General features: G+C 44.1%; 55 protein-coding genes and 1 riboswitch (2 of these 56 cut by a window edge). Of the genes, 47 read left to right on the top strand and 8 right to left on the bottom strand.

All coding sequences use genetic code 11. From position 1 onward, the window contains the following. From KHM83_RS04050 to KHM83_RS04020, 7 genes are all read right to left on the bottom strand, one after another. On the bottom strand, positions 1 to 840 hold the 5' portion of the coding sequence (locus KHM83_RS04050; RefSeq protein WP_213235631.1) for a mechanosensitive ion channel family protein. 42 nt of this gene lie to the left of the window's left edge; only the first 840 of its 882 coding nucleotides appear in the window; its start codon is at positions 838 to 840; its stop codon lies beyond the left edge, outside the window. A gap of 104 nt (positions 841 to 944) precedes the next feature. Then, positions 945 to 3,119 carry a nuclear transport factor 2 family protein gene (locus KHM83_RS04045; protein ID WP_213235630.1) on the bottom strand — a complete coding sequence of 725 codons (2,175 nt, stop codon included), beginning with the start codon at positions 3,117 to 3,119 and terminating at the stop codon, positions 945 to 947. Continuing rightward, on the bottom strand, positions 3,058 to 4,128 hold the full coding sequence (locus tag KHM83_RS04040) for a sensor histidine kinase (RefSeq protein ID WP_213235629.1): 1,071 nt from the start codon (positions 4,126 to 4,128) through the stop codon (positions 3,058 to 3,060). The genes KHM83_RS04045 and KHM83_RS04040 overlap by 62 nt, the downstream gene beginning before the upstream one ends. 3 nt (positions 4,129 to 4,131) lie before the next feature. Continuing rightward, positions 4,132 to 4,821, bottom strand: a complete 690-nt coding sequence (locus KHM83_RS04035) for a response regulator transcription factor (protein ID WP_213235628.1) — start codon at positions 4,819 to 4,821, stop codon at positions 4,132 to 4,134. 133 nt (positions 4,822 to 4,954) lie between these two features. After that, positions 4,955 to 6,121, bottom strand: coding sequence for a D-alanine--D-alanine ligase family protein (locus KHM83_RS04030; RefSeq protein WP_213235627.1), 1,167 nt, complete (start codon positions 6,119 to 6,121; stop codon positions 4,955 to 4,957). An 18-nt stretch (positions 6,122 to 6,139) separates the two neighbouring features. Beyond that, positions 6,140 to 7,801, bottom strand: a complete 1,662-nt coding sequence (locus KHM83_RS04025) for a Mur ligase family protein (RefSeq protein WP_213235626.1) — start codon at positions 7,799 to 7,801, stop codon at positions 6,140 to 6,142. A gap of 3 nt (positions 7,802 to 7,804) precedes the next feature. Beyond that, positions 7,805 to 8,596 (bottom strand): alpha/beta fold hydrolase, encoded by a 792-nt coding sequence (locus KHM83_RS04020; protein WP_213235625.1) that lies wholly within the window; start codon positions 8,594 to 8,596, stop codon positions 7,805 to 7,807. A 172-nt stretch (positions 8,597 to 8,768) separates the two neighbouring features. Here KHM83_RS04020 and KHM83_RS04015 point away from each other — a divergent pair, with 172 nt between their 5' ends. From KHM83_RS04015 to KHM83_RS03980, 8 genes are all read left to right on the top strand, one after another. Next, complete coding sequence (locus KHM83_RS04015) at positions 8,769 to 10,709, top strand: S-layer homology domain-containing protein (RefSeq protein ID WP_213235624.1); 1,941 nt, start codon at positions 8,769 to 8,771, stop codon at positions 10,707 to 10,709. A gap of 243 nt (positions 10,710 to 10,952) precedes the next feature. Then, complete coding sequence (locus KHM83_RS04010; protein ID WP_213235623.1) at positions 10,953 to 12,560, top strand: CTP synthase; 1,608 nt, start codon at positions 10,953 to 10,955, stop codon at positions 12,558 to 12,560. A 248-nt stretch (positions 12,561 to 12,808) separates the two neighbouring features. Further along, positions 12,809 to 13,744 carry a glycosyltransferase family 2 protein gene (locus tag KHM83_RS04005; protein WP_213235622.1) on the top strand — a complete coding sequence of 312 codons (936 nt, stop codon included), beginning with the start codon at positions 12,809 to 12,811 and terminating at the stop codon, positions 13,742 to 13,744. Next, positions 13,737 to 14,138: a GtrA family protein gene (locus KHM83_RS04000; RefSeq protein ID WP_213235621.1), complete on the top strand. Its 402-nt coding sequence runs from the start codon at positions 13,737 to 13,739 to the stop codon at positions 14,136 to 14,138. The genes KHM83_RS04005 and KHM83_RS04000 overlap by 8 nt, the downstream gene beginning before the upstream one ends. After that, on the top strand, positions 14,119 to 15,477 hold the full coding sequence (locus KHM83_RS03995; RefSeq protein ID WP_213235620.1) for a glycosyltransferase family 39 protein: 1,359 nt from the start codon (positions 14,119 to 14,121) through the stop codon (positions 15,475 to 15,477). The genes KHM83_RS04000 and KHM83_RS03995 overlap by 20 nt, the downstream gene beginning before the upstream one ends. A gap of 81 nt (positions 15,478 to 15,558) precedes the next feature. Further along, positions 15,559 to 15,948 (top strand): 3-aminobutyryl-CoA ammonia lyase, encoded by a 390-nt coding sequence (gene kal / locus KHM83_RS03990; protein ID WP_213235619.1) that lies wholly within the window; start codon positions 15,559 to 15,561, stop codon positions 15,946 to 15,948. A 149-nt stretch (positions 15,949 to 16,097) separates the two neighbouring features. Beyond that, entirely contained in the window at positions 16,098 to 16,916 is an 819-nt protein-coding gene (gene kce / locus KHM83_RS03985; protein WP_213235618.1) for a 3-keto-5-aminohexanoate cleavage enzyme, read from the top strand. Between the two features lie 374 nt (positions 16,917 to 17,290). After that, entirely contained in the window at positions 17,291 to 18,193 is a 903-nt protein-coding gene (locus KHM83_RS03980; RefSeq protein ID WP_213235617.1) for a LysR family transcriptional regulator, read from the top strand. A gap of 86 nt (positions 18,194 to 18,279) precedes the next feature. Here the strand turns inward: KHM83_RS03980 and KHM83_RS03975 are convergent, their stop codons facing one another. Then, positions 18,280 to 20,112: a stalk domain-containing protein gene (locus KHM83_RS03975; RefSeq protein ID WP_213235616.1), complete on the bottom strand. Its 1,833-nt coding sequence runs from the start codon at positions 20,110 to 20,112 to the stop codon at positions 18,280 to 18,282. 556 nt (positions 20,113 to 20,668) lie between these two features. On the opposite strand from KHM83_RS03975, the gene rho reads away from it, so the two are divergent. From rho to flgK, 39 genes are all read left to right on the top strand, one after another. Continuing rightward, positions 20,669 to 22,204, top strand: a complete 1,536-nt coding sequence (gene rho, locus KHM83_RS03970; RefSeq protein WP_213235615.1) for a transcription termination factor Rho — start codon at positions 20,669 to 20,671, stop codon at positions 22,202 to 22,204. A gap of 105 nt (positions 22,205 to 22,309) precedes the next feature. Then, complete coding sequence (rpmE, locus tag KHM83_RS03965) at positions 22,310 to 22,510, top strand: 50S ribosomal protein L31 (RefSeq protein ID WP_213235614.1); 201 nt, start codon at positions 22,310 to 22,312, stop codon at positions 22,508 to 22,510. Between the two features lie 166 nt (positions 22,511 to 22,676). After that, positions 22,677 to 23,270 (top strand): thymidine kinase, encoded by a 594-nt coding sequence (locus KHM83_RS03960; RefSeq protein WP_213235613.1) that lies wholly within the window; start codon positions 22,677 to 22,679, stop codon positions 23,268 to 23,270. Between the two features lie 31 nt (positions 23,271 to 23,301). Then, a complete protein-coding gene (locus tag KHM83_RS03955) occupies positions 23,302 to 24,243 on the top strand; it encodes a DUF1385 domain-containing protein (RefSeq protein ID WP_213235612.1) in 942 nt (313 codons plus the stop codon). Then, positions 24,240 to 25,100 carry a peptide chain release factor N(5)-glutamine methyltransferase gene (gene prmC / locus KHM83_RS03950; protein ID WP_213235611.1) on the top strand — a complete coding sequence of 287 codons (861 nt, stop codon included), beginning with the start codon at positions 24,240 to 24,242 and terminating at the stop codon, positions 25,098 to 25,100. Before KHM83_RS03955 ends, prmC begins: the two co-directional genes overlap by 4 nt. Next, positions 25,093 to 26,172 (top strand): peptide chain release factor 1, encoded by a 1,080-nt coding sequence (gene prfA / locus KHM83_RS03945; RefSeq protein ID WP_213235610.1) that lies wholly within the window; start codon positions 25,093 to 25,095, stop codon positions 26,170 to 26,172. Before prmC ends, prfA begins: the two co-directional genes overlap by 8 nt. A 163-nt stretch (positions 26,173 to 26,335) precedes the next feature. Continuing rightward, on the top strand, positions 26,336 to 27,508 hold the full coding sequence (locus KHM83_RS03940; RefSeq protein WP_213235609.1) for a cation:proton antiporter: 1,173 nt from the start codon (positions 26,336 to 26,338) through the stop codon (positions 27,506 to 27,508). A 169-nt stretch (positions 27,509 to 27,677) separates the two neighbouring features. Then, positions 27,678 to 28,775 (top strand): L-threonylcarbamoyladenylate synthase, encoded by a 1,098-nt coding sequence (locus KHM83_RS03935; RefSeq protein WP_213235608.1) that lies wholly within the window; start codon positions 27,678 to 27,680, stop codon positions 28,773 to 28,775. A 57-nt stretch (positions 28,776 to 28,832) separates the two neighbouring features. Next, positions 28,833 to 29,279 carry a ribose 5-phosphate isomerase B gene (gene rpiB, locus KHM83_RS03930; RefSeq protein WP_213235607.1) on the top strand — a complete coding sequence of 149 codons (447 nt, stop codon included), beginning with the start codon at positions 28,833 to 28,835 and terminating at the stop codon, positions 29,277 to 29,279. Between the two features lie 10 nt (positions 29,280 to 29,289). Further along, complete coding sequence (upp, locus tag KHM83_RS03925; RefSeq protein ID WP_213235606.1) at positions 29,290 to 29,919, top strand: uracil phosphoribosyltransferase; 630 nt, start codon at positions 29,290 to 29,292, stop codon at positions 29,917 to 29,919. A gap of 31 nt (positions 29,920 to 29,950) precedes the next feature. Beyond that, positions 29,951 to 30,436: a deoxycytidylate deaminase gene (locus tag KHM83_RS03920; protein ID WP_213235605.1), complete on the top strand. Its 486-nt coding sequence runs from the start codon at positions 29,951 to 29,953 to the stop codon at positions 30,434 to 30,436. 17 nt (positions 30,437 to 30,453) lie between these two features. Continuing rightward, complete coding sequence (locus KHM83_RS03915) at positions 30,454 to 31,491, top strand: MraY family glycosyltransferase (RefSeq protein ID WP_213235604.1); 1,038 nt, start codon at positions 30,454 to 30,456, stop codon at positions 31,489 to 31,491. A gap of 154 nt (positions 31,492 to 31,645) precedes the next feature. Then, complete coding sequence (gene wecB, locus KHM83_RS03910; RefSeq protein WP_213235603.1) at positions 31,646 to 32,761, top strand: non-hydrolyzing UDP-N-acetylglucosamine 2-epimerase; 1,116 nt, start codon at positions 31,646 to 31,648, stop codon at positions 32,759 to 32,761. Positions 32,762 to 32,948: 187 nt separating this feature from the next. Continuing rightward, a complete protein-coding gene (locus KHM83_RS03905) occupies positions 32,949 to 33,296 on the top strand; it encodes an AtpZ/AtpI family protein (protein WP_246542856.1) in 348 nt (115 codons plus the stop codon). A 250-nt stretch (positions 33,297 to 33,546) separates the two neighbouring features. Continuing rightward, positions 33,547 to 33,966: an ATP synthase subunit I gene (locus tag KHM83_RS03900; RefSeq protein WP_213235602.1), complete on the top strand. Its 420-nt coding sequence runs from the start codon at positions 33,547 to 33,549 to the stop codon at positions 33,964 to 33,966. Then, positions 33,956 to 34,657: a F0F1 ATP synthase subunit A gene (gene atpB / locus KHM83_RS03895; RefSeq protein WP_343213113.1), complete on the top strand. Its 702-nt coding sequence runs from the start codon at positions 33,956 to 33,958 to the stop codon at positions 34,655 to 34,657. The genes KHM83_RS03900 and atpB overlap by 11 nt, the downstream gene beginning before the upstream one ends. A 49-nt stretch (positions 34,658 to 34,706) precedes the next feature. After that, the gene (atpE, locus tag KHM83_RS03890; protein WP_213235600.1) at positions 34,707 to 35,258 is read left to right on the top strand and encodes an ATP synthase F0 subunit C; all 552 of its coding nucleotides are present in this window, start codon (positions 34,707 to 34,709) and stop codon (positions 35,256 to 35,258) included. Between the two features lie 130 nt (positions 35,259 to 35,388). Continuing rightward, on the top strand, positions 35,389 to 35,652 hold the full coding sequence (atpE, locus tag KHM83_RS03885; RefSeq protein WP_425513863.1) for an ATP synthase F0 subunit C: 264 nt from the start codon (positions 35,389 to 35,391) through the stop codon (positions 35,650 to 35,652). Positions 35,653 to 35,690: 38 nt separating this feature from the next. Then, positions 35,691 to 36,224, top strand: a complete 534-nt coding sequence (atpF, locus tag KHM83_RS03880) for a F0F1 ATP synthase subunit B (RefSeq protein WP_213235598.1) — start codon at positions 35,691 to 35,693, stop codon at positions 36,222 to 36,224. Further along, positions 36,212 to 36,754 (top strand): ATP synthase F1 subunit delta, encoded by a 543-nt coding sequence (gene atpH / locus KHM83_RS03875; RefSeq protein ID WP_213235597.1) that lies wholly within the window; start codon positions 36,212 to 36,214, stop codon positions 36,752 to 36,754. The genes atpF and atpH overlap by 13 nt, the downstream gene beginning before the upstream one ends. Positions 36,755 to 36,770: 16 nt before the next feature. Beyond that, a complete protein-coding gene (gene atpA, locus KHM83_RS03870; protein ID WP_213235596.1) occupies positions 36,771 to 38,282 on the top strand; it encodes a F0F1 ATP synthase subunit alpha in 1,512 nt (503 codons plus the stop codon). 23 nt (positions 38,283 to 38,305) lie between these two features. Further along, positions 38,306 to 39,166, top strand: coding sequence for an ATP synthase F1 subunit gamma (gene atpG / locus KHM83_RS03865; RefSeq protein ID WP_213235595.1), 861 nt, complete (start codon positions 38,306 to 38,308; stop codon positions 39,164 to 39,166). Between the two features lie 55 nt (positions 39,167 to 39,221). Next, entirely contained in the window at positions 39,222 to 40,628 is a 1,407-nt protein-coding gene (gene atpD, locus KHM83_RS03860; RefSeq protein WP_213235594.1) for a F0F1 ATP synthase subunit beta, read from the top strand. 14 nt (positions 40,629 to 40,642) lie between these two features. Continuing rightward, the gene (locus tag KHM83_RS03855; RefSeq protein ID WP_213235593.1) at positions 40,643 to 41,053 is read left to right on the top strand and encodes a F0F1 ATP synthase subunit epsilon; all 411 of its coding nucleotides are present in this window, start codon (positions 40,643 to 40,645) and stop codon (positions 41,051 to 41,053) included. A 376-nt stretch (positions 41,054 to 41,429) separates the two neighbouring features. Next, positions 41,430 to 42,701, top strand: coding sequence for a UDP-N-acetylglucosamine 1-carboxyvinyltransferase (gene murA, locus KHM83_RS03850; RefSeq protein ID WP_213235592.1), 1,272 nt, complete (start codon positions 41,430 to 41,432; stop codon positions 42,699 to 42,701). 66 nt (positions 42,702 to 42,767) lie between these two features. Further along, positions 42,768 to 43,796, top strand: coding sequence for a rod shape-determining protein (mreB, locus tag KHM83_RS03845; RefSeq protein ID WP_213235591.1), 1,029 nt, complete (start codon positions 42,768 to 42,770; stop codon positions 43,794 to 43,796). Between the two features lie 640 nt (positions 43,797 to 44,436). Continuing rightward, positions 44,437 to 45,507 carry a flagellar hook-basal body protein gene (locus KHM83_RS03840; protein ID WP_213235590.1) on the top strand — a complete coding sequence of 357 codons (1,071 nt, stop codon included), beginning with the start codon at positions 44,437 to 44,439 and terminating at the stop codon, positions 45,505 to 45,507. Positions 45,508 to 45,523: 16 nt separating this feature from the next. Beyond that, positions 45,524 to 46,318, top strand: coding sequence for a flagellar basal-body rod protein FlgG (gene flgG, locus KHM83_RS03835; protein WP_213235589.1), 795 nt, complete (start codon positions 45,524 to 45,526; stop codon positions 46,316 to 46,318). Between the two features lie 84 nt (positions 46,319 to 46,402). Then, positions 46,403 to 46,834, top strand: a complete 432-nt coding sequence (locus tag KHM83_RS03830) for a rod-binding protein (protein WP_213235588.1) — start codon at positions 46,403 to 46,405, stop codon at positions 46,832 to 46,834. Positions 46,835 to 46,930: 96 nt separating this feature from the next. Continuing rightward, a complete protein-coding gene (locus KHM83_RS03825; RefSeq protein WP_213235587.1) occupies positions 46,931 to 48,220 on the top strand; it encodes a patatin-like phospholipase family protein in 1,290 nt (429 codons plus the stop codon). A gap of 12 nt (positions 48,221 to 48,232) precedes the next feature. Continuing rightward, positions 48,233 to 49,900, top strand: a complete 1,668-nt coding sequence (locus KHM83_RS03820; RefSeq protein WP_213235586.1) for a phospho-sugar mutase — start codon at positions 48,233 to 48,235, stop codon at positions 49,898 to 49,900. Then, positions 49,893 to 51,080: a hypothetical protein gene (locus KHM83_RS03815; protein WP_213235585.1), complete on the top strand. Its 1,188-nt coding sequence runs from the start codon at positions 49,893 to 49,895 to the stop codon at positions 51,078 to 51,080. Before KHM83_RS03820 ends, KHM83_RS03815 begins: the two co-directional genes overlap by 8 nt. Before the next feature lie 142 nt (positions 51,081 to 51,222). Continuing rightward, positions 51,223 to 51,325: riboswitch (SAM riboswitch) on the top strand. A gap of 117 nt (positions 51,326 to 51,442) precedes the next feature. Beyond that, entirely contained in the window at positions 51,443 to 52,633 is a 1,191-nt protein-coding gene (metK, locus tag KHM83_RS03810; protein ID WP_213235584.1) for a methionine adenosyltransferase, read from the top strand. 195 nt (positions 52,634 to 52,828) lie between these two features. Then, positions 52,829 to 55,135 carry an SF1B family DNA helicase RecD2 gene (recD2, locus tag KHM83_RS03805; RefSeq protein ID WP_213235583.1) on the top strand — a complete coding sequence of 769 codons (2,307 nt, stop codon included), beginning with the start codon at positions 52,829 to 52,831 and terminating at the stop codon, positions 55,133 to 55,135. Beyond that, positions 55,125 to 55,901: a ComF family protein gene (locus KHM83_RS03800; protein ID WP_213235582.1), complete on the top strand. Its 777-nt coding sequence runs from the start codon at positions 55,125 to 55,127 to the stop codon at positions 55,899 to 55,901. The genes recD2 and KHM83_RS03800 overlap by 11 nt, the downstream gene beginning before the upstream one ends. Positions 55,902 to 55,966: 65 nt before the next feature. Beyond that, on the top strand, positions 55,967 to 56,377 hold the full coding sequence (locus tag KHM83_RS03795; protein WP_213235581.1) for a MerR family transcriptional regulator: 411 nt from the start codon (positions 55,967 to 55,969) through the stop codon (positions 56,375 to 56,377). Positions 56,378 to 56,470: 93 nt separating this feature from the next. Continuing rightward, positions 56,471 to 56,740 (top strand): flagellar biosynthesis anti-sigma factor FlgM, encoded by a 270-nt coding sequence (gene flgM, locus KHM83_RS03790; protein ID WP_213235580.1) that lies wholly within the window; start codon positions 56,471 to 56,473, stop codon positions 56,738 to 56,740. An 89-nt stretch (positions 56,741 to 56,829) separates the two neighbouring features. Next, positions 56,830 to 57,324, top strand: coding sequence for a flagellar protein FlgN (locus KHM83_RS03785; RefSeq protein WP_213235579.1), 495 nt, complete (start codon positions 56,830 to 56,832; stop codon positions 57,322 to 57,324). A gap of 175 nt (positions 57,325 to 57,499) precedes the next feature. Continuing rightward, on the top strand, positions 57,500 to 57,671 hold the beginning of the coding sequence (gene flgK / locus KHM83_RS03780; protein ID WP_213235578.1) for a flagellar hook-associated protein FlgK. The gene runs 1,481 nt beyond the window's last position; only the first 172 of its 1,653 coding nucleotides appear in the window; its start codon is at positions 57,500 to 57,502; its stop codon lies off the right edge, out of view.

The following is a 57,671-nucleotide window of genomic DNA, read 5'->3' as shown; positions in this document are numbered from 1 at the left end:
CTGCGTTGCATAAGCAAAGTCAATGTCTTTTGAGGCTTCAACGAAAGTGAGAATGGCTTCGGTGATGCGTTCATTGATAATACGCTTTTGCTGAGGATCACATAAGAAGCGAATGGTGAGGACAACACCGTTTGGTGCCATACTGGTGTAGACAATTGGCGTTAGTTTGGAATAATAGATCATGAATTTTTTAGCTGATTCGCGAAGGCGTGTCTCGGCTTCTTCTGTTAACTTCTCAGCGTTTTGTTCAGCAATGTCTAAAAAGGCGTCTTTGGCACGCTGCCAGTTGCTTTCAAAGGTGAGCGTAATGTCGAGTTCACTCCACATGTACTGAAAACCCTGTCCATAGTTGGTAAGTGCACTGGTAAAGACCATGGCATTGGGAATATGGACAATGCGCCCCGTACTTTGATCGCCGCTATTCTGATTAATTTCGTTAATGGTGAATTGAAACAGGCGATGATCAATGACATCCCCGGCAACACCATTCACAGCAATGCGGTCACCAACCTCAAAAGGTTTTCGCCATAGGATAAAAAGCCACGCTGCAATATTGGAAAACAGGTCTCTAAGTGCAATGGCGATCCCGGCTGAAAAGAGACCCAAAATGGTTGGAATGGCACTGAGCTGACTGACCCAGATCATGAGGATGAGGATAATGTCAAGTATAACGGCAATGTAATTAAGTGTCTTTTTAACATGATAAAATCGTTTGACATCTGTCATGCGTTGATGAATCTTTGAAAGCATGATGCGATTGATGATCCAAGTGATCAAAACAATGATCAAAGAAAACAATGCCTTTTCTGAATTTGTGAGGTCTTTTATAAAATTCAGCATCGTGCAGTCACCCCTTCTGAATGCGCTTGTTCAAAGTTGTGAACAAGGCTTAAGTTATAAATGTACGATTGATTTCATTGAAATATGGTGCAACAGTACAAATGTTATTTCGGCATGACATCAATGACGATTTTGCCGGGACTCTTCAGTTGGAAGACCTTATATTCACTCGTTTGATTGAGTACGATTTCAAAACTGACTGTCGAGTCATCTTCTGGGAATGAAGCTTCAACACTTTTAAAGAACGTGCTTCTTGAAAGGTCCGGCGTGCCGGCGCTAACGCCGCGAGCACCGCTGAGTGTCAATATCACAGATTTACCGTCGTCAGAGATCTTTGCATCATATTGACAAGCTTCTTCGACGCGTTCTGTTGGTGTGCCGCCAGTCCATACGGAAAGGTCTAAGACGACGCGTTCAAAGAGTTCGTGTTTGCCGAAGCGTATGCCTGAAACATCCTGTCCATCTGTAACGATGCCGCCTGAGAATGAACCTGTTGCAATAAAGCCTTCAGGTTTTTCTGCTGTGGTGGTGGTTGTAGCCGTAGTAGTACTGCCGCTGTTGCTGTTACTAGGTGTATTTTCATTATTGTCTACAGTGGTACTGCCTTCTTGGGAAGTGATCACTAATGTGCTGATTCGCCAAGTACCTTCGACTTCTTCCCAGTTAAAAGTCCAAGCAGAATCGTTTTGGACAGTGCTTCCGTCAATGGTTCTGTTAAGGCTGACCGTGACGGTTACATCTGCTTTTGAATCGACGACATCAATGGTTTCCGGCATGGATAATGTAAAGTCGTCAAGTGTGCCAATGGCTTTAAATGCCGCTAATTGTTCAAGGGCATTCTGACTGTCTTCAAACATGCTTAACACGGCGATATTACCATCGTTTACATAAGATTGAAGCTGACCGAAGAAAATGCCGGTTTGTTCTGCGATCGTTTCAGCAGAAGAAGGCGCTTCAACAGGGGTATTGACAGACGGTGTTGCATTAATAGGCTCTGCGGGTTCTTCCGGTGTCGTTCGGATAAACATTTTTAAAAAGATGATAATGAGAATGACGGCAAGTACAGCAAATATGATCATTCGATTGCGATGTGCGTTGGGATTAATATGTGTTTCTTCATCATCTGCTTCGAGAGAACGCTGTACCTTGGAAGAGGACGCTGGCTGCGGTGACGTTTCAGGTGCCCCGGAGACAGTGAAGTTTAAGTGGATGACTTCTTCGCCATCCACAGTGTGATGGTGGTCTTGTGGATGAACGTTTGGTTTTTCAAAATTGTCCACAGGTTTTTTTTCTTTGAAATCAGTCTCAGAGGTATAAGTTGCCTCTGCCTTTTCAAAAGCTTCTTCTTCTATCGTGTGATCGGAAGTTTTATGATCCTCAAAAGCGTCTATGGTTGCGGAATCACTGGAATCATCCATTTTGTGATCGATAATCGTTTCGTTAACTGGCGTGACAGGTGTTTGGCTGTGAATCTGAGGTTTTACTTCGGTATTTTCTCGATCAGGTACTTCTGGGACTGATTCGTCGACTTCAATAATCGACGGCTTGAATTTGTGCGTATCAAAAGTGTGTTCGCCTTTAAAAACCTTGGTATCTTCTGCAAGGTTGGGTGATGCCTGTTCGCTGAGATAATCTGTATCGCCAGGACTTTTAATATGTTCTGATTCGTGTGGATTGCGCTCGGTATGACTGCTGGAATCAACCGTACTGTCAACGATGTGTTTTCCTATTCCAGCTTCTGAATCGCCAGTATTTTTTCGTCTCATGCGATCGAATTCATCATCCACTTGCTTGATATCGCGCTGGAGTCGTTCCAGCCATCGGAGTTCGTCTTCCGAAATGGGGTCATCCTCGGAATCCGGCATATCAGCATAGGCTTCAAAGCGCTTATCAATGCGTTTGACCACGCCTTTGTCTTTAGGCTTTTTTTGTGCTGGCATTTCACCAAAGAGTGCATCGACGGTTTTATCCAGATCTTCGTCGTCATCAAAGTTGCGCTTCATTTTTTTTGGCAGTTCAGATTCTGGATTGGATGTACTTGGTGTCAATTCATAGCCGCAAATTTTACATTCGACGGCATCGTCCGGGTTGAGAAAACTACAGTTTGGACATCTCATCATATCACTCCTTTTCATTTGTATGCCAATTTGTCTTAAATATTGATTGTATTTGCCAGTGGCTGTAAAAGCCGCACTTATATTTATAAACGTATCGTTATTATCGGTCGATTGGAATATTGATGGTAAAAGATGATCCCTGATCGATCGTACTTGTGACATCAATGCCGCCTTCATGTGCTTCAATAAGCTGTTTAACAATGGCCAACCCTAAACCGGAGCCGCCTTTTTCGCGCTGATCCTTTTTCTTGTTTACCATAAAGAAGGGATCAAAGAGGTTTTGCAGATAATCCTGTGGAATGCCGGTACCGTCATCGGAAATGGTGATAAAAAGGCGGTAATTTCTGACGGTTGTTTCGACGACGATCTGTGACCGCGTATATTTTTTCGCATTGCTGATAAGATTGTCAAGCATCTGTGTAAAGCGATAGGGATCGACATTGATATAGGTTGCAATAAATGGTTTTCTAAGGATTAGCTTGATATTTGAAAATTTAAATTCATAAGTTTTGTGCTCAAAGTAGTGGTTGAGCAGCCGCCCCGAATTGATGCGTTCGAGGTTTAAAGTGAATTCGCCGAGTTCCTGTTTCGTATAGACAGACAGATCGTCAATCAAGTGGTTGAGCAGTTCTGCTTTTTCGTGAATGGTTCCCAAGTACTGTTCATACGTATTCTGATCTTTAGCAATGCCGTCCTGAAGTGCTTCAACATAGCCGATAATAGATGTCAATGGTGTCCTGAGATCATGTGTAATGCTGGCGATGAGTCGTTTTCGGCCCTTCTCGAGTTCATGCTGCTCCATGATGGTATCGCGTAGACGAACGCGCATTTTGTCGAACTCCTCACAAAACTCGCCAATTTCATTATCCGGCTGATAAGTAAGCGGGTAGTTGAGGTTTCCCGCTTTAATATGACCGGCAGCGCGCTTCATTTCACCGATGGGAACAAAAATATACTTTGTTACCAGCGAGATCAACATCATGAAGTAGATGACCATAATGACGATAATAAGGGCCAGCAAAAGATAGGGACTCCGAATAATGGATTCTGCGGACAGCATCCCGATACCAAATCGATAAATGATGTAGAAAAAGAAAATTGTTGAAGCCAGTACCATTTCAAACATAAAGAAAATGATCTTGGACTTTAGTGAAAGCCTAGGCAGTTTCATGGATTACCCCTTAAATTTGTAACCAATTCCCCAGACGGTTTCGATATAGGATGGCTCAGAAGGGTTTTCTTCAATTTTCTCTCTGATTTTCCGAACGTGTACCGTCACGGTGTTAATGTCGCCGAATTCGTTGTATCCCCATATTTCATCGAAAATTTTTTCCCTTGATAACGCCTGATTTTTATTGAGCATCAGATAATGTAAAATTTCAAATTCCTTAACGGAGAATGGGATACTTTCACCTTTTAAGGTGACGGTACGCGCTTTCACGTCTACTTCGAGATCCTTAACGCGCAGTGTATCTGTCGCAGGTGTACCGGATAGTTCGTAAATTCGTCTGAACTGTGCTTGGATTTTAGCAATGAGCACACGTGGGCTAAAGGGTTTCTCAATGTAATCGTCAGCGCCGAGGCCGAGTGCCAATATTTTGTCTGTGTCTTCTTTTTTAGAACTTAGCATAATAATGGGCATATTTGATTCCTGACGGATTTTACGGCAGAGTTCAAAACCATCGACTTTTGGTAGTATGATATCTAAAAGTGCCAGTTGAGGTGCTTCTGTTTCAAATTTCTGAAGTGCTTCTTCACCATCCGAAGCGGTGACGGCTATGTAACCGGAAGCATTGATATAATCTTTTAGCAATGTTTGAATTTGCAGGTCGTCTTCGACGATCAGTATTTTTTCAGATGCCATTAAAAACCTCCGTTGAAATGGTTATTGCCTATAAATGACAGCGTATTGACAATGCATTTGATTTTTAGCTAGACAAAAAATAGTTTCTTTAATATGAATATCGGTATAAAAACGCTTTCTAAAGCATTATCAATTATTTTTTTAATCCCTTGAGATCTTTTTTAGACAGCAGATTTAAGCTGTTTGAACGCGTGATCCCGGTTTTACGCCGATGGGTTCGATAAGCGGCGTCAATGGCTTTTTGCAGCATTTCTAAAAAAGTAACGCCCGTTGCCTCCCATAGATAGAAAGCCAGTGAGCCGGGAACGGTATTAAATTCGTTGATATACGGCAGTCCGGTGCTCTTTTCGATCATAAAGTCAATGCGGACGACGCCGGCGCAGTCGAGTGCGATAAAGGCTTCAGCCGACATCTTCTGAATTTCCTTCAGTGTATTGGGATGAAGGGTTGCGGGAATTTGACGCTTAGAGGCAGACATGCCCTTGCTGCCGCCTTCGCTCATATATTTATCTTCATAAGTGAGGATTTCACTTGCGGTAAGCGGTTCTTCGCAAACGGATAGTACAAGCTGCTCGCAGTCGCCCAGTACAGAGATGTTGATTTCGCGCATGTCGCTGAGCATGCGTTCAACGAGAATTCGCGTCGTAAACTGTCTGGCAAAATTAATGGCATTGGTGAGTTCACGTCTGTTTTTCGCTGTCTTAATGCCGACACTGGATCCGATGTCTGCGGGTTTGACAATCATGGGATACGTTAATTTTTGTTCAATGTCATTGAGAACCTGATCGCTGTACGCTATCCAGTGATGTGCATAGAACCATTCACCTTCAACGACGCGAATGCCCGAAGTCTGCAAAAATAATTTGCTGGCAACCTTATCCATCGTCATGGATGCTGCTAAAACATTACAGCCGACATAGGGGATGGCCATGTGCTCAAGCAATCCCTGAAGGGTGCCGTCTTCGCCGCCCGTGCCATGAATCATGGGAAAGGCAATGTCAACTTCTGCAATGATATTTTGACCGAAGTGCCTGATCGGATCATTAATCAGCAGCGCACATTTTTCTGACTTGACCATATTGACGCGCGTTGCATTGGCGACGACGGCCTTTAAATCCCGAAAGTGTTCGACATTCAGGAGATAATCGCCGGTATACCAATGGCTATCCTTGGCGATGTAGATGGGAACGATATGATAATCATCCAGTTTTTGAAGCTGGGCGATAGCCTGTTGTGCGGTGATGACGGATACTTCGTGTTCGACACTTGGTCCGCCGAAAAAGATCCCGAGATTGATCATATTGCCTCCTGCAAGTGATTAAAGTGCTTCATTAAAAGAATCCGGCAAGTCGTTTTCAATGAGAACGACATCATCCACAGCGACAATGGCGTTAAGACGTGCATAAGCCTCGTGAATGCTCTTGACGCGGTAGATGCTGTGTTCAGGGAAACCTTGCTTCTTAAGTCCATCCCAAATAGGCTTGGTTTGCTTCATGCCAACGAGAATGACGGCGTCGCAGACAGCGGCGATTTGTTCACCAAAAGTTTGATTCAGTGTCTCTGCCATTTCGCCCAATTCAATCATGCCGGGTGTAATAATGATTTTCTTCTTGCCTTCAAAAGCTTTTAACACTTCAAGTGCCATAGCAGCCCCTATGGGATTACTGTTAAAGGCATCGTCCAGCAGCGTATATTGGTCGGCGACATTTCGGTGAGAGAGTCGATGTTCAACGGGTTCGACCTCGCTGACGAGCAGCGGCAGTCTCTCTGGGGAAATGCCTAGTATTAGTGCAGCGGCACAACCTGCCACAATATTTGAAAGATTATGGCGTCCGAGCAGCTTTGTTTTCAGGTTGATGCGAATAATTTTTGTGTTGACGTTTGCTGCCGTTTTTATATTGTCGTTTTGTTCATTTGTACTTTCAGTACTTTCAATGCCATAGCCGTCCGGAGACCAAACCAGTGTAAAAGAAGAACCGATGTTGTTGAGTACAAGGTTTTCAATGGCAAAATGTGTACGATGCTGTAAGGCGTTTTCGCGGTCGACGGCATAACGGTATGCCGTAACATCGGATCGAACTCGCAGCTTTAAGATGTTGGCATCATCACAATTGACAAAGACAGTGCCGTTCTGGGCAATATTGTCAAAGAGTTCCCCCTTCGTTCGGATGACGTTGTCAAGCGATTTGAATGTTTCGAGATGCTGAGGGCCAATGGAGGTGATGATGCCCATATTCGGTTGGACAAAATCGCACAGTTCTTTGATATCACCAACTTCTTTCGCGCCCATTTCAGCGAGAAAAACGTTGTGTATCGGTTTTAAGCCTTCCCGAATGGTACGCGTAAGTCCCATTTTAGTGTTGAAGCTCTCCGGTGTCATTAAAACGTTAAAATCACGGCTGAGCATTTTGAAAATTACATTTTTAGTACTGGTTTTGCCATAACTGCCGGTAATGCCAATGACATTAAGTTTCGGTGCCTTGGCGAGTGTTTTGCGAGCGTCATCGAAATAGTGTTTGTTGATGGCACTTTCAATGGGCATATTAATGGCGGCAGCGATAAAGACGTAGATAAATGAAGCAAAATAGCCGATGAATCCTACATAGAGCAGTACAGACCAATAAAAGCCGCCAGCGGCAACAAGTGCCAGCAGAATAGTTAAAGTCGTCTTAAGGCGTTTGACCCTCGGCGTGTAGACGAGTTTCTTTTTAACGGGATATGCGGTTTTAATCAGCCAGTAAAAATAGGCATCAAGGCACATGAGCAGGCATCCAATCGTCGTTAAGACAGCGCTGTCCCAAATCGTGAATGCAAACCCTAGGGCAAACAGGAGTTCGTGTGGCCGAACAATGCGTGACGGCGTTTCAAAACGCCACTTTAAATAGCGCTTGAAGCGGTAACTGTTTTGTTGAAATTTATGCAGATCGTCTTCACATCGGCTATAGGTGAGCAAGACGATAATAAGCAAAATAATTGGCATGTGCTAGCCTCCGATAAAAGTCTTGAGGATGGTACTGAATCTAAGCGGCTGTTCTAAATAGGAAAAATGCCCTGCACCTTCAAAGACGACAAGTCCTGAATCCGGAATGTGCGCCGCCATGGTACGTGCGTCGGCAATGGGTGTCGCCGTATCCTGATCGCCCCAAATGAGAAGTGTCGGCATCTCAACCTTTGGAAGGAGATGCGTTAAGTCTTCATTGACGACGCTGGAGAGAACGCGCTTCATCATTGGCGATGCCGCTTTGTAATCGGCAGAACTGTATTTTTCACTGTAAGCTTTGACGGGTTCATCCAGTATAAAATGCAAGCCGGGAGCACGATTGAGTGTACGGACTAGTTTGAAGCCGTAAACTTTAAGGTAATATGAAGGACTGCGCTTCGGCTTGATCCCCGCACTGTTTGTTAGGATGAGCTTATCAATAGGTGTGATTTGTGTGAGTTTTATGGCGACGCGGCCGCCAAATGAGTGCCCAACTAAAATGGGTTTTTCCAGATGGCATGTTTCAATAAATTGTTTGACCATTGCCGCATAATCGTCTAATTGCCAAGGTGCGTCTGGCTCGTCGGAGGCACCAAATCCAGGAAAGTCTAATGCATAGATGGGCAATACGTGCTGGAGTTCTTCAATGAGTGCTGAAAAAGTCTCCTTATTCGTTCCCCAGCCATGCAGCAACAAAAGCGGCGATTTCGACACCGGTGAATCGGCGTCATACATACGCGTTGGATGATGGTACGTGTAGGCAATGCGTACGGTTTTATACGTATAAATAGGCATATAGACCTCTTTTAACTTATTGGAATAACAGGTCGATGCCTGTTTCAATCATCATTTTACCACAAATGACCAAAGGACATAAGTCCATACTAAAAACCTGTTATTGAAATGTAATAAACATTTTGAAAGGGCATGGTATAATAAGGTTAGAAAAATTGACAAGGAGGGCCAAATGATTTTACGAAAGTCGAAAATCTTTTATAAACTCACGGCGATCTTTATGGCATTCATGATGCTCGGGAATATTAGCTTTGCTGCTGTCATGACGGATGTCACAGAATCGCATTGGGCAAACACAGTGGTACAAAACATGGTGGATGAAGACATCATGGCAATTTATGAAGACAACAGTTTTAAGCCAAATGAAACGGCTTCAAAGGCTGAAACGTTAATTGTTATATACAGGGCGGCAATTGCAGCCGGACTGCTGACAGCTTCTGAGGGTGCAATATTGGCAGATTCTTATGAAACACAGCTCGAAGCGCTGAATATGCCTAAGATGTTGGCGCCTTACGGAGGCGATGTTTATCCGGCGCTGGGCTATGCGCTTGAAAACGAAATCGTCGTGATGGATGAAGTCAAATACTTTGTCAGCGAAGGAGCATTTACAGGTGTCAGCAGGGTTGAAGCCTCTGTGTTCTTCGGGAAGGCACTGAACCTTTATAAAAATGAAAACCTCAATAAGATCATTTCACTATCTTATAAAGACGCATTTGAGATTTCACTCAGTGCATTAAAATATGTCAACTTGTTGATCGATTATAATATCGTCTCGGCGAAGGGAGACAGCAACGGCAATTTTAATCCGAAGACGATTTTAAACCGTGCCGTTCTCGCCGTCTTTGCAGATGGCTATTATGGTGCCATTACAACCGGTGTCTCAGAAATTCCAACGACGGCTCCTGAACAGCCTTCGACGACAGATAATGAAGTACCTGTAATTGGGGATCCTGACGCACCCGTAACCGGGGATGTGGAAACAGCTGAAACGCCGTCTGTTGAAACGGTTACAGGGACGATTACAGATATTTTCAGCGATCTTAAATACCTCGAAGTAAAATCGACTGCCGGCAAAGTTGCCACGTACAATGTCAAAAGTGTTCCTATATATGCCGATGCAGTGGCCATTAGTCTTGATCACTTAAAGACGGGGATTGCCGTGACGCTGACCATCGAAGACAGTGCTGTTACACGCGTTGATGTGCCGCTGTTCTTTGATAACGTCTCAGGGAGTTTTAACAGTATTTCAGGCTATCTTGGCACCGATAAGGATTTTAGGTCGCTAAAAATTGCGCTTGATTCCGGTGGGTTTGATTTTAAACGCGTCTATGCTGATACGCGGGTTATCGTCGATGGCGTCAGTGCCGATATTGACGATCTGAAAAATAATTACTATCTTACGATCTATTATCAGGACTATACGGCAATGAGCATTGTGGCTTACTCTGATGACTATGAATTCAAGGGAATGCTTACGGCAGATATTCCGCTGAAAGCGCCGACATCCTTAGAAGTCACTCTGGAAGACGGGACGCAATTCAAGGCGCCGATTGCAGACGGCGTAACGTTTACCAATGTGACAGGCAATCGCCTGTATGAAAATGATATTGTGAATGTAACGTTGGTATACGGTGTCGTGAAATCGATCACTTATGCTGGCGAAGTCAGAGACATTAAAGGTATTATCAAGGGCATTTATATTAAAGCGGAATCGGAAATTGCACTGGATACCGGTGCAAAAGAATATGAAATCGTCCCCGTCGATCCAAATCTCAATATCATTGCAGAAGATGGCGAAGAGGGGCTGAATATTTATGACTTGCGACTAGATCAAATTGCCAATGTGCATATTGGCTTTGACGGCATCGAAGTGATTCGCCTTGGCGATGTAGCGGATATTGAAGCGTTTAACGCGACTGTTACCAGTGTCATTACGACATCGAATATTATGATTGTCGTCGATGACAGCGGTATTTCTAAGACGATTGCGTTTGCGAAAAATTCAAATCTTGACATTACCGATTACATGGCGGGCGACAAGCTTTACATCAGTGGTCGAAAGATTACGGAAGGCTTGTTTGAGGCCGATCACATCACTTCTGTCACCCAATAAAATTCTATTAAAAAAAGTGTTGACTTCACTTAGTGAAGTGGATATACTATGTAAGTATTGTTAATTGAATCGGTATAGTGACACCCTTAAGGGTGGCTACTTGAGCCTTAGGAACAAGAGTGTTTAGTCATCCTTAAGGGGTGATTTCTCACTCTTTTTTTGTACAGTCAACTATACGATTATTTACTGTTATTCATTTTGATTTATATAAGATAGAATTGCGTTGGGCGAAAGGAGTTTAACATGAGCACGAAGTACATCTTTGTTACCGGCGGCGTGGTGTCTTCTCTGGGCAAGGGGATTACAGCAGCATCGCTGGGACAGCTATTAAAGGCGAGGGGCCTGAAGGTCACTATTCAAAAATTTGATCCGTACATTAATGTGGATCCGGGAACGATGAGTCCTTATCAGCACGGTGAGGTCTTTGTAACAGATGACGGCGCGGAAACCGATCTCGACTTGGGCCACTATGAACGTTTTATCGATATCAATCTCTCTAAAAACAGCAATGTCACCACCGGTAAAATTTACTGGTCTGTATTGACGAAAGAACGTCGCGGCGATTATCTGGGCGCAACCATTCAAGTCATTCCACACATTACCAATGAGATTAAAGAACGCTTAATGCGTTCAGCCAAAGAGACGAGTGCCGATGTTGTGATTACTGAAATCGGCGGTACCGTAGGCGATATCGAATCCCTCCCTTTTCTGGAAGCCATCCGACAAATGAAATACGATGTCGGTCAGGCAAATGTCATGTACATTCACCTAACGCTCTTGCCATATTTGCACAAAGCCGGTGAACTCAAAACCAAACCAACGCAGCACTCCGTTAAAGAACTGAGAGAAATCGGCATTCAGCCGGACTTAATTGTATGTCGAACCGAAAAAGAAATTTCTCAGGATATGAAAGAAAAAATTGCGCTCTTCTGTAGTGTCAGTGCCAAAAACGTCATTCAAAACCTCGATGCCGATACGCTTTACGAAGTGCCGTTAACCCTTGAAAAAGAAGGGCTGGCGGAAAAAGTATGTGAGTTTTTGAGCATTGAGTGCGATACGCCGGACTATTCAGAGTGGGAACGAATCGTCGAGATCGAAAAAAATCTCAAAAAACATGTTAAAATCGCCCTTGTCGGCAAATATGTTGAATTGAAAGATGCTTATTTATCCGTTGCAGAATCCCTTAAGCATGCAGGGCTTGCCAATGAGGTTGCCGTCGATATCGAGTGGGTACACTCAGAAGAAGTGACGGCAGAAACCGTTGAAGCGATGCTTGGCAGTGTTGACGGCATTCTCGTGCCAGGTGGTTTTGGCTACCGAGGTGTTGAAGGTAAAATTGAAGCGGTGCATTATGCACGTGTGAAAAAAATTCCTTTCTTCGGCATTTGTCTCGGCATGCAAATGTCCGTCATTGAATTTGCACGAAATGTCATTGGCTATAAAGAAGCACACAGTGCAGAACTCAACGGCTTAACGCCGGTGCCGGTAATTGATCTCATGCCGGAACAGCATGACATTGAAGATATGGGCGGGACCATGAGACTGGGCTTATACCCATGTAAAATCAAGCCGGGTTCGCTGGCACAGAAAGCTTATGGCGAAGACCTCATCTATGAACGCCATCGCCATCGTTATGAATTTAATAACACATATCGTGAGGAGATGATGGCAAACGGCATGATTTTAAGCGGTCTGTCACCGGATGAACGCCTTGTTGAAATTATTGAATTGGAAGATCATCCGTGGTTCCTTGCAGTTCAGTTCCATCCGGAATTTAAGTCGAGACCGACGCGTTCACATCCATTGTTCAGAGATTTTATTAAATCGGCAAAGACTTATCACGAAGCATAGTATCAAAGCATCGTATTAAAACATAATGCCAAAGCTTAACGCCAAATTTTATGCCAAAGCAACTGGTGAATGATCAATAACAGTGCCAACAAAAGCCTGACGTTTTTGTAGCATTTGAGATACGGATCAACAGATGCATGAGCATGTAAGTGTAAGGGACCATTGCAATTGATAACGGCAGGCATTTACAATAGCTGATGAATTTGACTGACTGCTGCCATGAAGCGGCGGCATCCATGGAGTGATTTATGATCAAAATAAGCGTCGTCGTACCGGCGTATAATGAAGAAGCAAATATTGCACCGCTTTGCCTGCGTCTGCATAAGACGCTCACCGACATTGATGAGGCTTATGAGATCATTTTTATTGATGACGGCAGTAAGGACGGTACTGTTTCAGAAGTATTGAAGTGCAGAGCGGCTGATGAACGCGTGAAGCTCATTTCCTTTGCTCGAAATTTCGGGCACGAAATGGCGAATACGGCTGGCTTTCGAAAGGCTTCCGGCGAAGCGGTTGTCATTATTGATGCGGATCTTCAAGATCCTCCGGAAGTGATACAGGAGATGTATGAAAAATACGTTGAAGGTTATGATGTCGTTTATGCACAGCGGCGTTCACGTAAAAAAGAATCGCCGATTAAAAAAGCAACGTCTAAACTTTTCTACCGCGTCTTGAAATCGCTGAGTGATACTGAGATTCCTCTCGATACAGGGGACTTTAGACTGCTCAGCCGGAGGGCGGTGACGGCACTCAATCAAATGGATGAGAAGAATCGGTTTTTTAGAGGCTTGACACATTGGATTGGCTTTAATGTTACACAGGTCTATTTTGACCGTGATGAGCGTCATGCGGGAGAGACAAAATACAGTTATTTAAAGCTCGTGCGCCTTGCACTGGATGCCATTGTGTCCTTTTCCTATAAACCGCTGAAGTTATTCAGCCTCTTTGGTTTTATTTCTGCAATCGTCGGTTTTGTGATGATGGTTTACTGGATTGTTAAAAAGCTGGCATTCGGTAATCCGACGGACGGATGGACATCAACGGTAACGATCTTTCTCTTCTTCTTTGGGCTTCTAATGATGCAATTGTCATTGATTGGTGAATACATTGCACGAATTTATGAAGAAGTGAGAGAGCGGCCGCTTTACATTATCGGCCGGGAAGAGGGCTTTAAACATGAATAGGATGCCAGTCGGCGAAGGTTTTCGCTATCTCGTTATCGGATTTGCAACAACGGCAATTAATATTGTTTCTTACAAAGCGCTTCTCATCATGGGAAGCGCTTATGGTATTGCGACGACGGCGGCATTTGTTTTATCGGTGCTCTTTGCCTATTGGGCGAACGCGCGGTATGTGTTTTTAAAGTCACTTTCAAAAGCGGCACTTATCAAATTTTTTGGGACGCGACTGGTTACTTTTTTTCTGGAAACTGCGGGGCTGGTTGGCTTAATAGAATTATTGTCTTTCGATGCTTTCTTTGCAAAGCTGATAGTCAATGTCGTTGTGATTACTTTAAACTATCTCATTAGCAAGTTTTGGATTTTCAAGGGGGATGTAAATGAAAGCATGGATCGCTGAAAACAGACGAACTTCGCTGGCTTTAGCCATTTTACTGGTATTCAGTACGCTGGTGCGCGTCTGGTTCATTACGCAGATACCGACGATACAACAGTTTGATTTTGAAACGTATTACCAGTTGGCAGTTAATGTGGCGACGGGACAGGGTTATACACTGGGTGGCTATCCGGTAGCATGGCAGGGAATGCTGTATTCAACGGCACTTGGCGTTGTCTTTAAATTACTTGGGACGACGGATGTCATGGTAGCCAAAATACTTAATATCGCAATGTCCGAAGCAACGATTCTCTTCGTTTTCATATTGATGCGCCGCTTGTATAATAAGCCGTTTGCCGTTTGGACGGCCGTTGGCTTAATGGCATTTATGCCGCAGCAGATTGCGTACTGCAATGTGGTCGGTACCGAAGTCGTAACGGCTTTTGTTTTAAGCTTTACCATGATGATGATGACAACTTCTTTAAAACCAACGGTTAAATATCCGATTTTGGGACTTTTATCAGCCGTTTTATCACTTTTAAAACCTTTTTACTTGGCCTATCCATTGGTGCTTGCCGTTTATGCATGGCTAACGGAAAAAGATTTAAAAGCTGCTATCGTGAAATTTGCGGTGGTTTTTTGTGTCATGTGGCTGGCAATTATGCCGTGGTCTATTCGAAACTATCAGAAATACCATCGCTTTATACCGATTTCATATAATTCGGGTTTTAACCTCTTTATTAACAATAATGCGCAAAATGTTCACGGCGGGTGGATGGATTATCATGAAATTGAAATGCCGGCGGCGCTTGCAGAGGCAATTGATGCTGAAGTTGATGCACACGGTGCCTCCGTAAAGACTTCGCCAAATTTAGAAGTCATGATGAAGCCCTATGCCAAGACGTGGATGGTGGAAAATCCTGTAGAATTCTTAAAACTAGGCGTTATCCGCACGCAGGCAACTTACTTTAGCGGTGCATGGGATATCAGTGCCTGGACGATGAACGCGCTGACCTATGATGAAACAGACTCAGCCATAGATGTGTATACTTATCAGCGAAACTTAAATCTGCTTAGAGCGGTATCCGATATATTACTGGCCTTTGTCAGCACGTTTGGCTGCCTCTTTGTCTTCATGAATAGTTGGCGCATCTTAAAAAGTCTCTTCAATCAGCATACGAAATTAAGACCGTCGATGCTGCTGCCCGTGATCAATCTCGCTTTTATTTCAGTCGTCTATTTTGTCTATGAGGGACAGCCAAGATATAATTTTATTACATTATTTATGCTGATTATTTGTTTTGCAATTGGTCTTGAATTCCTTTTGGCTCAGATGAAGAAATATAGTGAGGAAAGGGTTTAAAAAGCATTCGAATAAGCATATAATGGGTATGGAGCCGATTTGATGAAAATTGGCGCGATTTTTGTAACACAGGAGGCTAAGATGTCAGAGAAAGTAATGATTCGGTTAAGAATGTCCATGCATGACGCACACTATGGCGGCAATCTGGTTGATGGTGCGAAAATGCTTCACTTATTTGGCGATGTTGCAACGGAGCTGCTCATTCGAAATGATGGTGATGAGGGGTTGTTTGCAGCATATGATAACGTTGAGTTTTTAGCGCCGGTTTATGCAGGGGAATACATCGAAGCGGAAGGTGAAATTGTTTCCGTCGGGAATTCATCCAGAAAAATGGTTTTTGAAGCGAGAAAGGTAATCGTACCGAGACCTGACATTAATGATTCGGCCTGCGATGTACTTGAAACGCCAATTGTCGTTTGCCGTGCATCCGGGACATGCGTTGTGACAAAGGAGAAGCAGCGTAATCAATAACCATGGCAGTTGAAAGCAGCCGATTGACGAGAAGTTCAATCGTTAAATTAAAATACAAAGCGTTTTTATAGGCGGAAGCAACACCCGCGACAAGAGGTCTATTTAGGGTGTCTAAGCCTATAAACAATAAGGCTGGAAGGAGCGAAATCATGGAAAAGCTGATAATAACAGCGGCACTGACCGGTGCCGAAGTGACACGTGAGCAGCAGCCGAATTTACCGCTGACGCCGGTGGAAATCGCCGAGGAAGCTTTGGCCTGTTATCAGGCAGGCGCTTCAATTGTCCACGTGCACGCCCGAACAGCGCAGGGAGAACCAACGCAAGCAATTGAGATGTATCGTGAAATTGTTTCGGAAATTCAGGCGCGGTGTCCGGTGATTATTCAGCCAACCACTGGCGGCGCTGTCTGGCATACTTTTGAACAGCGAATGCAGCCGCTGCTGCTAAAGCCGGAAATGGCAACGTTGAGCTGCGGAACCTGTAATTTCGGTGATGATGTCTTTGTCAATACGGCGCCATTTATGAAAGAGCTGGCAGAAAAGATGCTTGATTTGGAAATCAAACCGGAGCTCGAAGTATTTGAGCGGGGCATGATTCAAAATGCTATTCGTTTACAGCGGCAGGGACTGTTGAAAACACCGCTTCATTTTGATATGGTGCTCGGGGTTCCCGGAGCCTGCCCTGGGACGCCGGAAGATCTTATGTACATGGTCGGGCAGCTGCCGAAGGATGCGACGTGGACAGTTGCCGGTATTGGTCGTGCGCAGCTGCCGCTGGCTGTTATGGGGATCATTCTCGGTGGTCACGTTCGCGTTGGTTTCGAAGATAATGTCTATCTGGAAAAAGGTGTGCTGGCAACATCCAATGCTGATTTCGTTAAACGCATTGTCCGTCTGGCGAAAGAATTGGGGCGCCCGGTGGCAACGCCTGAAGAGGCCCGTCAAATTTTACAGATTCGTGAGCGTTAAAGAAATGGCCAGTGATTAAGTAGCTCTATAAGATTAAGCGGTATTTTCTTCACGCAGCAGTTAGGATCTAATCGCATTTAAGTGTCGGCAGCACACGTAGAACAGCGTACGTGCAATTGCCGGCATTTTCTCTTTTTAGTAGGTTATCAGTCTGTCAAGTGAGCGCATCAAGTGGACTTTAGCATTCAAATGAGCCGTTCCAGCATAAATTTTCCCATCTGTTTGTAAAGATTGAAATTCACAAAATGTTAAATTTCGTTTATAATATAGGTTATTATCATTATTTGAAAGACAGTCGTAAAATATGAAGAAATGCCGTATAGGAATATCTTTGCAGATCTTGCGGCTAATAGGGTAATGCTGAGGAGGCAATTATGACCTTACAACAATTGCAGTATTTTCGCGTGCTCGCGAAGGTACAACATTATACCAAGGCTTCGGAACAGCTTTTCATTTCACAGCCTACCCTTAGTTATGCTATTTCGGAGCTCGAAAAAGAATTGCAGATGCCCTTGTTTATTAAAAAGGGGAAAAAGATCCAAATTAGCCGTTTTGGTGAAGCGTTCTTAACCTATGTTGAAGAATCGCTGGATAAACTGGATGAAGGCGTGAAACATGTACAGCACATGGTCGACCCACGAGAGGGCAGTATTTACCTTGGGTATATCTATAGTCTGAGTTCAAATCTTTTGCCAAGTATCATGCAGGATTTTTATAAAGATCCTGAAAACAAGGCAATTGATATTGCGCTCACACAGAATTTGAATAATTACATCATGAGTGATCTGGTAAACGGTAAAGTTGATTTGGCATTTTGCACACAGACGAAGGACGATTTTGCTTCTGTGCCGATTCTTCGGCAGGAGCTTTATTTAATCGTTCCAAAGACTCACCCGCTGGCAGGACGGAAAAGTATTCGCATCGAAGAGACAAAGGAAGAACCATATGTTCTGCTTAATGATCACAGCGGGCTAAGGGGCATGGTTGATAAAGTGTTTAAACAGAAAAAAATCAAACCGAATATCGTTATGGAAGTTGAAGAGTGCAGTGCGGCAATTACGTATGTTTCAATGGACTTTGGCATCTCGGTCATCCCGACGCTGCCGGCACTGGATCAGCGAAACGTTGCTGTTTTGCGAATTGAAAATCCGGAGTTCAATAGAACGATTTCAATGTATTGGATGGAAGATCGCTACATGGCACCTGCTGTCAAAAAAATGCGCGATTTTATCATTGAGCGTTACGCAGATCCCACATTGCTTAAGACAATGGCGTAGTATTGAAGAGCGCGCGATGCAGTGCGTCTTCAATTGCAAGCGTTAAAAAAGTGATTAATACGATTAATATTAAACGGAACTCCCGCTTAGAATGGCAGGAGTTCCGTTTTTTCATACTGCGATCCGTGCAGTGTACGGTCGATATCAAAATATTTCTGTGTACTGAAAATGTTTTTGCTCATCACATCGGACGCAATATCCGTGACGATCCACTTTCCATTTAAATAGACTTCAACCCAATAGTGCGAATAATCTTCGGATGTGCCGCGAACAACACGCGATTGAATATCAAGGGCTCTCAACAGCCCGGCATACAGCAGCGTGAGTTCAAAGTCGCTGCCGTCACGGTAGCCGAGCATTTGATGTGCAGTATAAATGATTTGGTTGGATGCATCTTCCGAATAGGCATAATTTTTTAAAACCCACAAATAGACGGCTTTTGCTTTGCCATATTCACTTGTTTGATCATAAGTAATAGAATTGGCAATGGTGTAGACGTCATTGTTGTCAAAATCAATGTAGTTTGATGGCAGCAAGTACTTGTTCTCATCATCTGAAGTGTTGATAATGCTAAAGCGCATAATTAAATCTTCGGGAGCGCTTTCATCGTCGTCTGTAATAACCTCTTCAATGTAATCGTCAAGCGAAAGGTCACTGGTCTTTGTCTGCTCGGGCATATCTGAGAGCTCATCGACATAAATGCTGATATCGTGTTTGCCGACGCCAAAGGGGAGCGGCACAGAAGCGCTGAAATGATCGGCCATCAGCGGGGCATAATAGGCAACTGTTTCATCAGCCTTTGTAATGACGATGTGATAACCCTTCAATCGGTTATCGTCGTTGTTTGCAACATCACCTTCAAAGTGGAATTGACCGTCGACCATCATATTAGAATAAATCGGTGCAGCCAGCACGGTTCGGTATTCGAAGAATTTATTGAGTTCAATATAGTGCTCTGCGTTTTCATCAATGGTAATCTTGCTGATCTGGAATGTATCCATGACGGCATTAAAAATGCCTTCACCCTCATAAAGACTGTTTTCAGCATCGTATAGACAGTCAAATGCATAGCCGATATTATTTTCAAAGAATATATAAAGAATGCCCTTATAGGCACGGCCGTCTATGGTTAAATCATAGTCGGTTTGCGAGCAGAGAAAACTATTGTAGACAGAGAGTTGAGTCTCGTCAAAATCAATGGCTTTGCCATAGGTATAACGCATGTTTTTTTCAAGAGCTGCCGCGAGAATGTTGCGGTTAAAGCTGGAATCCAACGGCAAGACTTGCGGGGTAATCGCGTAGGTCTCGAAATCGTTGGCAACGCCATAAGCATTGGTATTGCCTTCAAGTGATTCCCAGTATTCGGGAATAAAATAACTGATTCCCCAGTTGGTCGTCGTAATTTTTTTATATTGGCGGAATCCAATTTGTTTATACTGGTAGATGTTTTCCCGGAAATCAAGAGACAGCGTATGCGTCGTCTGATCGTAGTCATAGGTCATGCTGAAAGCCTCGGCGATGATCTTCATCGGTACAAACTGGATGTCGTTACGCATAAATGCAGGCGTTTTCATTTTCATGGCACGACCATTGACAGAAACGATATCGCTGTTCATCTTAAACTTGATGAACGTATTATCTCGGTAACCGACAAATTCGCCGGTATCTTCAAACCAATACGTTTGAATCCCCAAGATCGTATAAAGCTGCGTCGCGGGGACGAAAATATCATCGTTAAGCGCAATCGGTGCATCGTCAAAGTTGAGCGGTGCGCCGTCAAGCAGCACGCTGGCGTAAGTTGTGACGCCGTCTGGTACGGGAACAGCCCGTCTCACAGGGTAACGTGCGGCGAAGTTTGGAATTGTTATCCATATCAATAAGAGCATCCAGAAGATGCATCCAAATAGCTTTCGTTTCATTTGCCACCTAATCCGTTGAGTGTATTGCCATGCGATTGTGCATGTTTGTCTCATCTAAATATAACATAAAACCTGTATCTGGGGATAGCAGTTTAATAATTCTTTGCGTCTACAGCGGATTTGTGTTAGACTTAAGGCATCATCTGAAAACGTTGAAAAACGCTAAGGTGCACCTGTTTTGCACAAGAGGGTCTGATGGTGACGGCACCAGCGGTTTTATCAGATACTCTTAGAGACACTTCTATTGATTTCTATATCATAAAGGAACCAACACTCTTTAAGACATATGAATGTTCTTGAATCATTACCCGAAAATTAGGACAATTGGTAAAAAAAGATTTAACGGAATTGCCGCAGAGAATGACAGACGGCTTTATCGCCTTGCGTCTATCTGTGTACACGACATGGTAATGCAGGCCTGGTGTGGCATTTCGGCATGGATACATAATTTTAGTGAGATTGGAAAGGCTTGAAACCAGGTGTTAAGGCGGAAAGAATATGGCTGAAAAGTCAAAGTAGTGATAAAGCACGACTGATAAACATAGTGAGGATTAAGATGGATATACGCGTATTAAGGAAGAAAAAAGTTGCAGATTTACGTGAAATAGCAAAGGCAATGGGGTTTGCAAACGTTGAAAAAATTAAGAAAGATGACTTGATCGACATGATTGTCAATGGCAATGTCGAAGCAGAAAAAACGGCTGAAAAAAGCCGCTATTCAGAGCGAAATGATGCATCAGAAGATTATGATGAAGATTCATATGAAACGGCAAAGTATGAAGAAGACTATGGGGTTGCATCCTTTGACGACTATGAAGATGATGAGGAAGAAGATGAGGAAGATGAGGATACGGAAGGCGATGATACAACAGGCCATACAACCGATGGTGCCGCAGCGGATGAAACGCATCAGACCAAGTCGTCTGCCGGTCATAAAAGTACTTCTGAGCATGCGGCAAAATCCGCTAAACCTGAAAAAGATGGGCGTTTTGAAGTTGAAGGCGTCCTAGAAATCATTGAGCAGGGTTATGGCTTTTTAAGATTTGAAAACTTTCTGTCCAGTGAACAGGATGTGTATGTTTCGCCTTCTCAAATTCGTAAATTTTCCATGCGTACCGGTGATAAGATCAAGGGTGTGACGCGTATACCAAATCCTGGCGAACGCTTTAGGGCGCTCCTTTATGTTAGTCAGATCAACGGGTTTAAACCGCAATCAAACGTTCGAAGGGCAAAATTTGATGATTTGACGCCAATGTATCCGGTGTCCAGATTCAGACTTGAAGGTGAAAGCAAGGAAATGGCAATGCGCCTGATTGATCTGGTATCGCCAATTGGTAAAGGGCAGCGCGGTCTCATCGTCGCGCCGCCAAAGTCCGGTAAAACGATTTTGCTTCAAAAGATTGCCAAGAGCATTTGTGCCAATTATCCTGAGGTGGAGCTCATTGTCTTGCTGATTGACGAGCGGCCGGAAGAAGTGACGGATATGAAGCGTTCGATTAATGCCGATGTCGTCTACAGTACATTCGATGAATTGCCATCCCATCATATTAAAGTTGCGGAGATGGTATTGAGCCGTGCGAAAGCGCTGGTCGAACAGAAAAAGGATGTCGTGATTTTGCTCGACAGCATAACAAGGCTGGCACGTGCTTATAACCTCGTCATGCCTTCCAGTGGCAAAACGCTCTCGGGTGGTCTTGATCCCAATGCCCTTCACAAGCCAAAGCGCTTCTTTGGGGCGGCGCGAAACATAGAAGAAGGCGGCTCGCTCACGATTTTGGCAACGGCGCTTATCGAAACGGGTTCGCGCATGGATGATGTCATCTTTGAGGAATTTAAGGGAACCGGGAATATGGAACTTTTGCTGGATCGCAAACTGACGGAAAAACGCATTTTCCCATCTGTAGATATCAGGCGTTCAGGCACTCGGCGAGAAGAACTCCTCTTTGAGCAGGAGGAACTTGAAGCCATTTGGCGTATGAGACGGAGCCTTGATAAGTTCAATCCCCAAGAAATCACGGAGAAACTCATTGATACGATGCTGACGACACGAAATAATCGTGAGTTTATTCAGTGGGTCAATAAAGAATTTTAAATATTTTAATGGTTGAATCTTAAAAAGGCATATGATATAATGTAAAAGCTTGAATTTTGATTATCGTGTATTGATATAAATACAAATAAGAAAGAGGTGAAGAGAATGAAAGAAGGAATTCATCCAAAATATCATGAGACTACTGTCCATTGTGCTTGCGGCAATACTTTTGTGACGGGTTCTACAAAGGACGAGATTAGAATTGAAATCTGTTCAGAATGTCATCCATTCTTTACTGGTACGGCTAAACAAACAGAACGTGGCGGTAGAGCAGAAAAATTCAAAGAAAAATATGGTCTTAAATAGATTGTATCGACTAGGTTAGGATGATGTATTCCTAACCTATTTTATTTCACAGAAAATGGAGGCGCCTTTTGTAAACATTTGATGCCATTTCCTTAGTACAATAAATGTTTTGAGGGGTAGCCAAATTTTAGTATCCGATGTAAAATGATGACAGTTGGAGGGCAATATGTCAAAGCTTTATTTTAGATACGGCGCCATGAACTGCGGCAAATCGACGGCGCTGATGCAAGTGCGCCATAACTATGAAGAGCGTGGCATGCAGGCGATCGTCATTAAACCGTATACTGATACGAAAGGCGGCGGCAAGATTGTTTCGCGTCTTGGCATCGCCAAAGACGTCGATCTCTTGATAAAATCAGATGAGCACGTCACCGAATACATTGACCGCTGGCTCGAACAGCATGGCAGTATTCACTGCATTCTCGTGGATGAAGTGCAGTTTATGAAAGCTTATCAAATTGATGAACTCTTCGAAATTGCGGTGACGAAACAGATTCCCGTTATTTGCTATGGTCTGAGAACGGATTTTCAAATGCGTGGATTTGAAGGCTCTGAGCGACTTTTGCTCATCGCACACAGTATCGAAGAACTAAAAACGATTTGTCGGTGTGGCCGAAAAGCCATTTTAAACGGACGGAAAATTGACGGCGTGTTTGTGTTTGAAGGTGATCAAGTTGCCATTGATGGTGAGAATCACGTTGAATACGAATCGCTTTGTGCAAGTTGTTACTTTAAATATAAGGCAGGTGCGAAGGCGTAGGTGCGCTGGGGGCACAAGAGAGAAGGGTCTTATGCAAGCAGACAAACCGAAATATACCAGTATTGGCGGACAGGCACTCATCGAAGGCGTCATGATGCGCGGTAAAGATGATATTGCCATTGCCGTCCGTAAACCCGATGGTGAAATTGAAATTAAAATGGACAAAGTAGGCAAGCTTGAGAAAATGAAAATTGCCAAGATCCCATTTGTCAGAGGCATTGTAAGTCTCGTCAGTTCCATGATTACCGGCGTTAGCGCATTGACGTATTCAGCAGAATTCTACATTGAAGAAGAAGCGGCAGATGATAAAGACGAATTGGAAAGGCGCCTACAGAATATCTTTGGCGATCGTGCAGATGATGTTATCATGGGCTTTTCAATTGTGACGGCGTTTCTCTTTGCATTGATTTTATTTGGTGTGCTGCCGACCTTTGTCGTCGGTCTCTTTAGACGTTTTGTGCAGGAACCAATGATGCTTAGCGCCATAGAAGGTATTATGAAAATTGCTTTTTTCATTATTTATGTGGCTTCTATTTCAAAGATGAAAGATATTCAGCGTGTTTTTCAGTATCACGGCGCAGAACACAAAACCATTCACTGTTTTGAAAGTGGACAGCCGGTGACTGTTGAAAATGCGAGAAAGTTTACGACGCTGCACCCAAGGTGCGGGACGAGTTTTATCTTCTTTGTACTCATCATTAGTATTATCCTCTTTAGCTTTATCAGCTGGAACAGCATATTGGTGCGCATTGGCATTAAATTGCTCCTGCTGCCGCTCGTTGCAGGGATTTCTTATGAAGTGCTCAAACTGGCGGGACGTTCCAATAATGGTATTGTTAAGGCGATTAGCAAACCGGGATTGATGATGCAAAATCTGACGACTGCAGAGCCGGATGACTCACAGCTCGAAGTTGCTATTGCTGCTTTTAATGCCGTGTTGGCGACGATGGGTGACGAGGCGAAACCACAATGACACTCGGCACTTTGCTGAAACAAACTGAAGACAGTTTAAGCGCTGTTACAGAGACTTATGCTGTTGAAGCGAGATTGCTGCTGACGACATTACTGGGATTTTCGAAACTGGATCTCGTTCTTGAACGGAATACTGTGATTGAAACTTCTGAAGTATCGCGCGTCTTGGCTGCGATTAAACGGCGTGAGGCGCATGAACCGCTTCAGTATATTCTTGGCGAACAGGGGTTTATGGGATTAACCTTTAAAGTAAAGCCGGGTGTGCTCATTCCGCGCGACGATACCGAATCGCTGGTAGTCTATGCTTTAAAGCGTTTGGAATCGACTGTGAAACCTCATATTTTGGATGTGGGGACGGGAAGCGGTGCGATTGCCATCAGCCTTTTGAAGGGGATAGCAGATGCGAAAGCCGTAGCGGTTGACATTTCAACCCTAGCGCTTACTATAGCAGCCGAAAATGCGCAAAGACTTGGGGTTTTAGAGCGCTTGACGATACTCGAAAGCGATTTGTTTGAAGCGGTTGACGGCATGCAATTTGACTTGATTATATCCAACCCGCCGTATATTCCCATTTCGGATCGGAGAACGCTTCAAAGAGAAGTGTCGTGCTATGAACCTGAAACGGCACTCTTTGCCGGAGAAGACGGACTGGATTTTTATCGCCGCATGATCCCGGCAGCTGGAAGGTATTTAAAGTCTGATGGCCTATTGATGTTTGAAGCTGGGCACGATCAGGGTGAGCGCATTGCCGCAATGATGCGGGAAGCGGGCTATGAAGACGTTCATCTGGAATGTGATCTTCGCGGGGTTCCGAGGTTTATTATAGGAAAATGTCGTCATGGAGGTTATGATGTTTGATAAATTAGAATTCATAGAAGAAAAGTTTGAAGAACTTGGGCTCAAAATATCAGATCCCGAGGTCATCAATGACCAGAAACTCTGGCAAAAGCTGATGAAAGAGCATTCGGACATGGCGCCGATTGTTGAAAAATTTAAAGTCTACAAGGCTGTCAATACCGGCATTGCAGAAGCAAAGGCGCTGATCAGAGAAAGTGATGAGGAAGAGCTGCGGGAATTGGCAAAAATGGAGCTTGGCGATCTTGAAGAACAACTGGAAACGGTTTCACTGGAGCTGAAAATGCTGCTGCTGCCGAAGGATCCCAATGATGAACGCGATGTTATTTTAGAAGTGCGTGCCGGTGCAGGCGGCGATGAAGCCGGACTCTTTGCGGCGGAACTTATGCGCCTTTATATACGTTATGCCGAAAACAATCGCTGGAAGACTGAGGTGCTCAATACTTCAGAGACAGGTGTCGGTGGGATTAAGGAAGCTTCTGTCATGATTAAGGGCAAGGGTGCCTATTCTAGGCTTAAATATGAAAGCGGCACGCATCGTGTTCAGCGAATTCCGCAGACGGAATCAGGCGGTCGCATTCACACATCGACAGCAACGATTGCCGTTTTGCCGGAAGTAGATGACGTCGAAGTTGAGATCAAACAAAATGATCTTCGCGTTGATGTCTATCGGTCTTCAGGTAATGGTGGGCAGAGTGTTAATACAACGGACTCCGCCGTCAGAATTACCCACCTGCCGACAGGGCTCGTGGTGACTTGTCAGGATGGCAAATCGCAGCTCAGCAATAAAGAGCGCGCTTTACAAGTGTTGAAAGCGCGTCTTTACGAAATAGAGCAAAATAAACAAAATGAAGAAATTGCGGAGCAGCGCCGAAGCCAAGTCGGTACAGGTGATCGAAGCGCGAAAATCAGAACGTATAACTTTCCTCAGGGTCGGATTACCGACCATCGCGTGCCTGTGACGCTTTATAAGCTCGATGGCTATATGAATGGCGAAATTGATGAAATGATAGATCAAGTGACGACATTCTTCCAGGCTGAAATGTTAAAACAACTCGAAGAAAACGATCTGTAGATGATTGTATTAACGATTAAAGCGGCTGATAAACAGCCGTTTTTGTATGTCATTATGTATAAAAAGATATACATCCATATGGATTCCTTTGTCTGAAGCCTTGAAAGTTATTTTTTAGAAGCGTATACTTAAAAAATAGGGGTTACGTTGAAGGTGGGTTAGTATGGATTCGAAATATTTGTTTTTATTACAGCTCGGGATTGTGCTCATCAGTGCACACCTCGCCGGGCTTTTGAGTGAGCGTTTTAAGCAGCCGGCAGTTTTAGGCCAAATTATCATCGGGTTAATTCTCGGAGCTGGGTTTATGGAAAAGACGCCACTGATCAGTGAGTTTGCAGAAATTGGCGTAATCCTATTGATGTTTATTGCGGGGCTTGAAACCGATGTGAAGGAACTGGTGAAGTCCAGTCGTTCATCATCGCTGATTGCCCTTGGCGGCGTTGTGCTGCCGGCATTTTTTGTTTATTTTGGGATGCGTCTGATCTTACCGGGTCATGATTCGAATGTGGCACTCTTTTTAGCCGTCGTATCAACAGCGACTTCGGTGAGTATCTCTGTCCAGACACTGCGGGAAATTGCGCAGCTCCGGACGCGGCAAGGGATTATGATTCTCGGTGCGGCAATTATTGACGATATTGTTGGTATTATTCTCCTCACGCTGCTGGTGGGTGTCGTTAGACCAGGTGCTGCGGGGTCGATATTAATGACAGTTTTAAAAATCTTAGCCTTTTTCGTCGTTTTGTATGTGGTTGGCAAAATCATTGTCACTGTTCTTAGGAAGCTGGAACGCACGAACATTTCAGAGGATAAGCTCATTACATGGGCGATTTTTATCTGTCTCGTCCTGTCATTTACATCAGAAGAATTTGGTGTTGCCGCTATTACAGGTGCCTATTTTGCAGGTGTCATCTTTTCATTGACATCGCATAAACACAGAGTGTCTCATGAAGTTGGCAAGCTTTCAAACTTTATGTTTACGCCGGTTTTCTTTGTGAGCATCGGTATGGATATTGATCTCGGCGCAGCATTTTCAGCATTGGGCGTTGGTTCGATTCTTATCGTACTAGGCGTCCTTGGGAAAATTTTGGGCTGTGGTTTTGGCGCATATCTCACGGGATTTGACAGGCATCATGCCATTCAGATTGGCATTGGCATGATTCCGCGGGCAGAAGTTGCCATTATTGTTGCAAATCTTGGATTGCAGATGTCTATTTTGACAGATAAGGAAATGGCGGCAACCATCGTCATGGTTCTCGTGACCACGTTGATTACACCATCATTGCTTAAATGGAGTTTTAGTCGGGATGTTAAGCCGCAGGAGGCACATTCGTCCTAGCTTGGCAAGGTGGTGTGAAGGCTGCTGGATGATCAAGGGGGGCAGGTACGCTGTACTTGTTTGATACAAATGACCGATATCGGATATGAATGGATTGAGGACAGCACCCGTTGCGGTGCTGTTTTTTAGCGTAAAGTAATAGACAGGTTACATTGGGAGATAAATAGTTATGAAAGAAACAATCATTTTTGATGTTAGAAAATTAACAGGTGATGCCTTGGCATGGCCGGCATTAAAGGGTGCCGCGAAACTACTTAAGGCTAACGGTACAGTTGCATTCCCGACGGAAACAGTGTATGGTTTAGGCGCTAATGCACTCGATGAAACAGCAATTGAAAGTATTTATACCGCAAAGGGACGTCCTTCCGACAATCCGTTAATCGTGCATATTTCGAGACGTGACATGCTCAATGATCTCGTTGCGTCAGTGCCGGAGACTGCGGCTCGCTTGATGGATGCCTTTTGGCCGGGACCGATGACGCTGATCTTTAAAAAGCGGTCAGTTGTGCCGGATAAAGTAACAGGCGGACTTGATACTGTGGCGATACGCATGCCGTCGCATATCGTTGCACGTGCGCTTATCGACTTGTCAAATCTTCCAATTGCAGCACCATCTGCCAACTTGTCGGGCAAGCCGAGCCCCACGACAGCTGAACACGTCATTCACGATCTCATGGGAAGGGTTGACGGCATTGTTTTAGGCGATGATGCGATGGTGGGGCTTGAGTCCACTGTCATTGATATGACGGGGGATATACCAGTGATTTTGAGGCCGGGTGCGATTACGGAAATGATGGTAGCCGAAATTGCAGGGGATTGTGAAACGGATGCCGCTTTAAAAGCTTTAAAGGGAGAAAAGTCAGTGCCGAAAGCGCCGGGCATGAAATATCGACACTATGCGCCCAATGCTGAGGTTACTGTTTTTACAGGGGATACTGTTGGGATTATCAAAGCATTTGAGGCGGCGATTGATGAGGCGGCAGCTGGGGATTATAAAATTGCAATCTTGCTTTTTTCGGAGGATTTAGCCGTTTTGAATCGGCTTATGGCGGATAATACTTGCGGGCTTGATCATGCTGTTTTATTTGATCAGGGCAGCGCCAAAGACCCTGCTGTTTTTGCCAGTAGACTCTTTCGAGATTTAAGGGCTTCTGATGATTTCGGCTGCAAGCGCGTGCTGGTGCACGGCATAGCAGAAGAGGGCATTGGCAGCGCAATTATGAATCGCCTTTTGAAAGCTGCGGAGGGTTCGGTAATAAGAATTTAATTTGATTTTTAAGGCTTAAAAATTTATAATATTAAGGAATAAATTTGGAGGTGGCTTATGAAAATTGCAATGGGCTCCGATCACGGCGGCTTCAATCTCAGACACAAGGTAAAGGCACATTTGGAGGCAAAGGGTTATGAGGTTGTCGACTTTGGCGTTGACGAACCCGTCTCATGCGATTATCCCGACTACGCCTTAAAGGTGGCGCTTGCCATCACAGAGGGGACGTGTGATTTAGGTGTACTCGTCTGCGGTACGGGGTTGGGCATATCCATTGCCGCCAATAAAGTCAAGGGCATTATTGCCGCACCGGTCAGCGATACATTTAGTGCTGAAATGGCGAGGAGACATAATAACGCGAACATACTGGCATTGGGAGAGAGAGTTGTCGGCGAAGGCCTGGCGCTCAAAATCGTCGATGCTTTTTTTGAGGCGTCTTTTGAAGGCGGCCGACATGAATCGCGTGTCAATAAAATTGTAGCAATTGAAAAAAAATATTTATAAGGAGATTCACATGAGTAAGGTTTTTGAAATGGACCATCCGTTGATTCAGCATAAGTTGAGCTTCATTCGGGATAAAGAGACGGGGGCAAAGGAATTTAGAGAACTGGTAAAGGAAATTTCGATGCTTTTAGCATATGAAGTAACGCGTGATCTGCCGCTTGAAGAAATTGAAATTGAGACGCCGATCTGCAAGACGAAGACGAAGGTACTCGCAGGTCGAAAAGTGGCAATTATTCCTATTTTACGTGCGGGTCTCGGCATGGTTGACGGTTTCTTAAACCTCTTGCCGGCAGCGAAGGTTGGTCATATTGGCCTCTACCGTGATCCGGAAACGCTGGAACCGGTAGAATATTACTGTAAGCTGCCTTCGGATGTACCGGAACGCGATCTTATTGTTGTCGATCCAATGCTGGCAACAGGCGGGTCTGCCAATGCGGCGATTAAGTTTATTAAAGACAGAGGGGCGACCAGCATTCGACTCGTATGTCTGATCGGCTGCCCGGAAGGCATTGCCGCTGTTCAAAAAACACATCCCGATGTTGATATCTACATTGCGTCAATTGATGAGAAACTCAATGATCACGCATACATCGTTCCAGGTCTTGGCGATGCAGGCGATCGTTTGTTTGGCACGAAGTAGACACTCGCGGTATTCGAGAGGGCGTGTTAAGATGAGACAGGACAAGACGAATTACTATTTGGATATTGCTGAGACAGTTGCCAATCGCGGCACTTGTCTGAGACGCAATTTTGGCGCAATTATTGTCAATGAAGATGAGATCATTGCAACGGGCTACACCGGAGCACCAAGGGATCGTAAGAACTGTATTGACCTTGGCCATTGTGTCAGAGAGTCAATGAAAATTCCAAAAGGTGAGCGCTACGAAATGTGCCGGTCTGTACATGCGGAGGCCAATGCGATTATTTCTGCAGCCAGAAGAGATATGATTGGATCAACGCTCTATCTCGTTGGCAAAGAGATGCAATCAGATGCTTATGTCGCAAATGCTAATTCCTGCGCAATGTGTAAACGCCTCGTTATTAATTCAGGTATTGAAAAAGTCGTGATCCGCGATACCGAGACCGATTTTCGCGTCATTCACGTCTGTGACTGGGTTTATTATGATGATTCTCTGGAAAACCATTTTGGCTATTGATTGAAGGTGTAAATGTCATGTATATAGCAGCTTTGTTTGCTTTTTTAGTAAGTTTTTTAACGACACCGCTGGTGATTAAGTTAGCACATCACTTTGGTGCGCTGGATATTCCTAAGGACAACCGTCGTGTTCATAATAAACCGATGCCGCTTTGGGGTGGTGTTGCAATCTATGTTGGGTTCTTTTTGAGTATGCTGATTTTCTCGAATATCGAGACGCAGAAACTCGCCGGACTCTTTATCAGTGCAACACTGATACTCGTTACCGGGATGATTGACGATGTTAAGGATCTCGGGGCGAAGACGAAGCTTGTCATTCAGATTATCTGTGCCGGTATACTGGTAAAGGCGGGCTTCGAAATAAACTATTTTACAAACTTCTTCGGGGAATCGGGCTATATCCATTTGGGGATCCTGTCCGTACCCGTTTCGATTATATGGATTGTCGGGGTGACCAATACGGTTAATCTCATTGATGGCCTTGATGGTCTCGCAGCAGGCATTTCTGCCATTGCTGCGGTAACGCTCGGCTATATTGCCTTTACCAATCATCGCTATGATGCGGCAATGATTACATTGATACTGGCAGGTAGCTCTGCAGGCTTTCTGCCGCACAATTTTAACCCTGCTAAAATCTTTATGGGTGATACCGGGGCGCTGTTTCTGGGATTGATTCTTTCAGCGATCTCAATAGAAGGTGCTTTAAAAGGCGCGACGGCCCTTACCGTTGTCGTACCGATATTGGCGCTGGGTGTTCCTATCTTTGATACGGCTTTTGCGATTTTAAGGCGTATGATTAACAAGCGTCCTATTATGGAAGCAGATAAGGGACATCTGCATCATCGAATGCTTTCGACAGGTCTCAATCAGCGAAAAGTCGTGCTGTCCATGTATTTGATCAGCGCACTAATGGGGGCGGGTGCGATTGCGTTGTTAAAACACGATTATATCAATGCCGTGGCGCTATTAGCCATTGCCGCAGTCGTTGTCTTTATCCCAGTCAATAAATCTATTGAAATGGAGAAAAAGGGCAGGCTAAACGGTAATGACGGCTGAATGCATCACAGAGACAAGTGATTGTGATGACAAGATTAAATTGACCTCATGAATACCGTTGAATTTCTGATCCTTGATTTAGAATCGCTGATGTGAACGCTTGTGGTGGACGTTTGAAGGAAAATAAAAGAACATATTGCGGAAGGAAATGACTATGTTAAGAGTAATGCTCGTGTTTGGTACGAGGCCTGAAGCTATTAAGATGGCACCGCTGGTGAAGGCGATTGAACGCGAACCGGGTATGGAGGCAATTGTCTGCGTAACGGCGCAGCATCGTGAAATGCTCGACCAAGTACTGACGCTGTTTGATATCAAACCAAAATACGATTTGAATTTAATGAAGGCAGGCCAAAGTCTCAGCGATATTACAGCAGGCGTCCTCAAAGGGCTTGAGGACGTTCTGATAGCAGATCGGCCGGATCTTTTGCTGGTGCACGGCGATACGACGACGACGCTGTCGGCGGCACTTGCTGCTTTTTATCAGCAAATTCCAGTCGGACACGTTGAAGCAGGTCTACGAAGCGGCAATATCTACAGTCCGTATCCGGAAGAAATGAATCGAATGCTGGCATCTAAGCTGGCAGCTGTTCACTTTGCCGCGACAGAAGGGAATGTTGACAATTTACTGCATGAAGGTGTTGATGCGTCAGTCATTGCCAAGACGGGCAATACGGTTATTGATGCGTTAAAGATGATGATTCGTTCGGACTATGTCTTTGAAACATCACTGCTCAATCAAATTGATTTTGAACACCAGAAAGTCATGCTGATGACGGCACATCGCAGAGAAAACCTGGGTGAACCAATGGCGGATATCTTTAGAGCCATTCGCGAAGCTGTCGACACCTATCCCGATACGGCGCTGATTTTTCCGATGCATCTCAATCCCAATGTGCGCAAGATTGCCAAAACCCATTTTGACGGCTGCGAGCGCATTCATCTTATTGAGCCGCTGCCGTATGAAGCATTTGCCAATCTTCAAAATCGCGTGAAATTGATTTTAACAGATTCTGGTGGTATTCAGGAAGAAGCGCCGGCACTTGGCAAGCCGGTCGTGGTGCTTCGGACAGAGACGGAGAGACCGGAGGCGGTCGATGCGGGCACTGTTGTGATCGCAGGCGTCGGTTATGAAGATGTTAAACGTGAAATAACAAGGCTGATCACTGACGAAGCACATTATCAGGCGATGTCGGAAGCCGTTAACCCTTATGGTGACGGCACTGCTTGTGAACAAATTGTCAAAGTGATCCGTCAAAAGTATCTTGACTAGAAAAGTAAGAAATCACAGTAACTTAAAGGATACTGTGATTTTTTGTTTTTTTTATGATACTTTTATGATATCCTAATATAAGAATTCAAACATTTCTTTTAAACGATATGGATTATTCTGATTATTTGGATAATTGTTAACGAAGCGTAATAAAATGTGTTATAATATCTATCACGTGGAGGTTAGCTTGAAGAAGCAGACAAAGGGTATCATGGAAAATTTAGCGCTGCTATCGCAGGTTGGCATTATGATGATTACTCCAATTTTCGGCGGCGTTTTTATTGGGCAATTCCTTGACCGGAAGTTCGGAAATGGGAGTCTTTTTTTAATTGTAGGAATTGTGCTGGGCGTTGGGGCTGCATTCAGGAATCTCTATCAGTTAGCGCAGACCAAAGGTCGCGAATATCAAGATTCTGAAACGCCGGAGCGATATGTTCAGCGTTTTGAACGTGAAGTCATGCAGGAACGCCGCAAAGCAGCAGAGGATGCTGAAAAGCATACTGATGAAACAAATGGGGATAAGACGAAGTCTTAAGGAATGTTAATAAAGTAACAAACTTTGTTCGCTGTTGAAGAAATGACGATAATTCCGCGGTGACCTTTTAGGACGCTTAGTGATGTCATCATAAAATGACAGTGCTTAAGGCTGCCGATTCTGCTGAATAGCATGAGCCGTTCAGAGTTCAGAGTAATGAGCTGAAGGTAAAAAGCTTAACGAGAACATGATTACTATGTGCTATAAATAGTGCTATAATGGTTAAAGATGATTTAAGGCGGGTATTTGAATGGACGAAACAAGGAAACTCCAACGAAATTATTTAATATATCTGCTGATTGCGGATATTGTCTTTGTGGTTTTGGCTTTTATATTTTTAGAAGCGCCGCTTGCGTTTGTCTACGGCTTGGTTTTTGGTTCGGCGATTAGTGCGCTCAATTTCGTTGAACTTGGCAATACCCTCAGACGTGCGGTCACCATGTCGCCTGCGAAGGCACAGGGTTATGCGACGCGCAAGTACTTTGTAAGGTATATCGTGACGGGGGTGGTGCTCTATGTATCCATCGTCGCACCTTATATAAATGTGCTGGGTACCATCATAGGTATGACCATCATTAAATTCATTATTTTTGCTACCAATCTATTTAATGATAAGCAGTATTACAAAAACATCTTTAAAAGAAAGGAGGATGAACCTAGTGGGCATTGAAGGTTTTGGACCACGCGTTGCATTTTACATTGGTGATATTGCCGTTACAGAAACGGTAACTGTCACATGGTTTATCATGCTCGTGCTCTTCATTTTTTCATTTTTAGTCACACGAAATCTGAAAAGGGAAGCAACGGGTGTGCAATTGGTGGTAGAAACAATAGTCAGGACTATTAATAACCTTACTAAGCAAAATATGGGTGAGAAAAATGCAGCTTTTGCACCGTATGTCGGTACGTTGATGCTGCTGATAGGTATCTCAAACATCATAGGTCTCTTTGGCCTCAGACCGCCAACGGCTGATCTTAATACAACGATGTGTCTATCGATTTTGACGTTTGTATTGACACAGTTCTTTGGTGTTAAATCAAAGGGGCTTGGAGGCTATGCCAAAGGTTTCTTAGAGCCGATTCCATTTCTGTTGCCGCTTAATATCATTGGCGAACTCGCCAATCCGGTATCACTTGGCTTCCGTTTGTTCGGCAACATCGTTGCCGGTGTCATTATTATGACATTGCTCTATAGTGCACTTGGCAGCTTTACCCAATTATTACTCGGACTGACCGTTCCATTGCTTCAAGCCGGTATTCCTGCCGTACTTCATATTTATTTCGATGTATTTGCAGGATTGTTGCAGTCATTTATCTTTACAATGCTAACAATGGTGTTCATTTCCGGTGCTATGGAGTAGTGATCATACGCAATGGTTATTGGGAATGAATCTTAGAAGGGGTGAGTTTATGGAAACAACCAATTTCATAGTGAGATTTTTAGAATGGTTAATGAGCTTTGATCCCAAAGCAGTGGTACTCGGTGCTTCTGCCATTGGTGCGGGCTTCGCTATGATCGCTGGTATAGGCCCGGGCATTGGTCAAGGTTATGCAGCTGGAAAAGGCGCTGAAGCAGTTTCAAGGAATCCAAAGAGTCAAAGGGAAACGACAATGGTCATGCTACTTGGGGCAGCAGTAGCAGAGACTTCGGGGATTCTCGCACTTGTCGTCGCTCTGATCATGCTCTTTGGTAACCCGCTTATTTCTGCAAAAGGTTCGGCAATGGTCATTATGGCTTCCGCCATTGGCGCAGGTCTTTCGATGATCGCCGGGATCGGACCAGGTGTAGGACAAGGCTATGCTGCGGGCAAAGGCACTGAAGCAGTTGGCAAAAGGCCGAAACTTCAGTCGTCAGTCGTCAGAACAATGCTGGTAGGGCAAGCTGTTGCACAGACAACAGGCATTTATGCACTGGTTATTTCTTTGGTTTTATTATTTGCAAATCCACTAATTAGAATGTAGATTTGAATACGCCCGCGTTTGGTAAAACGTTTAGGGGCTTTTAAGGCGTCAGTTGAACTTTCAAGGACGTCCCAAATATGATTAAAATCGAATTTTTTATGATTTGAAGGAGGATCTTCTTATGGAAACTATGATTACTGGTAAAGCGTTAGTATTAGCTTGTTCAGCAATTGGCGCAGGTCTTGCGATGATCGCAGGGATTGGCCCTGGTATCGGTCAGGGATATGCAGCTGGTAAAGGTGCAGAAGGCGTCGGCAGACAGCCGGAAGCACAAGGCGACATCGTTAGAACGATGCTCCTCGGTGCAGCCGTAGCCGAAACAACAGGGATCTACGGTCTCGTTATCGCGCTGATTTTATTATTTGCAAATCCATTAGTAAAATTATTAGGTTAAATATAGGATACTATATCCTTTATTAAAAGGAGGATAAAATGAACCCGGAATTAACAATTGCCAGCTTGAGATTGGGTCTTGTCGAAATTAGTCAGACCTTTGTATTCCAGTTGATCAATACATTCATCCTATATTTGATTTTGAGAAAGTTTCTCTTTGGTCCAGTGACGAAATTCATGGCAAACCGTGAAAATGAAATAAAAGACCAAATCCAATATGCACAAAACTTGGAAGATCAGGCACACGAATTAATTGCACAATATGAGAAAAAACTCGAATCCGCGGAGGATGAAGGTAAGGAAATCATTAAAAAGCAAACCCAACGTGCTGAAAACAGGGCTTTTGAAATCATTAAAACTGCTGAAACCGAAATTGATACAATGAAGGTGAATGCTCACAGAGAGCTTGAAAGAGAACGAATCAAAGCGGTGAATGAATTAAAGGATCAAATATCCGAGCTTACTATTATGGCAGCGTCTAAAGTCGTTGAAAAAGATCTTAATGAAGCCGATCACAAAGCGCTGATTGATCAATTCATCAATGAAGTAGGTGACGTTCAATGGCAGAATTAGTCAGTAAAGCCTATGCAGAAGCGCTTTTTAGTGTCGCAACTGAAGACGACAGCATGGCAGCATTGCGTGACGAGTTAAATTTTGTCGTTTCGAGCTTTGAAATGTACCCGGCCTTTTTCGAGATTATGAAAATGCCGACGATTAACAAGGCGGACAAGCAAAGTGTTGTCACGGAGACGTTTGAAGGCAAACTATCTGTAGAGATGATGAACTTTCTGAAAATGCTCATCGCTAAAAATCGCATCGCCGATATTTTTGAGATTGGGTCGACATTCAATGCAATGGTTGATGATTTTAATAAAGTACTGAGCATTTCAGTTGAATCAGTTATGCCATTAACCGCGCAACAGCTTCAGATATTGACGCAGAAACTCAAAGACAAGACGGGTAAGCAAGTCATACTGAATCCCGTTGTCAATCCAGATCTCCTTGGAGGGATTGTGGTGAAGATGGGGGAACAGATCATTGATGGTTCTGTGAAGTACAAATTAGAAGGTATGCTCGAAGGGTTAACTCAAATAATTGTTTAATAGGAGTGTGTAACACATGAATCTAAGACCAGAAGAAATTAGTTCTGTGATCAAAGCACAGATTAAGAAATATGAGTCTCAGCTTCAAGTAGAAGACACAGGTACTGTCCTCAATGTTGGTGATGGTATTGCACGCGTTTACGGTCTCGAAAAATGTATGGCAGGGGAGCTTTTGGAATTCCCATTCGACATTTACGGGATGGTGCTTAACTTAGAGGAAGACAGTGTCGGTGTCGTACTATTCGGCTCAGACGAAAAAATCAAAGAGGGGGATGTGGTCAAGCGTACAGGTCGTGTCGTAGAAGTGCCTGTCGGTGAAAACATCTTTGGTCGTGTCGTCAATTCACTCGGGCAACCGATTGATGGCAAGGGACCAATTCCAGCAGATAAATACAGACCAATCGAAGCAAAAGCTTCTGGGGTTATCGACCGTAAGTCGGTTCATGAACCACTGCAAACGGGGATCAAGTCTATTGACTCTATGATTCCAATCGGCAGAGGCCAGCGTGAGCTCATCATCGGCGATAGACAAACGGGTAAGACGGCGATTGCGGTCGATACGATTATTAATCAAAAAGATACGGATGTCTTTTGTATTTATGTCGCTATCGGCCAGAAAAAATCAACAGTTGCTCAAATCGTGAAACAACTCGAAGATCACGGTGCAATGGATTATACATGTGTCGTTGCAGCGACGGCATCTGATCCGGCACCACTTCAATATATTGCGCCTTACGCTGGGGTTTCAATGGCGGAGGAACTCATGTACAATGGCAAACACGTGCTCATCATCTATGATGACCTTAGTAAGCACGCCGTTGCCTATCGTGCCATGTCGCTCCTCTTAAGACGTCCACCAGGACGTGAAGCTTTCCCCGGCGACGTTTTCTACTTGCATAGTAGATTACTCGAGCGTGCTGCTAAGCTCTCGGACAAACTCGGTGCGGGATCCATTACAGCACTACCTATTATCGAAACACAAGCAGGTGACGTATCGGCGTATATTCCAACGAACGTTATCTCCATCACAGATGGTCAGATTTATCTTGAATCAGAACTTTTCTTCTCAGGCCAAAGACCTGCGGTTAACCCGGGAATTTCCGTATCCCGCGTTGGTGGTTCAGCTCAGATCAAAGCCATGAAGAAAGTTGCAAGTAAGATTAAACTCGAGCTCGCGCAGTATCGTGAACTCGCCGCCTTTGCTCAGTTCGGCTCCGAACTCGATAAGGAGACGAAAGCGACACTCGACCACGGCGAGAGACTGATGGAAATCCTGAAGCAAGCGCAGTATAAACCGATGTCGGTTGAAAATCAAGTTATGGTTATTTACGCAGTCGTCAACAAACACATGGTAGACGTCAACGTTAAAGATATTCAAAAATTTGAAACGGGTCTTGTTGAGTACTTGAAGCTCAATAATCCTGAAATCGGCAAAAGCATCGCTGAAACAGGCGTTCTCTCAGAAGAAATGGAAACAAAGCTTAAATCGGCAATCGAAGCGTTTAAATCCAGCTTTACCGCCGAGTAAGGTTCCTTGTAGGAGGGAGAAGAATGGCAGTTAGTAATACGCGCGATATCAAGCGTAAAATACGTAGTGTTAACAGCACCATGCAGATCACCAAAGCAATGGAACTGGTCTCAACGGCGAAGCTTAAACGTGCACGCAACCGAATGGATATTACCAAGCCTTACTTTGAAACGGTAACGGAAGCGGTAAAGGACATTTTGGGTGCTGACAAGAGCATTAAATTAAAATACGTTGCAGATAAGGAAATCCAGAACACACTCTATATCGTCATAACATCAGATAGAGGCTTATGCGGTGGTTATAATATTAATGCCATTAAGAAAGCACTTGAAGACATCGCCGATCCTAAAAAGGCAAAGTTTATCACCATCGGTAAACGGGCAACGGACGCCTATAACCGAATGAATCTTGACGTCGTCGATACATTTTTGTATATTTCGGAGCAGCCTGAATACGTTCATGCCGTTCATATTGCAAAGAAAGCGCTTGCGATGTTTGACGCAGGTGAAGTGGATGCCGTAAAACTCGTCTATACGAATTTTGCCAGCACGATTTCACAGGTGCCGGTGACATTGCAGCTATTGCCGATTGAAAAGGGTGAGCAGGTCGCGAAGGATGAAGCAACAGATTTTGTCAACTATGAACCTTCTCCGGAAGAGGTACTGAAATTTGTTATTCCCAAATATGTGGAAAGTACGATTTTCGGTGGACTGATTGAATCCGCTGCGTCTGAGCAGGCTGCAAGACGCGTGGCGATGGAAAGTGCTTCCGATAATGCTGAGGAGATCATCGAAGAATTGACGCTGACGTACAATCAAGCACGTCAGGCGGCAATTACACAAGAGATCACTGAGATTGTTGGTGGTGCTGAAGCACTGAAGTAATGAAGAGGCATAACGCCCTAAATTATGATATTAGATTGAAAGGGAGTGAAAGAGTATGGATCAAACGATTGGTAAAATCGTTCAAATCATAGGACCTGTACTCGATATTAGGTTTGAAGCTGAGAAGCTTCCTAATATTTATGATGCGGTTACCATTGATTATAAAGATATCCATGTCGTTGCAGAAGTCATGCAGCACGTTGGTGACAATACTGTCAGAGCGGTTGCCATGAGTTCAACAGACGGTCTCATTAGAGGGATTGATGCTGTTGCCAGCGGTGCGCCAATTTCGGTACCGGTGGGCAATCCGACATTAGGTCGACTCATTAACGTTCTCGGCGAAACAATTGACGAGAAAGGTCAGATCAATAAAGACGAAGCTGAATTTTGGCCGATTCACAGAGAAGCACCTGCATTTGTTGAACAGGGAACTTCTGCGGAAATGCTTGAAACCGGTATTAAAGTCGTTGACCTCATTGCACCTTATGCCAAAGGTGGTAAAATCGGTCTCTTCGGCGGTGCCGGTGTCGGTAAAACCGTTATCATTCAGGAACTGATTAACAATATAGCATCCAATCATGGTGGTCTCTCCGTGTTTGCCGGTGTCGGCGAGCGGACGAGAGAGGGGAATGACCTTTACTATGAAATGATGGAATCAGGCGTTCTCAGCAAGACGACGCTGGTATTCGGTCAGATGAATGAACCGCCGGGAGCAAGGATGCGCGTTGCACTGACTGGTCTTACCATGGCAGAGTATTTCCGTGATCAAGAAGGGAAAGACGTCCTTCTGTTTATTGATAACATCTTTAGATTTACCCAAGCGGGTTCCGAAGTATCGGCACTGCTTGGTCGTATGCCAAGTGCCGTTGGTTATCAACCGACACTGGCGACAGACATGGGGGCACTTCAAGAGCGTATTACATCGACAACGAAAGGTTCTATTACATCGGTACAGGCCGTTTATGTCCCAGCCGATGACTTAACAGACCCGGCGCCGGCAACGACGTTCTCGCATCTCGATGCAACGACAGTTCTCTCACGTAAAATTTCAGAACTTGGGATTTATCCGGCGGTGGATCCACTGGATTCATCTTCGAGAATCTTGACACCGGAAGTTGTCGGCCTTGAGCATTACAATGTTGCACGACGCGTACAGGAAATGTTACAGCGCTATAATGAACTTCAGGATATCATTGCGATCCTAGGGATGGATGAACTCTCTGATGAAGATAAGCTCGTCGTTAATAGAGCACGTAAAGTACAGCGTTTCCTTTCGCAGCCATTCCATGTTGCAGAACAGTTTACAGGCTTCACAGGTAAATACGTTCCAATTAAGGAAACTATTCGGGGCTTTAAAGAAATATTGGATGGGCAGCATGATGAGATTCCAGAAGGTATGTTCTTATTCTGCGGCTCAATTGATGACGTCGTCGAAAAGCATAAGCAAAGCAAAGAAGCTTAAGGGGAGGTGACAATATGGGCAGAAAATTCAATCTGGAAGTCGTAACGCCGGACGAAAAGTTCTTTGAGGGCGAAACGGATATGGCGATTCTCAGAACGACTGAAGGAGATATTGGAATTTTATTTGACCATGAACCTCTTGTCGCACCGCTCAAAATCGGCAGTATTCGCATACGCCAAGATGAATCGGCTTTTCGCTGGGCGACGTGTTCCAGTGGTTTCTTAACGGTTTCAGACGAAAAAGTCACTGTGATTACCGATGCTGCTGAATGGGTTGATGAGATTGATCTCGACCGTGCGGAACGCGCTAAAGAACGTGCTGAAAAGCGTATTCGCGAAGGTGCAAATAAAGAAGTTGATGTATTGAGAGCCAAGGCGTCGCTTGAAAGAGCGACAAACCGCATTCGTCTCTATAGCCAGAAATAGCATCATGAATGCTTTAAATGGTTAATAAGATTGCGGGTTAACGGCAAATGAACCATAATCGTGCAATGGTATTTTTGGATTGTATGAGATAAAAATGATGTAAAGGGTTGTCTGTCGTCAGTTAAACTGACGCGGACAGCCCTTTTCTGATTCTGGGGCTATTTGCACATGAGACGATGCTGAATCAGGCCTTTAGACCTGTCTTGACTTTGTGAACGGGATGTAATGTTCAAAAGCTTTTAAAAAGCTTGAATGCCCTAATTTTTTTATATATAATAGTAAAAGGTATAAAGTTTTAACAGGTTTACTGAAATAAGCTGGATATTATGAAATTACTTGATATAAATTTATGAAAAGCTAGAAATGGAGGCACAATTTGGCAAAGTTAATTGTGGAGAAAAGCGGCCCTTTAAAGGGAAAGGTGCGAATCAATGGTGCAAAGAATTCTGTTCTGAAGCTCATGGCCGCATCTATTCTCGCTGAAGCGCCTTGTTATATAGAAAGTGTTCCGGAGCTTCTAGATGTGGAGGTGATGAACACTTTGCTTGAGTCACTGGGTTTGACGGTTCAATATGACAGAGATGAAGAAAGTCTTGTGATCTACCCGGCAGCTGACCTCAAATGTGAAGCACCTTATGAAATTATTCAAAAAATGCGTGCTTCTTTTCTAGTCATGGGACCCTTGCTTGCGAAAAAGGGTGTTGCAAAAGTCTCGATGCCGGGAGGCTGCGCCATTGGCGCCAGACCGATTGACCTGCATTTGAAAGGGTTTCAAGCACTTGGCGCCGAAGTGACGCTGGGACATGGCTACATTGAAACAAAAGCCGTCAATGGCCTTGTAGGCAATGAAGTTTACCTAGACTTTCCAAGTGTCGGTGCAACAGAGAATATTATGATGGCGGCGACGATGGCGAAAGGCCAAACCATGATCCAAAATGCTGCCAAGGAACCGGAAATTATTGATCTTGCCAACTTCTTGAATGAAATGGGCGCCAGTGTAAAGGGTGCCGGAACAGATACCATTCGGATCAATGGTGTTGAGCATTTAAACGGTGCTAAACACCAAACCATTCCAGATCGTATTATCACTGCGACCTATATGATTGCAGCTGCAATGACTAATGGCGACGTGACCATTGAAAACGTCGTTTCAAGCCATGTAAAACCGATTGCTGCAAAATTGCGGGAGATGGGTGTTACCGTTGAAGATGAAGATGATGTGATTCGCGTTATCGGGACGGATGACCTAAAAGCTGTTGACATCACAACACTGCCATATCCTGGTTTTCCAACAGATGCGCAGGCACAGTTTATGGCGCTGTTATCCATTGCGGAAGGTACCAGTGTTATCAACGAAACCGTTTTTGAAAATCGCTTTGGGCATGTGGCTGAGATTAACCGCATGGGCGCCAATGTGAAAATAGAAGGCCATAGCGCCGTTATCCAAGGCGTGAAACAGCTTCAGGGGGCTCAGGTGAAGGCAACGGACTTGCGTGCAGGGGCTGCCCTTGTACTAGCGGGGATGATTTCAGAAGGTATTACAGAAATTGACGATATCTTTCACATTGATCGTGGGTATCCTCAAATCGAAAAAGACCTTGTCAGTTTAGGCGCTCATATCAGGCGTGTCGAAGCAGATAAAGGCTGAATGAAGTTTTCCAGTGCGGTTAAAGCTTATTCAACGCATAGAATATAAATTTGGAAGGTGGATCTCATGTTTGGACTAGGTGCTGAAATTGGAATTGATTTAGGAACCGCAAGTGTATTGGTTTACATTAAGGGCAAAGGTATCGTCCTAAGGGAACCTTCCGTTGTCGCTATTGATAAAAATACAGATCGTGTTTTGGCTGTCGGGAATGAAGCGCGTAAGATGCTTGGGAGAACACCGGGAAATATCATTGCGATAAGACCACTTAAGGACGGCGTCATTTCAGATTATGATGTTACAGAGAGAATGCTCCGGTACTTTATTAATAAAACTTGCGGCAGACGCAGGCTCTTTAAACCCAAAATTATCATCTGTGTACCAAGCGGCGTCACTGAAGTTGAGAAGCGTGCTGTTCAGGATGCGACACTTGAAGCGGGCGGCGGAAAGACGTTTCTTATTGAAGAGCCCATTGCGGCAGCAATTGGCTCGGGCATTGACATTACAAAACCCGATGGCAACATGGTTATTGATATCGGCGGCGGAACTTCGGATATTGCCGTCATCTCGCTTGGCGGGATCGTTGTCAGCAGTTCGATCAAAGTCGCAGGGGATAAGTTTGACGAAGCCATTATCAAGTATATGCGCAAGCGTCATAACTTGCTCATTGGTGAACGCACAGCCGAAGAGCTTAAAATCAATATTGGCACAGCATACCCAAGAACAAAGCCCATTAAAATGGATTGTCGGGGGCGCGACTTAATCACTGGTCTGCCAAAGAATATCGCCATATCTTCCGAAGAAATGATGGATGCGCTGTCAGAATCCGTCAATGCTGTCTGTGATGCCGTTCATGCTGTGCTCGAAAAAACACCACCGGAGCTGGCTTCGGACATCAGCTCAAGGGGCATTGTGATGACTGGCGGCGGCAGCCTTTTATATGGACTGAATAAATTGCTTGAAAAGCGGACGGGTATACCGACGTATATTGCCGAGGATGCTGTGAGTTGTGTCGCCAAAGGGACGGGCATGAGTCTTGAACATATTGATATTCTTGAAAAGAATATGATGACACCGACGAAAAAGCGATATTTATAAACAGATTGGAAAGTCTGTGTTGCATAATAGAATAAAATAATGAGTCTTGTAAATATAAAGTGCGAATAGAAGCTGTTTATATAGACAGTGTTTTAATTTGTGCAATCGATCAATCTAAAAAGCTGTGATCAAATCTTTTGGTCATGGCTTTTATATTTTAATTAAAAAGCGAGAATAGATAACCATTCTCGACAGGTGATTTGATTTATTGTCTATTGATGTAACCATATACCATATCTCTATTTTTATGATATGGAAACACTGTGCAATCGAAACGATTTACTTATAATACCATAAAAAGAATATATACCCTATGGTAGGCAAAAAAAGTGGGTGTGATCATAAAATGACACGCCCAAAATGAGGAAATTGAAATTAATAAAGGGTATGGTATTTAACCACTTTGAATATATCATTTTTAGGGATAGGCTTCAACCCGAATAACACAGTTTTAACAAGAAAGTCTATCGAAATACTTAATAGTTACAAAATCAAGGATTAGCTGATAGCGATTATCAAATGAAAAATGGTGAAATATGGATGATGTTGAAAAGTGCCAGATAGAATCATACACTTTTGCTAAAGTATTAGCCGCATTGTGACGATAGAATAGTTGAACCTATTTACACTGGAGGTAGAAATGGTAAAAGGCCTTTACGTCGCATCGACGGCGCTGGTGACAAACACCCATCGAATAGACGCCATAAGCAATAACTTAGCAAATGTCAACAGCAGCGGCTTTAAAAAGGATCGCGTGGAAGTTGAATCATTTAATGATAGATTGTTTACAAGAATCAACGGATCCGATTACCCCTACAATGCGATGGCGCCAAATGTAACCATGACGCAGTCAGATAACGCTTATAATTTAAAGACAGATGGCGGCTACTTCAGAGTACAAACGGATGAGGGTATTCATTATGATAACGAAGTCGTTCTCATTAAAGATATTGACGGCTATTTAAGAACAAAATATGAAAATATTGGTGGTACGATAGATTATTTAAAAGGTAATGAAGTTCTGGGAAGCAATGGTCCTATTTATGTTGGAGACGGCGACTTCGCAGTCGACGCACAAGGCAATTTAAGTGTCGATGGCTCGTATGTGGACAATATTGCCGTTTCTACGATGCCAACGGTCATCGGCACCATGGGCGCCGGCATCAAGGCTTATAAAATCGCGACAGACTTTGAGGCGGGACAGCTGGAAGTGACCAATTCAAAATACGATGTCGCCTTGCAAGGTGATGGCTTCTTTAATATTGATACACCGCAGGGGACGATGTATACGCGTAATGGCGCTTTTACCATTAACCAGTATAATGAACTCGTCACAATGGATGGTTACAATGTTATTGGACTTGACGGTCCCATTGTTATTACCAGTGAAGATTTTTCCATTAATGAATTTGGCGAAGTTATTCAGGATAATGAAATTACAGATAAATTAACGCTTTCAAATTTCACTAATATTGCAGATCTCAAAAAAGTAGGTGGTACATTTTTCAAATTTGTCGACAACCCTACCGGAGAAATGGTTGATTTTGAAGGCGAAGTCAAGCAAGGTATTATTGAACATTCCAATGTAGATGCTATTGCAGAAATGATTAATCTCATTGAGCTGAACAGAAATTATGAATCCAATCAAAAAGTTGTTACAACCATTGACGAACTACTCGGCAAAGCGGTTAATGATCTCGGAAGAGTATAGGAAACGGGAGGTTTAAATGAAAGCATTGTGGTCTGCCGCATCCGGCATGAAGAACTTGCAGCTTAAAATTGACACGATATCTAATAATATCGCGAATGTCAATACGACGGGTTTTAAAAACCAAAGAGTCGAATTTAAAGACATCATGTATGATTCTTATACGCAGATTGATCAGATTCAAAATGAAGGCAGCCCTGTTCCCATCGAGATTGGGCATGGTGTTATGACCTCTGCAACGCTTCGAGACTTTACAACAGGGAATCTGCAACAGACAGAAAATGATCTCGATTTTGCCATTAACGGTGAGCATTTTTTTACAGTAATTGATGAAAACGGCAATTACCGTTATACTAAAGACGGCAGTTTTAAAATTGCCGTAACCGATCAGGGATCAAAACTCGTGACCTCGGATGGTTACTATGTCCAAGGGTCGGGCGGCGACATTCTGCTAGGTGACGATGCCAAAGAGATCGCGTCTGATTCACTTGGGAATTTAACTGTAAAGCGCGCCGGTTCTGATACTTATGAAGCGCTTGACAACTTTATGCTCGTGAAATTTGTCAATGCAGCAGGGCTTGAATCCGTCGGTAGAAACTTTTACAAGGAAACGACAGCATCTGGTATTCCGATTGAAGGCATTGATACGGAGGATAAGACAGAAGTCCTACAGGGATTTGTTGAGAACAGCAACGTCCAAATCGTCGATGAAATGATTAATCTTATTACAGCTGAACGCGCCTATGAGATTAACTCAAAGTCCATCCAAACGGCAGACAGACTGCTTGAAATCGCTAATAACTTGAAACGATAAACAGATTCTTTGATATGATAAATGTGTGACCTGAATGTTTAAGATTTTTATATCTTTCAGATCGCATTGGAGGTGTAATGCACTATGAAAATTGATTCATCAAGTTTAAGCGGCAATTATGACGTAGCTTCAGCGCTTCAGACTGTCACGGACAGCAGCGAGGGCAAAGACTTTAAAACGCAGCTCGAAAACGCGCAGGCCGCGGGCGACGATGAAGCCATCCGAGATGTCTGTAAACAATTTGAAGCCTTGTTTATCAATATGTTGTTGAAACAGATGCGCAATACGGTGCAAGAAGGTGGACTGACTGAAAAGAGTCAGGCGAGAGAAACGTTTGAAGGCATGCTGGATGAAGAGACGGCGAATAATATTGCCGAGGGCGGTGGTATTGGTATTGCAGATCTCATGGCAAAGGCGCTCACGCGTCAGGCTTATGCGAATTCGGAAGAAACGGTTTCCGATGACCAGTCATCATCGATTGATCAATTGATGATGGATATCCTCACAACAAAATAAGGCGTATAGGAATGGGAGACACTGTAAATTTTATGGGGTAGCCCTTTTTTATTGCACCATTTTAGGGTATTATCTATTTGTGGAGGTAAGTTCATCATGTCAGAACATATAAAACGTGGTATTGCGCTTGAAGGCGGCGGAGCAAAAGGTTCCTATCAGTTAGGCGTCATGCAGGCCATCCATGAAATCGGCGTTCCCTATGAAGGGGTGGTCGGTGCATCAATCGGTGCCATTAACGGTGCAATGATTGCGATGCAAGATCTAAAACTTATGGAAGATGTTTGGTTAGGGACAGAAGTTGGCGACATCATTAACGGCGATAAAGAACTATTGGCAAAACTGGTTAAGCTCGACTTTAAAGAAGATGCCGACAAGCTCAGACAGCTCGTCATTGACACGATTAAGCAGGGTGGGCTTGATGTATCGCCTTATCGCGCCTATTTGCGCCGCATTGTCGATGAAGAAAAAATACGCAGTTCAAATATAGAATACGGTCTTGTCACACTTTCGCTGACAGATTTGAAGCCGATCGAACGCTTTGTTGACGGTATTGAACCGGGCATGTTGATTGACTATATCATTGCTTCCGCCAATTTCCCGGCATTTAAACTGGAAAAGATCAATAACAAGGTTTTTCTGGACGGCGGTTTTTTCGATAATCTTCCTGTCAATATGCTAATCGAGCGAGGTTATGATGAAGTCATTGCCATTCGCATTATGGGCATGGGGCGTATCCGAAAGGTTAAAAAAGAAGATGCCGATAAGGTGGTAACGATTATACCGTCGGAGGATTTGGGAAAGACCTTGGAAATAGATCCAAAACGTGCGGCTTATAATATGAAACTCGGGTATTATGATGCCTATCGGTATTTTAAAAAACTAAAGGGAAAAGTTTACTATATCACAGAAGTTTGGTCAGAAGATGACGTCTTTAATCGATTGGCGAATTTGCCAAATCATTTAACGACGCAGCTAATGAATACCATGGATGTTCAGCAGCCTCCGAGGCGTTTTATTTTTGAAACACTTTTGCCAACGCTTTGTGATGTGTTAAAGCTATCCAGAGATGCGGCCTATGGTGAGATCTTTTTGGCGTTTTATGAAGCGCTGGCAGAAGAAGCGGGCATTGAAAGACTGACGTTTTATACACTTGAAACCTTGATAGAAGCCGTTAATGCACATTATTCAAAAGAGGCGCTGGAACTGACGCGAACACTGGATGGCTTATCGATTCACTTACTTAACTTTATTAAAAACACTGGGATCGCGCTGATCTGGTCAAAACAGCGGCGACAATTTCTCGAATACATTCTTTATCTGTTACTACAGTCAGACGTGTCGACGGAAAGACAAATGATTTCCAACCTGCCAAAAGGCAATCAATGAGGAGGCTAGAACATGCGTGCAATTGATCGATATGAAGCGTGGCGAAACAACGAATATTTTGATGAAGCTTTTCGAGCGGAACTCGATTCCATCGCTTCGGATACAGAAGAAATAGAAGAACGTTTTTACCAAGACTTGGCTTTTGGAACAGCTGGGATGCGCGGTATTATTGGCGCGGGAACAAACCGTATTAATGAATACATCGTCCGTAAAGCGACGCAGGGTTTCGCAAACTTTCTGCTCAAACGTCACGCTGCACTTGAGGGTACCTATCAGTTGGCAGTGGCGATTGCCTATGATTCGCGACACAAGTCTTACGAGTTTGCGCTTGAAACAGCACTTGTTATGGCAGGCAACGGCATTAAGGCCTATCTGTTTAACGGTGTTCGCACGACGCCGGAATTATCGTTTGCCGTGCGTCATCTGAACTGTATCGGCGGTGTCATGGTGACAGCGAGTCATAATCCGCCCGAGTACAATGGCTACAAGGTTTATGATGAAACAGGCTGTCAGCTCATTCCTGCCCTGGCGGACGCTCTGGTCGAGGAAGTCAATGCCGTCGTGGAATTCAGTATGGTAAAGCGTCTTGATAAAAAAGAAGCTGTTCAAAAGGAATTGCTGAAACTCATTGACGAAGCAGTGGACTTGCCTTATGTGGAAATGGTTAAAAATGTTTCCATTAGACCTGATCTATTGATGCATTCAGATCTTAAGGTCGTTTATACACCGCTTCACGGAACAGGTGGTGCAACGGTTGCCAGAACATTGAAGGAGTTATCATTTTCAGGGCTTATCCCGGTAGAGGCTCAGATGACGCCGGACGGGGATTTTCCAACCTGTCGTAAACCCAATCCCGAAGAATACGAGGCATTTGCGCTGGCGATAGAGTATGCGGAACGATATGATGCCGATCTGGCAATTGCGACAGATCCAGACTGTGATCGCATTGGCTTATTGATCAAAGATCAGAATCATTACAAAGTTTTGACGGGCAATCAAATTGGCTCATTATTTATTGACTATGTCTTATCATCAAAAGCGCATTGGTCCGATCAGGCCTATATTGTCAACACCATTGTCTCCTCTAATTTGGCTGTGGCGCAGGCGGAAGCCTATGGCGTTCGGTGTATCCAAACGCTGACGGGCTTTAAATTTATCGGTGAACAAATCGAAAAAGATCGCGAGCATTTTATTTTGGGTTATGAAGAAAGCTACGGTTACTTGTTCTCTCCGGAAGTGCGCGATAAGGATGCTGTCATGGGGACGCTTTTGGCAATTGAAATGACGGAATACTACCGAAAGCAAGGCAAAACGCTGTTGATGCAGCTTGATGATATCTATCAAAAACACGGTTATTTCTTGGAAGAAACCATTTCAAAACAATTTGAAGGACGTGAAGGTCATCAGGAAATGGAAGCCATTATGATGAAGTTCCGGACAGCGGGCGAAGACATGGTGCCGGTACAAAAAATGGTTGACTATCAAGCAGAGGGAACCGGACTGCCAAAATCCAATGTGCTCAAATTTTACTTGGATGATCGGTCATGGTTTGTTTTAAGGCCGTCTGGTACTGAGCCAAAGTTAAAAGTCTATTTCTCGATAGCCGATGCCAGCGCCCAAGCTGCGAAAGAGAAGCTTGAATATTACAAGGCGATGATTTTGGAGAAAATACGTGCATAACACTTTTAAAGAAGCAGGACATGTCTACACATTTTCAAGCGCACGTGCCACGGATACGCGGCTCATGGGTGTCGTTGGGCTCGAAATCTACTGGACATCTGCCAATGCAGGTGAATGTCTCCAAATTTTCCATCTCGATTACGAATCTTACGGCATTGACGGTTACCATCAGTTTTTTCGAGGGGATCCTGAAGAGATTGAGCGCGTTCGAAGCGGCATCACAGGCGGGCTCGGCGGTCGTTTTATATCGTTGACTTTTGAAGAAGCGTTGGCGCTCATTGCCGCTGCGAGAGATGTCGATCCCGATTCGACGACGCTGCTCGTTGACTTCGAATGGTTTGAACATTCCTTAAACCAGACGTTGCCGGAAGAAGTGCTCGAATCGGCAACGCGTGTGCTGATGCCCGAACGGCTGACCGATATCAGTGCCATCAACTATTTCCTTATGCGGCTGATCGGCTGTGACAACTACGGTGCATCCATGCTCTTTAAGGGAGATCAAGCGGCGATGGCGTCGCTTACAGATTACCCTTGTACATTGTTAAAAAATACGGTAACGCCGCTGATGGCTTCCGATATATCTGACCGTGAACGCCGTTACGAGGCTTCTGCACTCATTGATTTTGAAGAAAAATATCGTCTGATGGTACTGACATTAACCGTTTCCGGCGAAAATAAATACGCAGATGGGTTGGACCAATTGCCTAAAGGAGATGTTCAGATCTCATCCGTATCGATAAAGGAATCGCTGACAGTATCTAGCATTGAAGCTTCTTTTAATTTAAATAAGCCAGAATATATGTTGGTGCTGCATGCGAAAGATTCCTTTTTGGAGCGGCGTTTTGAACGCAGTAATCCTGAATTAATGAAACAGGCTTATCGCGGCGGCAATTTGTACCTCGAATATAACTCGGACAATCACCATGTATCGGAAAATCCTTATTATCTCAATGGGGATCTATATGCCGCATATTTTTTTGCACTCTCAGGTCAAGTCGTTATTGCCAGTTTTGAGCAGGCACATATTGCTGAAATTGATCAGCAATTTCACGATAACGGTATTTATGAACACAGTTTGAGCTTTGTCTGCGAATTGCGAACGGATTTAGCGGTAACGTTTAGTTTCGCGCAAAGTGCCTTTGACAATATCTTTGACTTTCTTGATCATCACGCTTTTTAGGATGCATTATTTGTGTGAGGAAACATCAAATGGGTATGAACCCAGTGATGCATTACACATTGTTCATAAAAAAATGATTGCATTGGATAAGGCGATTGTGCTATGATAGCATTGCAATTGAGCTTTAAAAATTTTATAGCAATCCTTATCAAGAGAGATGGAGGGAATAGGCCCTATGAAGTCCGGCAACCGGTTATAACACGGTGCTAAGTCCTACAGACGCAATGTCGTCTGGAAGATGAGGTGATATCGAACATATTACCTTTTCATTGAAAAGGTTTTTTTATGTTCTAAATCTACTTTTATGATAGATGTCACAAGAGATAACGGGATCGCTAATATTGAAAAACGGAGGTAAACATATGGGTAAAAGACTTTTTACGTCAGAATCAGTCACTGAAGGACATCCGGACAAAATATGTGATCAGATTTCGGATGCCATTTTAGATGCCATTTTCGAACAGGACAATAATGCGCGCGTCGCTTGTGAAACATCGGTAACGACGGGCCTCGTACTCATTGCCGGCGAAATTACAACGGACTGTTATGTAGACATGCAGCATGTTGCGCGTGAAACCATTAAGAGTATTGGCTATACAAGAGCCAAGTATGGTTTTGATGGTGAAACATGCGGCGTGCTCGTAGCGATTGACAAGCAGTCTTCTGATATCGCTATGGGTGTTGATGAAGCACTTGAAAAAAAAGACGGTAAAATGGTTGACGCTGTAGAAGCTATTGGTGCAGGCGATCAAGGGATTATGTTTGGCTATGCCTGCAATGAAACGCCGGAATTAATGCCGCTGCCGATTTCACTGGCGCATAAACTGGCGCAGAAGCTTTCAGAAGTTCGGAAAGACGACACGCTGCCGTATCTAAGACCTGATGGCAAGACGCAAGTAACGGTGGAATACGACGAAGACGGCAAACCGGTTCGCGTTGATACCGTACTGATTTCAACACAGCATGATGAAGATGTTGAACGTGAACAAATTGAGAAAGACCTCATCAAATATGTGATTAAGCCGATTGTGCCGGAAGAGCTACTGGTTGATACGCGTTATTTTGTAAACCCTACAGGACGATTTGTGATTGGCGGCCCTCAGGGTGATGCGGGCTTAACAGGCCGAAAGATCATCGTTGATACGTATGGCGGCTATGCGCGTCACGGCGGCGGTGCTTTCTCGGGCAAAGATCCAACAAAAGTTGACCGATCTGCCGCCTATGCAGCGCGTTATGTTGCAAAGAATATCGTTGCAGCTGGGATTGCTGACAAGTGTGAGATTGAGCTCGCTTATGCGATTGGTGTTGCATACCCTGTTTCCATCATGGTCGAAACGTTTGGAACGGCTAAGATCAGTGAAGACATTATTTCAGAACTTATTGCGAAATACTTTGATTTAAGGCCGGGTGCGATTATCAGAGACCTCGACTTGAGACGTCCGATTTATAAACAAACAGCAGCTTACGGACATTTCGGCAGAACGGATATTGATTTGCCTTGGGAGCATACGGATAAAGCTGACGCGCTTCGGAAAGCTGCGTTTGGCGCATAAGGGCGTTTGTAAACAAATCATCGGTGGCAACAGGATGCTAATCCATTGCGTATTCGCTTGTCAAGGATGAAAAAGCATGTGTTTATCAAAGGCATCGACAGAAAATAGTCGGTGCCTTTTTACATAAAATGGAAAATTCGCTTTCGAAGCAGAATCCTTTATGATAGAATGAGATCAGTGCAGGAGGACGGCTCAGTGGAGACCTATATCGGTATCATAGATGAAATTATATACTATAACGATGACAACGGTTATGCTGTTGCGGTATTAACAACAGAAAATGATTCGATCAGCATTAAAGGCATTATGCCGTTTATCAATTACGGTGATCAGCTGAAAGTCGTGGGTGAACTTGATGATCACGCGCAGTATGGCATGCAGCTAAAAGTGAAATATGTCGAGCACGTCAAGCCTACAGATGAAGCTTCGCTCTATCGCTACTTGGCGTCGGGCGTTATTAAGGGAATTGGTGAAGCAACAGCTCAGCTGCTCATTGAGACATTTGGCAAGGATGTACTGGACGTCATTCAGTATACACCGGAAAAACTGCTTTCGATCTCGGGAATAGGGCCAAAGAAACTCGAACAGATTATCGAATCATACCGTGAACAATATGAACTAAGAGATTTTATTATCTACTTTCAAAATTTGAATTTAAGCGTTGCCAACGCCATGCGCATTTATCGCCAATTGGGCTATGAAGCCATGCAGATGGTCGAACGCAACCCATATATATTAGCAGAAACGGTTAGCGGCATTGGCTTTAAAGTTGCAGATCGCATTGCTGAGGGAATGGGCATTGACCGCCACTCTCCCTATCGGATTAAGGCAGGCATCCAATACGTCTTGCAGCAGTTTGCCTCGGAAGGTCATACCTATATGCCGCTGGACATGCTGGCAAAACGTGTGGCCATGACACTGCAAGTCGTTGAATCGGATGTGGCAATTATCATCCGGGATGCGGCAATGGGCGGTGCGGTCTTTTTGGAGACGCAAGATGAGCATCAGCAGCAGGAAATGCCGGATTCGGCGATGGCATTCCATGGGGTATTGTCAGAAGGCAGTTCGCCGGCGGCTGATCATATGATTAGGGTTTTTTTGCCGGCTTATTACTATGCCGAACAGCATGTTGCAGAAAAACTGTATCAGCTGGTATCGGAAGTACAGCCGCTGACACTGGATAACTTCGATACATTTATTGAACGTTTTGAACGAGATAAGGGGATTGTGCTAGGCGATAAACAGAAACAGGCGATTGAACGCGCTGTTGCCAGCGGCGTTTTTACCATCACAGGCGGGCCCGGAACCGGCAAGACGACGATTATCAATGCTGTCCTTGAAGCCTATGAATCACAGGATAAGCGCATTGCGCTCATGGCGCCAACAGGACGTGCTGCAAAGCGCATGACCGAAGCGACGCGCCGAGAGGCGAAAACGATACATCGGGTACTTGAATTTCAGGGTGAATTTGAATTCGCCAGAAATGAAACCAATCCGATTGAAGCGGATGTCATTATTGTCGATGAAATTTCAATGGTCGATATCATGCTGATGTATCGTTTGCTGGATGCTATCAGTGCTGGGGCGCACCTAATACTGGTAGGGGATGCAGATCAGCTGCCCTCTGTGGGAGCGGGTCGCGTCTTGGATGATATTTTAAGGAGCGGCCTCATTCCCTATATAGCCTTGGACGAAATCTACAGACAGGCCGATACGTCACTCATCACAGTCAATGCCCACCGGATCAATCATGGTGAAATGCCTGTGCTCAATCAGAAGGATAAGGACTTCTTCTTTATTGGCAGATCAAAGCCGGCGCTGATCTTAAATGAACTGGAAGCGCTAATTTCTACGAGATTAAAAGACTACTACGGGCTTTCGCCTTTAGAAGATATACAGGTGCTGGCGCCGATGAAAAATTCGCCAATCGGCGTAACGGCTTTAAATACAATGCTGCAAAAGATTTTAAACCCAGAAACAAAGCAAAAAACGCAGCATCAGTTTGGCAGTATGATGCTGCGCGACGGCGATAAAGTGATGCAGACAAAGAATAACTACAATCTCGAATGGACAACGGCTGACGGGGAAGAAGGTCAAGGTGTCTTCAACGGTGATATCGGTTTTGTCCAAGTCATTGATCTCGATGCAAGGACGGTTGCGGTCCTCTTTGACGGTGAGCGCGAAGTCATTTATGATTTTCCCGTTGTAGATGAGCTCATTCATGCTTATGCCATTACCATTCACAAGAGTCAGGGCAGTGAATTTAGAGCGGTGCTGATGCCCATGGGATTTGCACCGCCAATGCTGATGAGTCGCAATATTTTATATACTGCCATTACGCGTGCAAGGGATCTCGTTATACTGGTTGGCGATAAGCGTGCGATGGGGGAAATGATTAAGCGCGATCAGGAGCTCAATCGCTATTCAGGACTTTATGATCGCCTGATGCGGCTCAAAAGTATTTCTGGCAATATGATTGGAGGGGACGACCATGGCAATTAAAATACCTTCGATGCCCTCTGATGCATTCCGCGGCTTGGGAAAGCCGATGTTAGACTTGATTTTTCCCATCCATGTACAGTGCGCAATTTGTGAAGATGAGATTAGCGGCGAATCCTATTTTTGTGAATCGTGCATGGCGAAAACGCTGGTGTCAAGTGATCAAATCTGCATGAAATGCGGCAGACCGCTTGAATTGTCACGTGAACATTATCGTGCTTACGGCGGCATTTGCCCCATTTGTCAGACGCATTTTTCCTATTTTAAATACCACCGCGCCTTTACGCTCTATGAAGGCCGTGCTAAACAGCTGCTGCTAAGTGTCAAGTACAAGGGGAATCTTCAGTATACGCCGATTATTGCAGAAGGTATGGCACGTGCGTTGCATGAGAGCCCATTTGATGGAGCCTTTGATATCATCGTACCGGTTCCCATACATAAGCGGCGGCAGTTGTTTCGCGGTTTTAATCAGGCGGCGGTCTATGCGGAGGCACTAAGTGCTTATGATTCGGAGATTCCGGTCATCCATTTGCTTAAACGGGTAAAGTCGACAAAAAAATTAAAAAACCTCGACAAAGAAGCTAGGAATAGAATGATGGAGAATGCTATAATAATAGAAAAGTCTCAGGCGCATTTGATTGACGGAAAATCCGTGTTGCTGGTAGACGATATTTTTACGACGGGGGCGACGCTAAATGCCTGCGCACGTGCTTTATACGAAAGTGGGGCAGATTCCATTTTCGCAATAACCTTTGCAATGGGCAAATAAATGCGTTTAGCAAACGGTTTAGGGGTATTAAATAGATATACGAGTGCTTCATAAGGAGTGATAAAATGAGTGAAAATAAGCTGAACAGTTTGAGAAATTGCAAAAAGTGCGGAAGATTGTTTTCATCCGTTGATGGCAGTGCTCTTTGTTCGAGATGCAATGACAATGTAGATGATTCTTTTACCAGGGTCCGGGAATACATTTATGATAACCCGACATCAAGTGTGAAAGATGTCAGTCACGGAACCGGCGTTGATGCAGATGCGATTCTGAAATGGATTCGGGAGGGGAAAATAACATTATCCGATAATTCGAACATTGCCTTTTGTGAACGATGCGGTTCACCGACAGAAGGTGCACGCTTTTGTGGGAAATGTGTCAGAGAACTGACAAGCGGCCTCAAAAAAGGTATAGAGGATACCGCGGGACCTGCAATTAAGCACCGCGGCATGCATATCAAAGAAGAAAAAGAATAAACTTAAAAAATTAATGCAATAAATGCTAAACTCACCTCCATTTGTGCCGATAGATATAGTGAATAAAGAAATCGGTCTGATGGGGGTGTTTCTATGAGAATTAATGGTAACCCTAATATACAAAGTGTATTAAAGAGTTATGGACAAAATGTCAAGAAAACTGAAGAGGTAGAAAAGAGCGGCTTTGTCAACGACAAAGTTGAGATTTCCGACGAAGCCAAGGCATACCAAGTTGCTATGCAAGCGGCAAAGGCAGATTCCGGTGATCGCTCTGAAAAAGTAGCGGCCATTAAGGCACAAGTTAACGCCGGCACTTACAAAGTCAGTGCAGAAGCATTAGCGGAAAAAATCTTAAAAGGCTAAGTAGCGCACCCGTTTTCACGCGTGCGTGCAGCATTAAATGGATATGTTTTACATAGTATGAATTTAATGTTAGCAAAAGGAGTACATGAATGTCAAAGAGTATCGATCAATTGATTTTAACCTTAAATAAAGAAAGTGATATTTATGCCGAAGTATTGGAGCTTTCAAAGAAAAAGCGCGAAGCCATTAAAGCCAATGCATTAGACGAATTATCCGAAATTACGACTTATGAACAAGGCCTCGTCGTGACGCTCTTTAAATTGGAAGAAATCAGGGAGAAAGTCGTCGATATGGTCATGCGGGAAAATCATATTGAGACAGCAGAAAATTTAACAGAGCTGACAAACAGCCTCTCTTATGAAGATCGTTCGAAAGTGCTGAATGCAAAAGACAGACTGATCGTACTCGTAAAGAATGTAACAGAAGAGAATCGTTTTAACAATCGCGTCTTGGAAGAACGGCTCCAATTGATCAATCTCAACATCGAACTCATGACACAGGTTGGCGACGACAGCGGCAAGTACAACCGCAAAGCCGTCAGCGAAGATCAAGAGCATAAATCTATCTTTGACCGACGCGTTTAAACGTGTTGTTAATGTAAGAAACGCGCGTCACCACCATATGACGCGCGTTATTTAAATCGGTTTACAATATTGAGAAACGTCGTTGAAGACTTTCAACATAGAACATAGAAAATGGAAAATTGAAATAGAATGGATTAGAAAAAAAGGCACGGATGCACGAAGAGGAGTGTGTATAATGGCATCAGGATTTTTAGGACTGTCAATTTCATTATCGGGATTATTTGCGAATCAGCGTTCTCTGTCTGTCGTCTCGCACAATATCGCCAATGCCAGCACAGAAGGTTATTCGAGACAGGTGATGAACACAGAGGCGTATAGTCCGGAAGTACTGCCCGGCGGTATGGGGA

Source organism: Fusibacter paucivorans, assembly GCF_018390735.1.
Lineage (GTDB): Bacteria > Bacillota > Clostridia > Peptostreptococcales > Acidaminobacteraceae > Fusibacter > Fusibacter paucivorans.
This window is presented reverse-complemented; position numbering and strand designations above follow the sequence as displayed.

Excerpts from the sequence above, each read along its gene's own strand:
- KHM83_RS03955 (WP_213235612.1), top strand. The coding sequence starts at position 23,302 with ATGCAAGCAGACAAACCGAAATATACCAGTATTGGCGGACAGGCACTC.
- KHM83_RS04015 (WP_213235624.1), top strand. The coding sequence starts at position 8,769 with ATGATTTTACGAAAGTCGAAAATCTTTTATAAACTCACGGCGATCTTT.
- metK (WP_213235584.1), top strand. The coding sequence starts at position 51,443 with ATGGGTAAAAGACTTTTTACGTCAGAATCAGTCACTGAAGGACATCCG.
- KHM83_RS03795 (WP_213235581.1), top strand. The coding sequence starts at position 55,967 with ATGAGTGAAAATAAGCTGAACAGTTTGAGAAATTGCAAAAAGTGCGGA.
- wecB (WP_213235603.1), top strand. The coding sequence starts at position 31,646 with ATGTTAAGAGTAATGCTCGTGTTTGGTACGAGGCCTGAAGCTATTAAG.
- KHM83_RS04040 (WP_213235629.1), bottom strand. The coding sequence starts at position 4,128 with ATGAAACTGCCTAGGCTTTCACTAAAGTCCAAGATCATTTTCTTTATG.
- KHM83_RS04020 (WP_213235625.1), bottom strand. The coding sequence starts at position 8,596 with ATGCCTATTTATACGTATAAAACCGTACGCATTGCCTACACGTACCAT.
- KHM83_RS03830 (WP_213235588.1), top strand. The coding sequence starts at position 46,403 with ATGAAAATTGATTCATCAAGTTTAAGCGGCAATTATGACGTAGCTTCA.
- KHM83_RS04010 (WP_213235623.1), top strand. The coding sequence starts at position 10,953 with ATGAGCACGAAGTACATCTTTGTTACCGGCGGCGTGGTGTCTTCTCTG.
- KHM83_RS03960 (WP_213235613.1), top strand. The coding sequence starts at position 22,677 with ATGTCAAAGCTTTATTTTAGATACGGCGCCATGAACTGCGGCAAATCG.
- upp (WP_213235606.1), top strand. The coding sequence starts at position 29,290 with ATGAGTAAGGTTTTTGAAATGGACCATCCGTTGATTCAGCATAAGTTG.
- KHM83_RS03920 (WP_213235605.1), top strand. The coding sequence starts at position 29,951 with ATGAGACAGGACAAGACGAATTACTATTTGGATATTGCTGAGACAGTT.
- KHM83_RS04005 (WP_213235622.1), top strand. The coding sequence starts at position 12,809 with ATGATCAAAATAAGCGTCGTCGTACCGGCGTATAATGAAGAAGCAAAT.
- KHM83_RS03975 (WP_213235616.1), bottom strand. The coding sequence starts at position 20,112 with ATGAAACGAAAGCTATTTGGATGCATCTTCTGGATGCTCTTATTGATA.
- KHM83_RS03935 (WP_213235608.1), top strand. The coding sequence starts at position 27,678 with ATGAAAGAAACAATCATTTTTGATGTTAGAAAATTAACAGGTGATGCC.
- KHM83_RS04030 (WP_213235627.1), bottom strand. The coding sequence starts at position 6,121 with ATGATCAATCTCGGGATCTTTTTCGGCGGACCAAGTGTCGAACACGAA.
- KHM83_RS03900 (WP_213235602.1), top strand. The coding sequence starts at position 33,547 with ATGGACGAAACAAGGAAACTCCAACGAAATTATTTAATATATCTGCTG.
- atpG (WP_213235595.1), top strand. The coding sequence starts at position 38,306 with ATGGCAGTTAGTAATACGCGCGATATCAAGCGTAAAATACGTAGTGTT.
- KHM83_RS03800 (WP_213235582.1), top strand. The coding sequence starts at position 55,125 with ATGGCAATTAAAATACCTTCGATGCCCTCTGATGCATTCCGCGGCTTG.
- kal (WP_213235619.1), top strand. The coding sequence starts at position 15,559 with ATGTCAGAGAAAGTAATGATTCGGTTAAGAATGTCCATGCATGACGCA.
- KHM83_RS03825 (WP_213235587.1), top strand. The coding sequence starts at position 46,931 with ATGTCAGAACATATAAAACGTGGTATTGCGCTTGAAGGCGGCGGAGCA.
- KHM83_RS03980 (WP_213235617.1), top strand. The coding sequence starts at position 17,291 with ATGACCTTACAACAATTGCAGTATTTTCGCGTGCTCGCGAAGGTACAA.
- atpD (WP_213235594.1), top strand. The coding sequence starts at position 39,222 with ATGGATCAAACGATTGGTAAAATCGTTCAAATCATAGGACCTGTACTC.
- KHM83_RS03785 (WP_213235579.1), top strand. The coding sequence starts at position 56,830 with ATGTCAAAGAGTATCGATCAATTGATTTTAACCTTAAATAAAGAAAGT.
- KHM83_RS03915 (WP_213235604.1), top strand. The coding sequence starts at position 30,454 with ATGTATATAGCAGCTTTGTTTGCTTTTTTAGTAAGTTTTTTAACGACA.
- prmC (WP_213235611.1), top strand. The coding sequence starts at position 24,240 with ATGACACTCGGCACTTTGCTGAAACAAACTGAAGACAGTTTAAGCGCT.
- flgG (WP_213235589.1), top strand. The coding sequence starts at position 45,524 with ATGAAAGCATTGTGGTCTGCCGCATCCGGCATGAAGAACTTGCAGCTT.
- KHM83_RS04025 (WP_213235626.1), bottom strand. The coding sequence starts at position 7,801 with ATGCCAATTATTTTGCTTATTATCGTCTTGCTCACCTATAGCCGATGT.
- KHM83_RS04000 (WP_213235621.1), top strand. The coding sequence starts at position 13,737 with ATGAATAGGATGCCAGTCGGCGAAGGTTTTCGCTATCTCGTTATCGGA.
- rpiB (WP_213235607.1), top strand. The coding sequence starts at position 28,833 with ATGAAAATTGCAATGGGCTCCGATCACGGCGGCTTCAATCTCAGACAC.
- KHM83_RS03995 (WP_213235620.1), top strand. The coding sequence starts at position 14,119 with ATGAAAGCATGGATCGCTGAAAACAGACGAACTTCGCTGGCTTTAGCC.
- rho (WP_213235615.1), top strand. The coding sequence starts at position 20,669 with ATGGATATACGCGTATTAAGGAAGAAAAAAGTTGCAGATTTACGTGAA.
- atpA (WP_213235596.1), top strand. The coding sequence starts at position 36,771 with ATGAATCTAAGACCAGAAGAAATTAGTTCTGTGATCAAAGCACAGATT.
- atpE (WP_425513863.1), top strand. The coding sequence starts at position 35,389 with ATGATTACTGGTAAAGCGTTAGTATTAGCTTGTTCAGCAATTGGCGCA.
- atpF (WP_213235598.1), top strand. The coding sequence starts at position 35,691 with ATGAACCCGGAATTAACAATTGCCAGCTTGAGATTGGGTCTTGTCGAA.
- KHM83_RS04045 (WP_213235630.1), bottom strand. The coding sequence starts at position 3,119 with ATGTCACAAGTACGATCGATCAGGGATCATCTTTTACCATCAATATTC.
- KHM83_RS03855 (WP_213235593.1), top strand. The coding sequence starts at position 40,643 with ATGGGCAGAAAATTCAATCTGGAAGTCGTAACGCCGGACGAAAAGTTC.
- flgM (WP_213235580.1), top strand. The coding sequence starts at position 56,471 with ATGAGAATTAATGGTAACCCTAATATACAAAGTGTATTAAAGAGTTAT.
- KHM83_RS03820 (WP_213235586.1), top strand. The coding sequence starts at position 48,233 with ATGCGTGCAATTGATCGATATGAAGCGTGGCGAAACAACGAATATTTT.
- mreB (WP_213235591.1), top strand. The coding sequence starts at position 42,768 with ATGTTTGGACTAGGTGCTGAAATTGGAATTGATTTAGGAACCGCAAGT.
- kce (WP_213235618.1), top strand. The coding sequence starts at position 16,098 with ATGGAAAAGCTGATAATAACAGCGGCACTGACCGGTGCCGAAGTGACA.
- atpH (WP_213235597.1), top strand. The coding sequence starts at position 36,212 with ATGGCAGAATTAGTCAGTAAAGCCTATGCAGAAGCGCTTTTTAGTGTC.
- KHM83_RS03940 (WP_213235609.1), top strand. The coding sequence starts at position 26,336 with ATGGATTCGAAATATTTGTTTTTATTACAGCTCGGGATTGTGCTCATC.
- rpmE (WP_213235614.1), top strand. The coding sequence starts at position 22,310 with ATGAAAGAAGGAATTCATCCAAAATATCATGAGACTACTGTCCATTGT.
- prfA (WP_213235610.1), top strand. The coding sequence starts at position 25,093 with ATGTTTGATAAATTAGAATTCATAGAAGAAAAGTTTGAAGAACTTGGG.
- KHM83_RS03840 (WP_213235590.1), top strand. The coding sequence starts at position 44,437 with ATGGTAAAAGGCCTTTACGTCGCATCGACGGCGCTGGTGACAAACACC.
- atpE (WP_213235600.1), top strand. The coding sequence starts at position 34,707 with ATGGAAACAACCAATTTCATAGTGAGATTTTTAGAATGGTTAATGAGC.
- KHM83_RS04035 (WP_213235628.1), bottom strand. The coding sequence starts at position 4,821 with ATGGCATCTGAAAAAATACTGATCGTCGAAGACGACCTGCAAATTCAA.